The 55768-nt window shown below is 67.9% G+C and carries 55 protein-coding genes and 2 tRNA genes (2 of these 57 only partly in view); 27 read left to right on the top strand and 30 right to left on the bottom strand.

Annotation, left to right across the window (positions count from 1 at the left end; all coding sequences use genetic code 11):
* The 3 genes from GRI40_RS12425 to GRI40_RS12435 all read left to right on the top strand — a co-directional run.
* Window positions 1-1752, top strand: the 3' portion of a protein-coding gene (locus tag GRI40_RS12425) for a TonB-dependent receptor plug domain-containing protein (RefSeq protein ID WP_160611862.1). It extends 1197 nt beyond the left edge of the window; 1752 of the gene's 2949 nt are visible here — the last part of the coding sequence; the start codon falls outside the window, past its left edge; the stop codon is at window positions 1750-1752.
* A gap of 76 nt (window positions 1753-1828) precedes the next feature.
* Entirely contained in the window at window positions 1829-3391 is a 1563-nt protein-coding gene (locus GRI40_RS12430) for an MFS transporter (RefSeq protein ID WP_160611863.1), read from the top strand.
* 29 nt (window positions 3392-3420) lie between these two features.
* Entirely contained in the window at window positions 3421-4404 is a 984-nt protein-coding gene (locus GRI40_RS12435; protein ID WP_160612086.1) for a serine hydrolase domain-containing protein, read from the top strand.
* On the opposite strand, the gene dacB is transcribed toward GRI40_RS12435, so the two are convergent.
* On the bottom strand, window positions 4397-5917 hold the full coding sequence (gene dacB, locus GRI40_RS12440; RefSeq protein ID WP_237489170.1) for a D-alanyl-D-alanine carboxypeptidase/D-alanyl-D-alanine endopeptidase: 1521 nt from the start codon (window positions 5915-5917) through the stop codon (window positions 4397-4399). The two genes, GRI40_RS12435 and dacB, sit on opposite strands and share 8 nt — an antisense overlap.
* Window positions 5918-5970: 53 nt before the next feature.
* On the opposite strand from dacB, the gene GRI40_RS12445 reads away from it, so the two are divergent.
* The gene (locus tag GRI40_RS12445; protein WP_160611864.1) at window positions 5971-8013 is read left to right on the top strand and encodes a S9 family peptidase; all 2043 of its coding nucleotides are present in this window, start codon (window positions 5971-5973) and stop codon (window positions 8011-8013) included.
* Window positions 8010-9830, top strand: a complete 1821-nt coding sequence (locus GRI40_RS12450; RefSeq protein ID WP_160611865.1) for an amidohydrolase family protein — start codon at window positions 8010-8012, stop codon at window positions 9828-9830. Before GRI40_RS12445 ends, GRI40_RS12450 begins: the two co-directional genes overlap by 4 nt.
* Here GRI40_RS12450 and GRI40_RS12455 read toward each other — a convergent pair.
* The 6 genes from GRI40_RS12455 to GRI40_RS12480 form a co-directional block, all read right to left on the bottom strand.
* On the bottom strand, window positions 9818-11401 hold the full coding sequence (locus GRI40_RS12455) for an N-acyl-D-amino-acid deacylase family protein (protein ID WP_160611866.1): 1584 nt from the start codon (window positions 11399-11401) through the stop codon (window positions 9818-9820). The genes GRI40_RS12450 and GRI40_RS12455 overlap by 13 nt on opposite strands.
* Complete coding sequence (dgcA, locus tag GRI40_RS12460; protein WP_160611867.1) at window positions 11398-12381, bottom strand: N-acetyl-D-Glu racemase DgcA; 984 nt, start codon at window positions 12379-12381, stop codon at window positions 11398-11400. Before dgcA ends, GRI40_RS12455 begins: the two co-directional genes overlap by 4 nt.
* Complete coding sequence (gene dgcN / locus GRI40_RS12465) at window positions 12339-13376, bottom strand: N-acetyltransferase DgcN (RefSeq protein ID WP_160611868.1); 1038 nt, start codon at window positions 13374-13376, stop codon at window positions 12339-12341. The genes dgcA and dgcN overlap by 43 nt, the downstream gene beginning before the upstream one ends.
* A gap of 68 nt (window positions 13377-13444) precedes the next feature.
* Window positions 13445-14341 (bottom strand): LysR family transcriptional regulator, encoded by an 897-nt coding sequence (locus GRI40_RS12470; RefSeq protein WP_160611869.1) that lies wholly within the window; start codon window positions 14339-14341, stop codon window positions 13445-13447.
* Window positions 14338-15549 carry a CaiB/BaiF CoA transferase family protein gene (locus GRI40_RS12475; protein WP_160611870.1) on the bottom strand — a complete coding sequence of 404 codons (1212 nt, stop codon included), beginning with the start codon at window positions 15547-15549 and terminating at the stop codon, window positions 14338-14340. The genes GRI40_RS12470 and GRI40_RS12475 overlap by 4 nt, the downstream gene beginning before the upstream one ends.
* Entirely contained in the window at window positions 15546-16346 is an 801-nt protein-coding gene (locus GRI40_RS12480; RefSeq protein ID WP_160611871.1) for a crotonase/enoyl-CoA hydratase family protein, read from the bottom strand. The genes GRI40_RS12475 and GRI40_RS12480 overlap by 4 nt, the downstream gene beginning before the upstream one ends.
* 174 nt (window positions 16347-16520) lie before the next feature.
* On the opposite strand from GRI40_RS12480, the gene GRI40_RS12485 reads away from it, so the two are divergent.
* Window positions 16521-17324, top strand: coding sequence for a crotonase/enoyl-CoA hydratase family protein (locus tag GRI40_RS12485; RefSeq protein WP_160611872.1), 804 nt, complete (start codon window positions 16521-16523; stop codon window positions 17322-17324).
* Window positions 17325-17328: 4 nt separating this feature from the next.
* On the opposite strand, the gene GRI40_RS12490 is transcribed toward GRI40_RS12485, so the two are convergent.
* Window positions 17329-18105 (bottom strand): acyl-CoA thioesterase, encoded by a 777-nt coding sequence (locus GRI40_RS12490; protein ID WP_160611873.1) that lies wholly within the window; start codon window positions 18103-18105, stop codon window positions 17329-17331.
* 156 nt (window positions 18106-18261) lie between these two features.
* On the opposite strand from GRI40_RS12490, the gene GRI40_RS12495 reads away from it, so the two are divergent.
* Both GRI40_RS12495 and GRI40_RS12500 read left to right on the top strand, forming a co-directional pair.
* A tRNA-Cys gene (locus tag GRI40_RS12495) sits at window positions 18262-18335 on the top strand.
* A 57-nt stretch (window positions 18336-18392) separates the two neighbouring features.
* Window positions 18393-18468, top strand: a tRNA-Thr gene (locus tag GRI40_RS12500).
* A 71-nt stretch (window positions 18469-18539) separates the two neighbouring features.
* On the opposite strand, the gene GRI40_RS14175 is transcribed toward GRI40_RS12500, so the two are convergent.
* Window positions 18540-18740, bottom strand: coding sequence for a DUF6961 family protein (locus tag GRI40_RS14175; RefSeq protein WP_420006879.1), 201 nt, complete (start codon window positions 18738-18740; stop codon window positions 18540-18542).
* A 603-nt stretch (window positions 18741-19343) separates the two neighbouring features.
* Here GRI40_RS14175 and GRI40_RS14110 point away from each other — a divergent pair.
* Window positions 19344-19658: a thermonuclease family protein gene (locus tag GRI40_RS14110; protein ID WP_337190583.1), complete on the top strand. Its 315-nt coding sequence runs from the start codon at window positions 19344-19346 to the stop codon at window positions 19656-19658.
* A 248-nt stretch (window positions 19659-19906) separates the two neighbouring features.
* Window positions 19907-20035 (top strand): hypothetical protein, encoded by a 129-nt coding sequence (locus GRI40_RS14060; protein ID WP_272916574.1) that lies wholly within the window; start codon window positions 19907-19909, stop codon window positions 20033-20035.
* 645 nt (window positions 20036-20680) lie between these two features.
* Here GRI40_RS14060 and GRI40_RS12510 read toward each other — a convergent pair.
* The 8 genes from GRI40_RS12510 to GRI40_RS12545 all read right to left on the bottom strand — a co-directional run bounded on the left by GRI40_RS12510 (window position 20681) and on the right by GRI40_RS12545 (window position 25828).
* Complete coding sequence (locus GRI40_RS12510; protein ID WP_160611874.1) at window positions 20681-20968, bottom strand: hypothetical protein; 288 nt, start codon at window positions 20966-20968, stop codon at window positions 20681-20683.
* A gap of 148 nt (window positions 20969-21116) precedes the next feature.
* Window positions 21117-21665 carry a hypothetical protein gene (locus GRI40_RS12515; RefSeq protein WP_160611875.1) on the bottom strand — a complete coding sequence of 183 codons (549 nt, stop codon included), beginning with the start codon at window positions 21663-21665 and terminating at the stop codon, window positions 21117-21119.
* A gap of 179 nt (window positions 21666-21844) precedes the next feature.
* A complete protein-coding gene (locus GRI40_RS12520) occupies window positions 21845-22519 on the bottom strand; it encodes a dihydrofolate reductase family protein (protein ID WP_337190569.1) in 675 nt (224 codons plus the stop codon).
* A gap of 4 nt (window positions 22520-22523) precedes the next feature.
* The gene (locus GRI40_RS12525) at window positions 22524-23000 is read right to left on the bottom strand and encodes a VOC family protein (RefSeq protein WP_160611876.1); all 477 of its coding nucleotides are present in this window, start codon (window positions 22998-23000) and stop codon (window positions 22524-22526) included.
* A gap of 5 nt (window positions 23001-23005) precedes the next feature.
* On the bottom strand, window positions 23006-23821 hold the full coding sequence (locus GRI40_RS12530) for a VOC family protein (protein ID WP_337190570.1): 816 nt from the start codon (window positions 23819-23821) through the stop codon (window positions 23006-23008).
* Window positions 23822-23824: 3 nt separating this feature from the next.
* Window positions 23825-24193, bottom strand: a complete 369-nt coding sequence (locus GRI40_RS12535; protein ID WP_337190571.1) for a DUF1428 domain-containing protein — start codon at window positions 24191-24193, stop codon at window positions 23825-23827.
* 96 nt (window positions 24194-24289) lie between these two features.
* A complete protein-coding gene (locus GRI40_RS12540) occupies window positions 24290-24925 on the bottom strand; it encodes a TetR family transcriptional regulator (protein WP_202390343.1) in 636 nt (211 codons plus the stop codon).
* Window positions 24926-24985: 60 nt separating this feature from the next.
* Window positions 24986-25828, bottom strand: a complete 843-nt coding sequence (locus GRI40_RS12545) for an oxygenase MpaB family protein (RefSeq protein WP_202390344.1) — start codon at window positions 25826-25828, stop codon at window positions 24986-24988.
* Between the two features lie 96 nt (window positions 25829-25924).
* Between GRI40_RS12545 and cobS the strand changes: the two genes are divergently transcribed.
* The gene (gene cobS / locus GRI40_RS12550; RefSeq protein WP_202390345.1) at window positions 25925-26926 is read left to right on the top strand and encodes a cobaltochelatase subunit CobS; all 1002 of its coding nucleotides are present in this window, start codon (window positions 25925-25927) and stop codon (window positions 26924-26926) included.
* Between the two features lie 108 nt (window positions 26927-27034).
* Window positions 27035-29194: a transglycosylase domain-containing protein gene (locus GRI40_RS12555; RefSeq protein ID WP_237489171.1), complete on the top strand. Its 2160-nt coding sequence runs from the start codon at window positions 27035-27037 to the stop codon at window positions 29192-29194.
* Window positions 29195-29207: 13 nt separating this feature from the next.
* Here the strand turns inward: GRI40_RS12555 and GRI40_RS12560 are convergent, their stop codons facing one another.
* From GRI40_RS12560 to GRI40_RS12575, 4 genes are all read right to left on the bottom strand, one after another.
* The gene (locus GRI40_RS12560) at window positions 29208-29606 is read right to left on the bottom strand and encodes a PaaI family thioesterase (protein WP_160611879.1); all 399 of its coding nucleotides are present in this window, start codon (window positions 29604-29606) and stop codon (window positions 29208-29210) included.
* A complete protein-coding gene (locus GRI40_RS12565; RefSeq protein ID WP_420006880.1) occupies window positions 29603-30115 on the bottom strand; it encodes a PaaI family thioesterase in 513 nt (170 codons plus the stop codon). The genes GRI40_RS12560 and GRI40_RS12565 overlap by 4 nt, the downstream gene beginning before the upstream one ends.
* Before the next feature lie 107 nt (window positions 30116-30222).
* Entirely contained in the window at window positions 30223-30435 is a 213-nt protein-coding gene (locus GRI40_RS12570) for a hypothetical protein (protein ID WP_160611880.1), read from the bottom strand.
* Window positions 30436-30714: 279 nt separating this feature from the next.
* On the bottom strand, window positions 30715-32415 hold the full coding sequence (locus GRI40_RS12575; RefSeq protein WP_160611881.1) for an amidohydrolase: 1701 nt from the start codon (window positions 32413-32415) through the stop codon (window positions 30715-30717).
* An 89-nt stretch (window positions 32416-32504) separates the two neighbouring features.
* Here GRI40_RS12575 and GRI40_RS12580 point away from each other — a divergent pair, with 89 nt between their 5' ends.
* The 4 genes from GRI40_RS12580 to GRI40_RS12595 all read left to right on the top strand — a co-directional run bounded on the left by GRI40_RS12580 (window position 32505) and on the right by GRI40_RS12595 (window position 41135).
* Window positions 32505-33782, top strand: coding sequence for a threonine ammonia-lyase (locus tag GRI40_RS12580; protein ID WP_160611882.1), 1278 nt, complete (start codon window positions 32505-32507; stop codon window positions 33780-33782).
* Window positions 33783-33956: 174 nt separating this feature from the next.
* Complete coding sequence (locus tag GRI40_RS12585) at window positions 33957-34799, top strand: arginyltransferase (protein WP_160611883.1); 843 nt, start codon at window positions 33957-33959, stop codon at window positions 34797-34799.
* Window positions 34800-34815: 16 nt separating this feature from the next.
* Window positions 34816-36939, top strand: a complete 2124-nt coding sequence (locus GRI40_RS12590; RefSeq protein WP_337190572.1) for an autotransporter assembly complex protein TamA — start codon at window positions 34816-34818, stop codon at window positions 36937-36939.
* Window positions 36939-41135 (top strand): translocation/assembly module TamB domain-containing protein, encoded by a 4197-nt coding sequence (locus tag GRI40_RS12595; RefSeq protein WP_160611885.1) that lies wholly within the window; start codon window positions 36939-36941, stop codon window positions 41133-41135. The genes GRI40_RS12590 and GRI40_RS12595 overlap by 1 nt, the downstream gene beginning before the upstream one ends.
* A 66-nt stretch (window positions 41136-41201) precedes the next feature.
* Here the strand turns inward: GRI40_RS12595 and GRI40_RS12600 are convergent, their stop codons facing one another.
* The 3 genes from GRI40_RS12600 to GRI40_RS12610 form a co-directional block, all read right to left on the bottom strand.
* Window positions 41202-41777, bottom strand: coding sequence for a fasciclin domain-containing protein (locus GRI40_RS12600; RefSeq protein ID WP_160611886.1), 576 nt, complete (start codon window positions 41775-41777; stop codon window positions 41202-41204).
* A 10-nt stretch (window positions 41778-41787) separates the two neighbouring features.
* Window positions 41788-42900 carry a hypothetical protein gene (locus GRI40_RS12605; protein WP_160611887.1) on the bottom strand — a complete coding sequence of 371 codons (1113 nt, stop codon included), beginning with the start codon at window positions 42898-42900 and terminating at the stop codon, window positions 41788-41790.
* Window positions 42901-42983: 83 nt separating this feature from the next.
* Window positions 42984-43574, bottom strand: coding sequence for a lysozyme (locus tag GRI40_RS12610; protein WP_160611888.1), 591 nt, complete (start codon window positions 43572-43574; stop codon window positions 42984-42986).
* Window positions 43575-43719: 145 nt separating this feature from the next.
* On the opposite strand from GRI40_RS12610, the gene GRI40_RS12615 reads away from it, so the two are divergent.
* The gene (locus GRI40_RS12615; protein WP_160611889.1) at window positions 43720-43896 is read left to right on the top strand and encodes an SOS response-associated peptidase family protein; all 177 of its coding nucleotides are present in this window, start codon (window positions 43720-43722) and stop codon (window positions 43894-43896) included.
* Window positions 43897-43968: 72 nt separating this feature from the next.
* A complete protein-coding gene (locus GRI40_RS14180; RefSeq protein ID WP_202390346.1) occupies window positions 43969-44154 on the top strand; it encodes a helix-turn-helix domain-containing protein in 186 nt (61 codons plus the stop codon).
* Window positions 44155-44287: 133 nt separating this feature from the next.
* Here the strand turns inward: GRI40_RS14180 and GRI40_RS12625 are convergent, their stop codons facing one another.
* Window positions 44288-44773, bottom strand: coding sequence for a DUF892 family protein (locus GRI40_RS12625; protein ID WP_160611890.1), 486 nt, complete (start codon window positions 44771-44773; stop codon window positions 44288-44290).
* Window positions 44774-44977: 204 nt separating this feature from the next.
* On the opposite strand from GRI40_RS12625, the gene GRI40_RS12630 reads away from it, so the two are divergent.
* The 5 genes from GRI40_RS12630 (at window position 44978) to GRI40_RS12650 (ending at window position 48061) form a co-directional block, all read left to right on the top strand.
* Window positions 44978-45385 carry a CBS domain-containing protein gene (locus GRI40_RS12630; protein WP_160611891.1) on the top strand — a complete coding sequence of 136 codons (408 nt, stop codon included), beginning with the start codon at window positions 44978-44980 and terminating at the stop codon, window positions 45383-45385.
* 138 nt (window positions 45386-45523) lie between these two features.
* Window positions 45524-46420 (top strand): hypothetical protein, encoded by an 897-nt coding sequence (locus GRI40_RS12635; RefSeq protein ID WP_160611892.1) that lies wholly within the window; start codon window positions 45524-45526, stop codon window positions 46418-46420.
* A 98-nt stretch (window positions 46421-46518) separates the two neighbouring features.
* Entirely contained in the window at window positions 46519-47082 is a 564-nt protein-coding gene (locus GRI40_RS12640) for a YbhB/YbcL family Raf kinase inhibitor-like protein (protein WP_160611893.1), read from the top strand.
* Complete coding sequence (locus GRI40_RS12645) at window positions 47066-47692, top strand: hypothetical protein (protein ID WP_160611894.1); 627 nt, start codon at window positions 47066-47068, stop codon at window positions 47690-47692. The genes GRI40_RS12640 and GRI40_RS12645 overlap by 17 nt, the downstream gene beginning before the upstream one ends.
* Before the next feature lie 69 nt (window positions 47693-47761).
* Window positions 47762-48061, top strand: a complete 300-nt coding sequence (locus GRI40_RS12650; RefSeq protein ID WP_160611895.1) for a hypothetical protein — start codon at window positions 47762-47764, stop codon at window positions 48059-48061.
* A gap of 21 nt (window positions 48062-48082) precedes the next feature.
* Here the strand turns inward: GRI40_RS12650 and GRI40_RS12655 are convergent, their stop codons facing one another.
* Window positions 48083-48547 carry a hypothetical protein gene (locus tag GRI40_RS12655; protein ID WP_160611896.1) on the bottom strand — a complete coding sequence of 155 codons (465 nt, stop codon included), beginning with the start codon at window positions 48545-48547 and terminating at the stop codon, window positions 48083-48085.
* Window positions 48548-48661: 114 nt separating this feature from the next.
* Here GRI40_RS12655 and GRI40_RS12660 point away from each other — a divergent pair, with 114 nt between their 5' ends.
* The gene (locus GRI40_RS12660) at window positions 48662-49114 is read left to right on the top strand and encodes a COG3650 family protein (RefSeq protein WP_160611897.1); all 453 of its coding nucleotides are present in this window, start codon (window positions 48662-48664) and stop codon (window positions 49112-49114) included.
* Between the two features lie 37 nt (window positions 49115-49151).
* On the opposite strand, the gene ygfZ is transcribed toward GRI40_RS12660, so the two are convergent.
* Entirely contained in the window at window positions 49152-49877 is a 726-nt protein-coding gene (gene ygfZ / locus GRI40_RS12665; protein WP_160611898.1) for a CAF17-like 4Fe-4S cluster assembly/insertion protein YgfZ, read from the bottom strand.
* A gap of 39 nt (window positions 49878-49916) precedes the next feature.
* Here ygfZ and pyrC point away from each other — a divergent pair, with 39 nt between their 5' ends.
* On the top strand, window positions 49917-50957 hold the full coding sequence (gene pyrC / locus GRI40_RS12670) for a dihydroorotase (protein WP_160611899.1): 1041 nt from the start codon (window positions 49917-49919) through the stop codon (window positions 50955-50957).
* Here pyrC and rarD read toward each other — a convergent pair.
* On the bottom strand, window positions 50932-51828 hold the full coding sequence (rarD, locus tag GRI40_RS12675) for an EamA family transporter RarD (RefSeq protein WP_160611900.1): 897 nt from the start codon (window positions 51826-51828) through the stop codon (window positions 50932-50934). The two genes, pyrC and rarD, sit on opposite strands and share 26 nt — an antisense overlap.
* Before the next feature lie 206 nt (window positions 51829-52034).
* On the opposite strand from rarD, the gene GRI40_RS12680 reads away from it, so the two are divergent.
* Entirely contained in the window at window positions 52035-52478 is a 444-nt protein-coding gene (locus GRI40_RS12680) for a glycine zipper 2TM domain-containing protein (protein WP_160611901.1), read from the top strand.
* A 115-nt stretch (window positions 52479-52593) separates the two neighbouring features.
* Here GRI40_RS12680 and astD read toward each other — a convergent pair whose 3' ends face one another.
* The gene (gene astD, locus GRI40_RS12685) at window positions 52594-54033 is read right to left on the bottom strand and encodes a succinylglutamate-semialdehyde dehydrogenase (RefSeq protein WP_202390347.1); all 1440 of its coding nucleotides are present in this window, start codon (window positions 54031-54033) and stop codon (window positions 52594-52596) included.
* 87 nt (window positions 54034-54120) lie between these two features.
* Window positions 54121-55557: a protein adenylyltransferase SelO family protein gene (locus GRI40_RS12690; protein WP_160611902.1), complete on the bottom strand. Its 1437-nt coding sequence runs from the start codon at window positions 55555-55557 to the stop codon at window positions 54121-54123.
* 72 nt (window positions 55558-55629) lie between these two features.
* Between GRI40_RS12690 and GRI40_RS12695 the strand changes: the two genes are divergently transcribed.
* Window positions 55630-55768 carry the 5' end (the start) of an alpha/beta fold hydrolase gene (locus GRI40_RS12695; RefSeq protein WP_160611903.1) on the top strand. 794 nt of this gene lie beyond the right edge of the window, so the window shows 139 of its 933 coding nt (coding positions 1-139); the start codon lies at window positions 55630-55632; its stop codon lies beyond the right edge, outside the window.

Raw genomic sequence — 55768 nt, forward strand, 5'->3', positions numbered from 1 at the left:
AATGCCGGTCGTTCGCTCGCCGGGATCACCAGCGTCACGCTCGCCACCACGGCGGCCGACCTGCCGTTCCGCGCGGTGAACAACCGCCGCCGCGTGCAGCGCTATACCATCGGGGCGGAAGGCGACTTCGACATGTTCGGCAACGCCGCCGTGTGGGACGTTTACGCCCAGTACGGCCGCGCCAAGATGCGCGAACAGCTGCGCAACATCATGAACACGCAGCGGATGCTGAACGCCACCGACGCGGTGTTCTCGGTGGCCGGAAACACGTCGAGCCCGATCGTCTGCCGCATCAATGTGGATACCGATCCGAACAACAACGACCCGGCGTGCGTGCCGCTCAACCGCATGGGCCTCGGCGTCGCCGATCCGGCGGCCATCGCCTATGTCCTGGGCGATCCGTACCGCGACCAGACGATCACGCAGAAAGTGGCCGGCGCGAACCTCAGCCTGACGCCTTTCGCCACCTGGGCGGGCGACGTCAGCGTGGCGGTGGGCGCCGAATACCGCGAGGAATCGATCAAGGGTTCGGTGCCGGAGGAATTCCGTCCGATAGTGACCCAGAACGGCACCTCCAACCGCTGGTCGGTGGGCAACTACCTGCCGTCCGTGGGCAGCTACGACGTGAAGGAAGCCTATCTCGAAACCGTGGTTCCGCTCGGCTTCGGGCTGGAATTCAACGGGGCGGTGCGGGCGACCGACTATTCGACATCGGGCTATGTCACCACCTGGAAGGCCGGCGCCACCTGGCAGCCGATCGAGGACATCCGCCTGCGGGTCACCCGCTCGCGCGATATCCGCGCGCCCAACCTTGCCGAACTGTACCAGGCGGGCACGGCGAACAGCGATTCGGTTCGCAACCCGTTCTTCCCCGGCAGCGGGCCGCTCGGCAACACGTACCCGGCATCGATCAGCTATTCGGGCCTCGTCACCGGCAACCCTAACCTGAAGCCGGAAAAGGCCGATTCCTGGAACATCGGGGGCGTGATCTCGCCGCGCTTCATCCCCGGCCTCAGTGTGTCGGCGGATTACTTCCGGATCGACCTCGACGATGCGATCGACACGATCAGCGCGCAGGAAATCGTCAACCGCTGCTTCGACGGGCGCACGGAGTACTGCGACGCCATTACGGCCGATCCCACGAACAGCACCCGCGTGCTGATCCGCAGCCAGCCGTTCAACTTCGCCAACCGCCTGGTGCGGGGCATCGATTTCGACGCCTCCTACCGCCGTCCGCTCGGCACCCTGTTCGGTGCGGAAGGGGCGACGCTGGCCCTGCGCGGGATCGCCACCCGCTACATCGAAAACCGGGTGGACACGGGCATTCCCGGCACCGTGGCGATCAACACGGTGGGATCGAACGGCGGGCAGTACAGCACGCCCAAGTGGATCTACCGCTTCAGCGCCGGCATCGACACCGACAGCTTCTCCATCACCGGGGTCGGGCGCGGGGTCAGCAAGGGCCGGTATGCCGCCAGCGGGATCGAATGCCAGACGAACTGCCCGGTTTCGACCACGCAGTTCCCCACCTATGACAACAACCGGGTTTCCGGCACGTTCTACGTGGACCTCAACACGACCTTCAAGTTCGATGGATTCGAAGAAGACGGCGGCGAATTCTTCGTCAACGTGACAAACCTGTTCGATGCCGATCCGATCATCCTGCCGGAAACCGGGCTCGCCGCGAACAGCACCTACAGCGACCTGCTTGGCCGGACGTTCCGCGTGGGCGTGCGCCTGAAGCTCCGCTGAGCAGCGGCCCCGCGATGACCAGCACCGGCGGCGCGCGACCCTGCGTGCCGCCGGTTGCCGTTTGCAGGGGCAGGGCATGAGCGCGGTCTCCGCCGCTGATGCCGGCCCGACCGCGCCTGGCGTAGCGCCGGCGCGCGCGCTGCAGGCTCTCTATGTCCTGCTGGGATTTTCGGCTGGCCTGCCGTTCTATATGTTCTCCACGGTCCTGGCGGTGCGCTTGACGGAACACGGCGTGGCGCTGGCGGTGATCGGCTTCTTCGCCTGGGTGCAACTGCTGCCGACGTTCAAGTTCCTCTGGGCGCCGCTGCTCGACCGCTACGCCGTGCCGGGGTTCACCCGTTTCTGGGGCCGGCGGCGCGGCTGGATCATGCTGTCGCAACTGGGCATCGTCAGCGCGCTCGTCGTGATGGCATTCACCGCATCGGACGAAAATCTCGCGGTGACAGCGCTGTTCGCGGTGCTGCTCGCCTTCTGGACCACGACGCTGGAGGTCGCGGCGGACGCCTGGCGTATCGAACTTGCGCCGACGCCGGAAACGCAGGGCCCGCTCGCGGCGGCGAACCTGTGGGGCTATCGCACGGCGATGGTCGCGGCGGGCAGCGGCGCGCTGCTGTTCGCCGACGCGCAAGGGGGCCTTGCGCCGGCACTTTCCGCCATCGGGATCGCGCCGGGCTGGACGGCGGCCTATCTCCTGATCGCCGCCGCCGCATTCGTGCCCCTGCCGGTCCTTGCCGCGCTGCCTGCCGAGCGGCCGAGCGAAGCCAGCCGCGTCGCCGCGCTGGTGAGCGGGGTGGGGGCAAGCGCCCTTGTCATCGCGGGCCTGGGCGCGCTGGTGGCCCTGGTCGGCTGGGTGCTGCTGGAGACTGCGGGCGGGCTTGGCATCAGCGCGCAATCAAACGTGACGCCGTGGGTGCTCGGCGCGGCGATGCTCCCGTTCCTGGCGATGGCGGCGGCATTGCCGCGCATCCGCGCCGCGCCGCCGACGTCCAGGCTGCGGACCTCGGTCGCGATCGGGCCATACGTCGATTTCTTCTGGCGGTATGGCGTCATGGCGATCGCGTTGATGGCGTTCGTTTCGATCTACCGCATGGGCGACGTGCTGGCGCTCAACCTGTCGAAGCCGATGATCCTGGGGCTGGGCTACACGAAAAGCCAGATCGGCTGGGCCGACGGGGCGGTGGCCCTTGCCGCCAGCATCGTGGGCGTGGGGATCGGCGGCTGGATATCCACGCGCTGGCGCTTCGCCACGACGTTGACCGTCGGCGCGCTGTTCGCCGCGCTGGGCAATTTTGCCTTCGTCTGGCTGGCGCACCAGCCGGTGGACCAGACGCTGCTCTACGTCGCGACGGCGGCCGACCAGTTCGGCAACGGCATGGCGGGCGCGATCTTCGTGGTCTATCTCTCGATGCTGGTGAACTCGCGCTATCCGGGCGCGCAGTACGCGTTCCTTTCGGGCTTCGCGTTCCTGCTTCCCCGCCTGCTGTCGGGCGCGGGCGGCACTGTGGTGGAGCGGCTGGACGCGGCGGGTTACGCGGGGTTCGACCTGTTCTTCATCGCGTCGGGCGTCATCAGCCTTGCCGCCATCCTGTTCCTGCCGATCGTCACCCGCGCCCGGCCGCGTCCGGACGACCTGCCGTGATCGACGCCGCCTTCGCCCCGGCTGCCGCGATGGTGGAGGCCGGCCACATCCCCGGCGCCGCGCTTGGCGTGGTGACGGCGGACGGGCGCACGTGGGTCGCCCACGCGGGACATGCCGCCACCGAGCCGGAGCGCGAGGCATTGACGCGGCAGCACTGGTTCGACCTTGCCTCCCTCACCAAGGTCGCGGCGACCACGCCGATGATCCTGGCGCTGGCGGACGCCGGGCGGATCGATCTCGACCAGCCGCTCACCACCGCGATCCCGGACCTCCGGCAATACGACGTCGCGGGCGCGGCGGAGCGGCGGGTGACATTCCGCGATTGCCTGGCCCATCGCACCCACCTGCCCGCGGTGGAGCCGATCTACACCTATGGCGACGACCCCGCCCGCCTGCGCGCGTTCGTGCTGCAGCGCGAATGGCGCGAAGGGCCGCCGGTCTATTCCGACATCAACTTCATCCTGCTGGGCATCGCGATCGAGCGGCTGACGGGCGCGTCGCTCGCCGACTGGCCGCTTGGCGAAGGCCTGTCGTTCGGCCCGCCGCCCGGCCCGGCGGCCGCGACGGAGCGCTGCACGTGGCGCGGCCGGGTGCTGAAGGGCGAGGTGCATGACGAGAACGCCGCGGCGCTGGACGGGGCGGCGGGCCATGCCGGCCTGTTCGGCACGGTGGACGGCGTGCTCCAGTTCGCGCGCGGTCTGCTGGACGGCAGCGGCGCGTCCCCCGCGGCGATACGTGCCATGCGCGAACGCGTCCACGGGAACCGGACCTGCGGCTGGGAGCGCCGCTTTGCCGGCTGGCAGGGCGGGGACGCCTGTTCCGATGCCACGATCGGCCACACCGGCTTCACCGGCACCGGGCTATGGATCGACTTCGACCGCGGCATCGCCTGGACGCTGCTCACCAACCGCGTGCATCCGACGCGCCACGGGGCGGACGCGATCTTCGACCTGCGGATCGCGACCGGCAACGCCGTGGCTGCGGCGTTCGGGGCGTTCGGGGCGATCAGTTAGCGGCGGCGATCGACAGCAGCGCCCGGTCCATGAAGGCCGTGGCGCCGACATCGGCCGGCACATCGTTGGCATAGATCGCGAATGTCAGTTCCCGCCCGCTCGCGGCCGTCATGTATCCGGCAAGGGCGTTGGTGGCGTTGATCGTGCCCGTCTTGGCGAAAATGCGCCCGTCGAGCGCGGTGCCCGCGAACCGCCGGGCCAGGGTGCCGTCCTTGCCGCCGACGGGCAACGTCGCGCGCCAGGCAGCGCCCCAGGGCTGCGAGGCGATCCACCGCACCAGCGTGGCGGTGCCGCGCGGGGTGACCCGGTTGTAGGTCGACATGCCCGACCCGTCCGACAACGCCACCGCGCCCGCCGGGACGCCCGCGTCGGCCAGCATGTCCGCGATCACCACCTGCCCGTCCGCGATCGATCCCGTGCCGTTCGCCAGCGCCAGGCGGCGCAGGAGCAGCTCGGTATAGAGGTTCTGGCTGACCTTGTTCACCGTGTGCAGGGTCTCGCCCAGCGGCGGGGGCGTGAGCTCCGCCAGCGCGGCCTGCGCCGGAACCCGCACGGGCGGCGTGCCGCCGCGCACCCCGGGATCGTCGGCTGGCATCAGCGGCCGGTGGCGCGCCATTGCCTGCCCGCTGACCTGAACGCCGCGGGCCCGCAGCATCTGGGCAAGGCGCCAGGCGGCAAAGTCCGCCGGATCGTCGATGCCCATGCGCAGCGTTGCGGGCGCCGCGCCTGCGCCGATCGTGCCGGTCAGCACCACAATGCGGCCGTTGGGCGCCCGGTCGACCGCCAGCGTGTTCGCAGAGCCGGGGATGGTGCGGGCATGGTTCTGGACGCTGTAATACGCCGGCAGCGCGACCGATGGCGCAGCGCCGGCCGCGCCCGGCGTGACGACCACCGCGATCTCGTTATCGTCGATCGTCAGCGCGGAAATGCCGGTGCCATAGCGCGAGGGGATGTTGTTCCAGCTCATCCCCGGGCTCCACCGTTCGTCCGGGAACAGCGTGTCGTCGCCCACCACGTCGCGCACCCGGCGGGTCTGCGCCGCGACCGCATCCGCCAGCGTGGCCAGGCAATCGCGGGTGCAATCGGCAGCGGAGGAGAGGTGCGGATCGCCGCGCCCTTCCAGCACGACATCGAGTGCATCGCCCGCCCGCACAAGCCGCACGCGGGCGCCGGCGGCGGGCAGGCCTTCGCTCGCCATCGCCCGCATCGCCGCCGCGCTGGTGTAGATCTTGGTGTTGGAGGCGGGGATGAAACGCTTGTCGGAATCGATGGCCGCCACCTCCCGCCCATCGGCATCCAGCACCAACAGGCCCCAGCGGGTGCCGCTTCCGGCTTCGGACAGGATCGCATGGACCTGCGAATCCAGCGGTTCGCGGGCTGGTGCCGGGGCGGCGAGGAGGGCGAGCGGGGCGAGAGCCAGCAGGAAGCGCATCGCGGGCAGGATTACCGGCACGCCCGGCCTTGGCAAGGCCGCCGCATGCCAACCCTTGCCCCGTCCATAACGCCTGCGCATTTCATGAAATCCGGGGGTTGCTGCCCATGGCGCGCCCGGCCACAGTCATCGGGATGAGCCGGATTCTGCGCCGCCTCGCCGGGCTGGTCCTGGCGTTTCTTGCCCTGTTCGGCGGACCGGCCCTGGCCACCCCGGCGGGCGATCTTCCCGCCCTGCTGGCCATGCCGCGTTCGGGCGACCTGACGGGCGCCCGCGATGCCGAGCGTTTTGCCTGGGTCACGACCGAGGCCGGGGTCCGCGCGATCTGGATCGGCGGCCCGGGCGATCCGGCACGCAAGGTGTGGAGCGCCCCGGCTGACGACGGGGTCACGGTCTCCGCCCTTGCCCTCGATCATGGTGGCAGGCGCCTCGCCTTCGTGCGCGGGGGAGACCCGGAATGGGCCGACATGCCGGCGCCGAACGCCGGTGCGGCAGCATCGCCCCCGCCGCAGCAGGTGATCCTGCTCGATCTTGCCGGCAGCGGCCGCCCGGTTGTGCTGGGGGAAGGCCATTCGCCGGTCTTCGCCCGCGACGGCGCCGTGGCCTTTACCATCCGCGGGCGGATCATGCTGGCCGGCACGGACTTGCGCGCGCAGACCGTCGCGCAGGTGCCCGGCACGGTCACGAACCTCCAGTTCTCACCCGACGGCACGCGCCTGCTATTCGTGGAGCAGCGCGGGGACCATGCCTTCGCCGCGCTCGTCACCCGCGATGGGCAGCGCGTGCGTTACCTGTCGCCGGGGTTCTCGGTCGCGGCGGACCCGGTGTTCTCACCCGATGGCAGCAAGGTCGCCTTCATTCGCTATCGCGATCCGCCGCCGCGCGGGGACAACGGCAACGCCTCCTACTGGTCGATCGCGGTCGCCGACGTGGCTGGCGAGGGCGAGCGGCCGGGCCGCACGGTCTGGCAGGCACCCGGCGGGCGCGGCGGACGCTATGCCGGCACGCGCCAGCAGAACCTCTACTGGACGGCCGACGACCGCCTGGTCTTCCCGTGGGAGCGGGATGGCTGGCTGCATGTTTACGCGATGCCGGCGGGCGGCGGCAATCCGGTGGCCCTCACCGCCGGCGCGTTCGAGGTCGAGACGTTCGTGCTCGATGGCGATTCCCGCAGCGTGCTGTTCGTCGCCAACGCCGGGGATAGCGAGCGGCACGCGCTGTGGCGCGCCCCCCCGGGCCAGCCTGCGCGGCGCGTGACCCGGTCGAATGCGATCGAAAGCTATCCGGCACTGGCTGGCAAGGCGTTCGCCTTCATCCAGACCGACGAACGCCGCCCTGCCCATGTCGCGCTTGCCGATGGCAAGGCGCTGGGGCCGGTGGCGGCGGTGCGCGGCGGGGTAACGCCGCGCGCGGTCAGCTTCACGGCGGCCGATGGGATGCAGGTGCGCGGCCAGCTGTTCGAAGGCGCCGGTGCTGGCCCGCGCCCGGCGGTCGTGTTCCTGCATGGCGGGCCGCGCCGCCAGATGCTCACCGGTTTCCACCCGGCGGCGTACTATTCGAACACCTATGCCTTCCACCAGTATCTCGCCGCGCGCGGGGTCACGATCCTGTCTGTCAATTACCGCAGCGGCACCGGCTACGGCCTGGCGTTCCGCGATGCGCCGGACACGGGGCGGGAAGGGGCCGCGGAATACCGGGACGTGCTGGCGGCCGGCCGCTGGCTCGCCGCGCGGGACGATGTCGACAGCGCGCGGATTGGCGTCTGGGGCGGAAGCTGGGGCGGCTATCTCGCGGCGCTTGCGCTGGCGCGGGACAGCGATCTCTTCCGCGCCGGCGTGGATTTTCACGGCGTGCATTCGATGCTTCGCGCCGTGCCCGACAGCCTCTCGCCGGCAGAGCAGGAACAGGCGCGGCGGCTCCAGTGGGAAAGCTCGCCGCTCGCCGCGATCGAGACCTGGCGATCGCCGGTCCTGCTGGTCCACGGCGACGATGATCGCAACGTGGCCTTCCGCCAGTCGATGATGCTGGCGCGCGAGCTCGCCGCGCGCGGCATTCCGTTCGAGGAACTGGTGTTTCCGGGCGAACGCCACAGCTTCCTCCGCCACGAAAGCTGGGTGCACGCCATGGATGCGGCGGCCGAATTTCTCGAACGCAATCTGAAGGGGCCGCGCCCATGAAACTATGGTTCGCCGCCGCGTTTGCGCTCGCCGCCGCGCCGCTCGCCGCGCAGGACCGTGTCGTCATCCAGGGCGCCCGCGTGTTCGACGGGACCGGCGCGCGTGCAAAGGTCGCGGACGTGCTGGTGGAGGACGGGCGGATCGCGGCGGTGGGCCCGTCGCTCGCGGTTCCGGCGGGCGCCACGCGCGTCGACGGGCGGGGCAGGACGCTGATCCCCGGCTTGCACGATCTTCATACCCACACCCGCGCCACCGCCTACGGCGGGTCGGACGATCTGCCCAAGGCGTGGGCCGCATATCTGTTGGCGGGCGTCACCTCGATTAACGATTTCTCCGTCTCGGGCGAAATGATCGCGCCGATCCGCGCCCTGGCGGCCCCCGGCGGAGGCTTCTGGGCGCCGAACCTGGCGCAGGCGGTCCGCTTCGGCGTGCCGGGCGGGCACGGGACGGAATACGGCTGGGGCCACTTCTTTACGATGCAGGCCGCCACGCCGCGGGCCGCCCACGCGCTGACCCCGCTCGCGCTGTCATACGATCCCGACGTGCTGAAGGTCTTCGCCGACGGCTGGCGCTATGGCCGCGACGGCGATCTCATGTCGATGAACCGGCCCACGCTCGCCGCGATCGTCGCCGATGCGCACAAGGCCGGCAAGCCGGTGGTCACCCACACCGTGACGCTGGAAGGGGCAAAGGTCGCCGCCGCCGCCGGCGTCGATGCCCTGGGCCACGGAATCGGCGATGCCCTGGTCGATGACGAACTCATCGACCTGATGCGCCGCAACGGCACCGCTTACGTCCCCACGCTGGTGGTTTACGAACCGCAGGAGACCCGCAGCTTCGCTGCCGTGGAAGCGCAGGATCTCAACGCGGGCGAGCGGGCGCGGGAGGCGCGGGCGCAGGGGGGCGTGGTCGAAGCCTACGATGCGAAACGCTGGGCGATCATGCGCGAGAATATCCGCCGTTTGCGCAAAAAGAGAATTCTCATCGGCATCGGCACCGACGCGGGAATCGGCGGGGTCTACCACGGCCAGAGCGCCGTTCGGGAGACGATCTGGCTGACCCGCCTTGGCTTCACCCCCGCCGAAGCCCTCGTCGCCGCCACCAGCACCAGCGCCGCGATCATGCACGGGGAGGGGGGGCACGGCACGATCGCGCCCGGCAAACGCGCCGATCTGGTCCTCGTGAACGGCGCGCCCGACAAGCGTATCGACGACCTGTGGAACGTCGAGCGCGTCTGGGTCGCCGGGCGCGAGGCGCCGCTCGCCGAACTGCGCGCCCTGCGCGACCGGGCCGGCAGCACGCTCCTGACTGCCGTCGTGATGACCGGCCCGATCCTCACCCAGCTGCGCCCCGACGGGCGGAGCGATCTCGATACCCTGCCGGTGGCAACGACCGATTCCGGGATCGATCATTCACATCTTCACGTCATTCCCGTGGAGGGGCACGGGCGCACGTTCCTTGCCGCCCAGATGGGCGCCGCCCCGCGCCCCTTCGTGCAATGGGTCCTGCCGCTCACCCGCGGCGCCGTGACGCTGGCCGATGCGCGCGCCTTCGACGGGGTGGAGATGACTGTTCGGGGAACCGGTGATTATCGTTTGATTCTGGAAAGTTACGGGCTCGATGGCGGCGACTGGTTCGCTGCGCCCTTCTCTGCCACATCGGGAACGGTGCGCCTGCCCTTCAAGACCTTCGCCAGCCGGAACGCCGACGCGGCGCTCGACCTTGCCCGCCTGCGCGCGCTGCGCGTCGAGCTGACCGGCGAGACCGGCGGCACCGCGTCGCTGGAAGTGGGCCCGGTGCGGTTCTACCGCGACTGATCGGGGCACCTGCCGGGCGGCGGACGATGACGCAGCGCGCGTCCGGCCGCCGTGCCCGTCAACGCTCCGCCCTCCAACGCAACCCGTCCGTTGACGATCACCACGCGCATGCCGACAGCGGTGCGTTCGGGTTCCTCATACGTCGCCCGCGCCGCGAATGTCGCGGGGTCGAACACCGCGACGTCGGCGAAATGCCCGACCTTGAGCCGCCCGCGATCCGCGATGCCGAGTATGTCGGCCGTCACAGCAGTGCTGCGGTCGATGAAATCGCGGAGGGAGAGGACTTGCCGCTCCCTGACGTAAACGGCGTATTTCCTTGCGAAGCTGCCGAACACCCGCGGGTGCCCGCCCGATGCGTCCGAGCCCGTGACGACCCAGGGTTGGCGCATGAACGCGGCAATGTCCGCTTCTGCCATGTTGAAACTCACCACCCCGACGTCACCCGTGCGGATGACGGCGATGGCGGCGCTGATCGGGTCGGTGTGCATGGCAGCAGCGACGTGGGACAGGCGGCTGCCCTTCCACCGCCCTTCGGCGATCAGCAGCGTGCCCGCGCCCCCGCGCCGGCCGAGGTTTTCCGCCATGCCGACCCGCACGCGTTCCTGCTGCGCCGGGTCCTCGAGGCGCGCGAGCATTGCCTGGCGCCCGCCGTCGAGCGCCCATAGCGGGACGAGCGAGGCGACCATGCTGGTGCCGCTTGCCTCCCACGGATACTGGCTCGCGGTGACTGCAAGGCCCGCCGCGCGCGCCGCCTCCACCTTGTCGATGATGGCCGGCGCCATCCCGTGCACGTTCACGCCCAGCGCCTTGATATGCGAGATATGGACCGGAATGCCGGCTTCCCGCGCGATGGCGATCGTTTCGTCCACCGCCACGCCGAGGCCCACGGTATAATCCGATTCGTCGCGCAGATGCGTGTCGTAGATACCGCCCATCTCGCCTGCGGTCCTGGCGAGCGCGACGACCTCCGGCTTTTCCGAGAAGCTCTGCGGAGCGTAGAACAACCCGGTCGAGATACCCAACGCGCCTTCGCACATCGCGCGGCGCACGACCGCGGTCTCGCGTGACAGTTCGTCGGCCGTGGGCGCGCGGCGCGCGTCGCCGATCACGGCCGCCCGGATCGTGCCGAAGCCGGTAAAGGCGGCGAAGTTGATCCCGACCGGTCGCTCGCCAGCGCCGTCCAGCAGGGCGGCAATTTCGACCGGGCCGCCGCCGTCATTGCCGACAACCGCCGTGGTAACGCCCTGCGCGAGGAACGGCTCGACCAGCCGGCGCTTCGGGTCGGGGTCGGTCAGCCAGCCGGTCATGTGGGTATGCGGATCGATGAAGCCTGGCGAGACGATCATCCCCCGCGCATCGATGGTGCGCGCCGCGCTCCCCGCGACCCCGGGGCCGATGGCGACGATCCGGTCGCCTCTGATCGCGATATCTCCGCGGAAGGGCGCCGCGCCACCCGGATAGACCGTCCCCCCGCGGATGAGCAAGTCGAACGGAGCGTCCGCCGCGCCGTGGGGCGGGGTGGTGCACGAGGCGAGCAGGGCCACCGCCAATGCCGGCGCCAAACGCCTCATCCCCAGAACCCTTCGGCAGGCGGGTGCATGATCCCGCCCCGTTCGCTGACGCCGCCAGGCCGGTCTTCCGCCAGCCATAGCGGTCCGTCGAGGTCGGCCCAATCCGATAGCCGCGCGACATGGAGCGCCGGCGCGATGCCGAGCGAGGAACAGACCATGCAACCGCTCATCAATCCCATACCCCTGGCCCGTGCGGCGGCTGCCAGTTCGAGGGCGGCGGTCAGCCCGCCGGTCTTGTCCAGCTTGATGTTGATCGCCTGGTACCGGCGCGCGACAATTTCCAGATCGGCAAGCGTATGGACGGATTCGTCGGCGCAGATCGGCACCGGCCCGCTGTATCCTTCCATCCAGGCATCGCCGTCGGTCGGGCACGGCTGCTCCAGCACCGCGACGCCCAGGGTGGCGAGCGCGGGCATGGCGGCGCGGACCAAGGCCTCATCCCAGCTTTCGTTCGGATCGACGATCAGGGCCGCGTTGGGCGCGGCGCCGCGCACGGCGCGGATGGCGGCCAGCGGGTTATCGGCGTTGACCTTCACCTTGATCAGCGGCGCATCGGCAACGCGTGACGCTTCCGCCGCCATGACAGCGGGCGTGCCGATGACGATCGTCAGCGCAGTCGGCAGCGGGGCGAGCGGCGGCGCGCCGAGCAGCTCGGCCACGCTCTGCCCGCTGCGCCTGGCTTCGAGATCCCACAGTGCGCAATCGAGCGCGTTTCGGGCGGCGCCCGCTTTCATGAACCGGGCAAGCTCTTCGCGCGAGGCGCCGCGCTCCACCGCGTCGCGGACGTCGGCGATTTCCGCGAGGGCGCGGCCCGGGCTTTCGCCATAGCGGGGATAGGGGACCCCTTCGCCCCGGCCGACGAATCCGTCCTCGTGCAGCTCCACCGTAATGACCTCGGCAGCGGTCTTCACCCCGCGCGAGATGTGGAACGGGCGGTTCAGTTCAAAGCGGTCGGTGCGGGCGTGGAGGATTCGGGACACAGCAGTTCATCTACGATGGCATCGACGCCGAAGCGATGGGGATCAGTGCAAGGCAGGCCCAGGCGATCCGCGGTTTCGGCGCACAGGTCGCGGGCCACATCTTCGCCGAAGGCGGAGGTGTTGAGGCACAGGCCCGCCCCCCGCACATCCGGGCGGGTGAGGCGCGCGACCTGGATGTTGAAGGCAAGGCATTCGGCGAGGTCGGGAAGCGGCCGTTCGGGCAGGCCGCGAATTCCCGTTCGCGCGGGATCGTGGCACAGCACCAGTGCATGGGGCTGGGCACCGTGAAGCAGGCCGGTCGAAACCCCTGCGAATGACGGGTGGTAGAGCGATCCTTGCCCTTCGATCACATCCCACCCGCCATCGGTGCGCGCCGGGACAAGCTGCTCGATCGCGCCGGAGATGAAGTCGGCCACCACGGCATCGAGCGGCACACCGCCCCCGGCGATCAGGATGCCGGTCTGTCCGGTCGCGCGAAAATCTGCCGTCGCGCCGCGTGCGCGCAGGCCATTCACGAGGGCGAGCGAGGCATACATCTTGCCCACAGAGCAATCCGTGCCCACGGTCAGGACACGGCGGCCGGCGCGCGGGGAGCCCGTGCCGACCGGAATGGCGGCAGGGGGGTCGCGCACGTCGAACAGCGAAAGCCCGCGCGTCTCTGCCAGTTCCGCCAGTTCCGGCACATCGCGCAGGCGCTGGTGCAGGCCCGATGCGACGTTGAGCCCAGCATCCAGCGCGGCGCGCGCGTCTGCCACCAGCTGCGGGTCCATCGTCCCCCCGGCGTTGGCAATGCCCAGCACCAGCGTCCGCGCCCCGGCCGCCACGCCTTGCGCGATCGTCATGCGCGGCAGGCCGAGGGTGAGGGGGCAATCGTCGTGCCGGAATTCGCCGACACAATCCTCGCGCCTGAAGGTCGCCAGCCCGCGCGAGGTCTTGATCGCCACCGGATCGGTCGTGCTGCCGAGATAGAGCAGGAAAGGCGCGGGGATGGTCACGCACGGGTGCTAGCGCCGCGGCGCCCGCGCGCGAAGGCGCGGTCGCGGCACAGCGGCATAACGGCGGGTTATGCCGGGCGAGACAGCGCGTCGATCGTCCGCGCCAGGTTCTTGAGGAACGCTGTCGCCAGTGCCGATGGTGGGCGTTCGAGCAGGTACATCGCGTGGATGTCGAAGGTGAGGCGCGACTTCAGCGGCCGCATCGCCAGGCCCGGCACCAGCGATGCCCGGGCGGTGAGGTTGTCCACCACGGTCATGCCCACGCCCAGCCGCACCAGGGCGGTCGCAATGTGGAAGGTTCGCGCGGAGACCACCTCGTCGAGCTCGATCCCCAGGCGCTGGACCTCAGCAGAAAACAGCGCGCCGATCGGGCCGCTGGCGGCAAGGCTTACGAGCGGGCGGCCGGCGAGCTCCTCGAGCCCGATACGCGCCGGGGCGCCCGGCATGTCCGCTTCCCGGTAGAGCACGACCAGTTCGCTCGCCCCCAACCAGTGCCGTCCGAGCGGCGCGCCGGGCGGGACCTCGTATGCGACGGCCACGTCCGTCTCGCGTTCGTAGAGCTTGCGAAGCAGATCGGCGTGGTGGACCGTTTGCAGGTCGAACCGGGTGCCCGAATGCTTGCGCATGAACTGCGCCACCGTGAGCGGCAGGGCATCGAGCGCGATCGAGGGAAGGGCCGATACGCGCAGCAGCGACCCAGCGCCCCGCTTCAGGTTTCGGCTCGCTTCACGGAGGGCATAGACCCGGTCCTGGATCTCCGCGACTTCGGAAAACAGCGTATGGGCGTCCTCGGTCGGGACGAGCCGTCCGCCCGTGCGATCGAACAGCGGGAAGCCGAGCAGCGATTCCGCGTGCCGAAGGACCTTCGACACCGAAGGCTGCGAGACGTTGAGCATCCGCGCCGCCGCGCTGACCGATCCGTTGACATAGACCGCGTGGAAAACCTCGATATGGCGCAGGTTCATGCGGCGCCTTTCGCCACCACGCCATCGTCAATCAAGCGATCGACCGCCGCGTCGTCCAGGCCGAGCGTGTCGCGCAGGACTGCACGTGTATCCTGCCCCGCGCGGGGAGGGGCCGTGCGGTACGTCGCCGGGCTGGCGGAAAGCTGGGGCGGGAACGCAAGGAAGCGCACAGGGCTGCCATCGGCGCGATCGATCGTGCGGACCATCTCGCGCGCCTCCACCTGCGGGTCGGCGAGGGCCTGGGGCACGGTGTTCGCACGCCCGCTCGGCACGCCGACGGCATTGAGCGCAGCGACAAGGTCCGCCGCCTGCCAGCTCGCGATGGCCGGGCCAAGCAAGGCAAGGAGCGCGTCCTTGTTGGCGCTGCGCGCGTGCATGGCATGGAACCGCGGGTCGTCCGCCAGTTCGCACAGACCGAGCACGCGGACGAGCTTTCCGAACTGGCGGTCATTGGCGGTCGCGATCAGCATGTCTCCATCCGCGCACGCGAACGTCTGGTACGGCACGATGTTGGGATGCTGGTTGCCCATCCGCCCTGGCTCCCGCCCGCCGTTGAGGTAATTGGCAGCCTGGTTGCTCATGAGCGCAAGCTGCGCGTCGAGCAGGGAGAGGTCGATCCGCTGCCCTTCCCCGGTGCGGTCGCGGTGCCGAAGGGCGGCGAGAATCGAGACGGCGGCGTACAGGCCGGTGGTGAGATCGCTGATCGGTACACCGACTTTCGTCGGCGGACCGTCGGCCGCGCCGGTCACGCTCATCAAGCCGCTCATGCCCTGGATCAGGAAATCGTATCCGCCGCGGTCCCTGTCGGGGCCGGTCTGGCCGAAACCGGTGATCGAGCACCACACGAGGTCGGGCTTCTGCGCGCTGAGTGTCTCGTAATCGAGGCCGTACTTCGCGAGTCCGCCGACACGGAAATTCTCGACCACCACGTCTGCCTCGGCGACGAGACGGCGGATGATATCCGCCCCTCCGGCCGTGGCAATGTCGACGGCGATCGAACGCTTGTTGCGATTGGCGCACGAAAAGTAGGCCGAATCGCGCGAACCCGGCAGGAACGGCGGACCCCAGGCCCGGGTGTCGTCGCCCGCGCCGGGCTGCTCGACCTTGATCACGTCCGCGCCGAGATCGCCCAGCATCTGCGTGCACCACGGCCCCGCCAGCACGCGCGAGAGGTCGAGGACACGGATGCCCTGTAGAGCGCCGTTCATCGGTCGCGAAACGCCGGCGCGCGCTTGTCGAGGAACGCGTCGATCGCCTCGGCATGGTCGGCCGTGTGATGCGACAGGGCCTGGTACGCCGCGGCGACTTCCAGGTGCGTGGGCAGTTTCTGGTCCATCCCTTCGCGCATCAGGCGCTTAGCCATGCGGGTCGCGTGCCCGGGATTGGCGGCAATCGCGGCGGCGATGCCCTGCGCGCGCGGAAGCAGGTTCTCGGCGGCGAGGACTTCGCTCACGATGCCGTATTCCAGGGCCGTGGCGGCATCGACCGCATCGCCCGTCAATGTCATCTGGCTTGCGCGTGCCGTACCGACGACGCGCGGCAGGAGCCAGGCGCCGCCGCCGCCCGGAATGATCCCCAGCTTCACATAGCTTTCCGCCACCACGGCGCCTTCCGCCATGATGCGGATGTCGCACATCAGGCTGATGTCGAAGCCTAGGCCGATGGCATGGCCGTTGATCGCCGCGATGACCGGGACCTCGAGCTCCCACATCGCGCGGCCGATCGTCTGCACGGTGGTGCGATAATGATTGCGCTGGTCGAACGGACTGCCGGCGAACAGGCCGGTCTTCTCGCGCATCGATTTCACGTTGCCCCCGGCGCAGAAAGACTTGCCGGCGCCGGTCAGCACCACCGCGCGCACGGTTCGATCCCGGGCGAGCATGTCTGCCAGGGCGACGAACTCGGCGCTCTGTTCGGGTTCGGTGATGGCGTTGCGATCCTGCGGCCGGTCCATCGTCACCGTCATCACGGCACCTTCCCGCGCGATGTTGAGGAACGGGGTCATCGCATTTGCCTTCCTTTGCGCCAGCCGGGCCATCGTTACGGCTCTAGGGGGCAGGGCGGTTCCTGGCCAAGCCTAAAAGTCCCGCGCTTTTTGCGATCCGGCGCGAAGACCCGGGCTGGACAGGCCGCAACCCTTGCGCGACGTAGGTGATCAGCGAGATCAGGGAGCGCGAAGATGGAATTCCGGGCAAACGAACGGGTGTCGATCGATCTCGACGGGGATGGTGTAGCGCATGTCCGCCTGACCCGCGGCGACAAGATGAACGCGCTCGATACCGAAATGTTCGATCGCCTGATCGATGCCGGCCAGGCGCTGCAGACGATGAAGGGTCTGCGCGCGGTGGTGCTGGCAGGCGAAGGGCGCGCATTCTGCGCCGGTCTCGACCTGGCGAGCTTCGGCCGCCACCGGGCAGACGAACCGCCTCTGACCGAACGGACCTATGGCAATGCCAACCGGGCGCAGCAGGTGGCGATGCAGTGGCGCAAGCTGCCCGTTCCGGTGATTGCGGCCGTGCACGGGGTCTGCTTCGGCGGAGGCCTCCAGATCGCAAGCGGCGCCGATATTCGCGTGGTCGCGCCCGACACCCGTATGGCCGTCATGGAAATGCGCTGGGGCCTCGTGCCCGACATGGGCGGGATCGCGCTGTGGCGCGGCCTCGTCCGCGACGACGTGCTGCGCGAACTGACGTATACCAACCGCGAGTTTACCGGGGCGGAGGCGCGGGCGATCGGCCTTGCGACCTGCGTGTCCGAAGACCCGCTGGCGCAGGCGACAGCCATCGCGCAGACCATCGCCGACCGCAACCCCCACGCGATGCGCGGGGCGAAGCGCCTGATCAACGCCATGGCGGACAAGTCGACCGACGACCTGCTGATGGAAGAAAGCCGCGAACAGCACGCGCTGCTGGGTTCGAAGAACCAGATGGAAGCGGTGATGTCCGGGATGGAAAAGCGGAAGGCGCGTTACGACGACGCGTGACCGGTCAGCCGAAGATCGCGGCCGCCTGCATTCCTGCCAGCACCTGTTGACCATCGGCGTTCCACAGGCGGAGCCGCTCGCTGGAATAGCCGTGATCGGCATGATCGCCTGCCGTTTCGGCCAGGAACCAGCCGTCGCGCGTGCGGGCTTCGGGATCGAGCAGGTTGAAGCTCCAGTTGATCGAGGAGAGCGGCCCCTGCCGCTGCATCGCCCGCATCGAACCCGGCGGCAGCGCATCGCCCAGCACGATCGCCTGGATTATCGGATCGAGCCCGTCGCGTTCCCTCAACCGCACCCAGCGCCGCATGATGGGGACGCCCCGGCCCCGTTCGTCCTGGGCACGGCGGATTTCCATGTTCTGGGTGAAGAAGTTGGCCGGCCCGCTTCCCAGGGCCTCGCAGTCTTCCGGCGGCCCGGGCCAGGGGTCTGCCCGGGCCGCCGGATGGACCGCATTCGGCTCCCGGCTGTCGCCAAACAGCATGAGCGCGGTGAGCGCCAGCTTGCCGTCGCTGGCGATGTCGCTGCGCACCTGGGTGACGTTGCGGCCCTGCCGCACGATCTCCACCGTGAATGCCAGGTTCGCGCCCACCGGCGCCACGAAACCGACCTGCGCCGCGCGAAACGGGGGCAAGCCGGGCAGCGCCCGCCGCGCCGCTTCCAGCGCCAGGGCCGCCGAAGCGCCGCCGAACAGGGTTCGCCCTTGCATCCAGTTTTCCGCCCCGGGCAGGGTGACAGGGCGGGAGTCGGCGGGGATGGCATCGATCAGGGAGGCAAAGCGCATAGGCCCCGATGCATAGCGATTCGCAACGCGCCTGCCAGCCCCCATGCAATCCCGTGCGCAGCGCAGCGCAGCGCGGTGCCCTTCGTGATTGCAAGCCGCCGGACAAGGCGCTAGGGGGCCGCTTCCCTCGCGAAAGCACGCTGGAACGGGGGACGAGGCCCGATGGCGGAGTGGTTACGTAGAGGACTGCAAATCCTCGCACGCCGGTTCGATTCCGGCTCGGGCCTCCATCTTGCGCTCCATTCGCATTGCAGCCGCGCTGCACTGCCGATATGGGCCCGCAGGCTGCCGCTTTAGCTCAGTTGGTAGAGCACATCATTCGTAATGATGGGGTCACAGGTTCGAGTCCTGTAAGCGGCACCAGTTTGTTTTCAGACAGTTAGTGGCGGATGAAGACCTGCCGAACCGTATGCGAATGCCGCTCTAGAAATCACCTAGCTAGCACGACCGGGATTTTCAGACCGGCTCAGTTGATCGAATCGCGCCGCCACATTTCGCCACATCGCAACACCGCCCTCGTCCCCTTCAAGAGCAAGCCGTCCGACCTGTTCGGCTATGTACCGGGGGCCATCCGTGCCGTGCGTTTTCTCGACCCACACGGCTACGGCCCAAAGCTCTTTGTCGCGGCTCTTCATGCTCAGTCTGCTAGGCCGATCGCGCCCTCAGGGTAGAACGGCGGGTTCAGCCGTCCTAATCTCGACTACCCGAAATTGCCGAAACGGATCCGGGTTAAAAAATGCCGTGAAACCCTTAGAAAACCGCCGTTTTTGAGGGTCAGCCCTGAAAACTCATGTGCCAATTACTTTCGGGTAGTTTCCGGTAAACCGGCCCGCGACCGCGCCTCAGGGTGGGAGCGGCTCGCCATTCCGCCGAGCATCGGCCCCTTGTGGCCATTCCCCGCGCGGGTGCCCCATCGTTGACAACCGGCCGTGCCTGCGGGTCGTAGCGGGGCAACCTGTCGCTAGAGCGGCCCGGCTATTGGATGCTTCGCCTAATGGTGGCATCTTGGGATCATGAGGGGCCCAGGCAGGCATATAAAGCGGCGACCGGTCGAGCTTTTCGACTTTCGAAAGGAGGTTCGCCGTTCGAAGCGTACGCGTCGCATGGCGTCGCTGAAGCTGATCGCAGGTGGCCTGGGAGCCGGTGTGGCGCTTGGGCTGAGCATCATATCATGGCCAGCGATATCCGGCAGCTTGTGGTCTTCGTCCCGATCTCCCGCATTCGCCGTCTGCGGGCTTATGGGCGGAAATTGTGTGATCGACGGGGACACCTTTCATCTCGATGGCGTGAAAATTCGCATCGCTGATATCGATACGCCAGAATTGAAAGGGCGGTGCGATTGGGAAATCCAGAAGGCGCAGGAGGCGCGGGATCGGCTGGCCGTGCTTCTGAGCGAAGGGCCATTCGAGCTTCAACCAATAAGCGACCGAGACGAGGATCAATATGGGCGAAAGTTGCGGGTCGTCACCCGCGACGGACGATCGCTTGGCGATCAACTCGTAAGCGAAAGGCTAGCGAGAACGTGGACTGGGCGCCGGGAACCTTGGTGTTGAGGCCCGGAAGGCACGCCGCAGGTCGTTTTTTGTCTGGGAAGCTACTGCCGAAGTCTCAGATCATTGCGATGCTCATGGTGACGTATGGGTAGCGTGCATGTTCGCTTATGAGCGGCTGACAGGGTGATCACCTTGCGTTCTGTTCCTTCTTCGTTCCAGATAAGGAATGGGACGGCAAGTACTCGATTCGGTCAAAGAGTTTGCCCGGCTGGGCTATCGCGTGCGCTTTACCTGCCAGGCATGACTACGTGATCGACGCGATCGCGGTCGAACTTATGGTGCAGCTACATGGGCGTCGGCAGTCGCTCGCGGTAAATCAGGTCGAACAGCTCGAAGTGCGGGGAGCGTCGGGCGAAGGTGTCCGCAGCGCTGACTAAGTGGCTAAATCGCTAAGCGCTACTCGTCGGCTTCGCGTTTCGGAAACCTCGTCGAACCCATGCCACGGCCATGCCAAGGATATAAAGCACCCCGGCGGGCAGTGCGCCGTAAAAAATTGTCCGCGTCCAAAGATACTCAGTGCGAGTAGGGCACTCGACATACCAACCATGTTGTGCCGACCCGCTTGGTTTCCACGATCCTGACCGATCGCAAGGTTGGGCCTTGGGCAAGCTGCTAGCTCGCTCCCAGAAAAGACGGCCCCGTTCGGGTTGCGTGAGATCCATTTCCTCGGACGTGAACGGCACTCGGAATGACGTGGTGTCGTGGATATCGTAAGCGAGAACTGCTGGTAAAATCCCCAACGCGATCGAGACTACAAGCCACAGGCGCTGCCAGCCATTCATTGTCACTCCCCTCCCGACGAGGTTTGCATGGCAATCGGCAGACGCGCAATCCTGCGCTGGTTGGAAGAATGCTGAGCCTATCTTCGCTTGCGGTCAGTGCGGGGGCCGAAATCCACAACCTCCCCCTCTTGTTGATGTTAGTGCTCACGGCGCGCAGATGCGATTTCATGTCTGCTTAGCGGCGCTTGCTGCCGTTCGGCTGGTGTCCGGAATTGGGTGGGTAGCTGCCGTTTAGGAGCTTCACTCCTTTGGCTTGCACGAATAGACTTCGCTTAAGCTAAGAGCCTCTTTCCCGGGCCGGATCGGCTCTGCCTTGTTCAGTTCCAGTGGGCCGTCGGACACTGCTTTACCCCTGCCCTTGCACTGCTTAGCCGCCATTTTCATGAGCGAAACCTGAGCGTTGGCATGACCTCTTGGGCTTTTATCATCATAGACGATGCTCACCCGAAACCGAGCCTCGTCGATTTGGGACAAGGTTGGCCCAGACGAGGCAAGGATGAAGATCGCCGCTGCCGAGAAGTATATCATAGGCACATCCTAGCCAGATGACTCTTGTCCGCAATGGGGTCGTTTGCTGACCGGCAGGTTTTTGGCAGCGTGCGTGCGTAGCAGACAGGCTGCTTAAAGGGGCAGCGGTGCCGAGCCGCTACGTCTGATGCTGGGTGGGAAGCTGCCGTCAGAGTTCAACCGATCCAGCTAACACCTTTGTGCGATCCACTTGTGGGAATACCGCCATCGCCTCAGAAATTATTCGACGGCCTTCGACGGTCTCGGGCGTCTCGCATTGGGGTTCGAGCACGGTCAAAGCGGGTTTTTCGTCAATTTCAAATCCCACGTAGTATTCGATAGTAGGATGAGATCGTTCGGGGCATCCGGGCATGGAAGTGAAGAGGTCTTGTGCGTTGTCCGAACGAAGACGCGCTAAACTTCGACGTAATCGATTGGCGGTAACGGGGGAAAGCTTGCCGTCAGCGCGACTGAGAGTTTCTGGTGGGGCTTCGTTCCGGTATTCGATGATCTCAATCTGATAGGAGTTGTCGGGGTGAATTAAGACATCGAGGTTCCTTGAGGGAGACTCCTCGCTTTCCACCTCGAAGTTCCAACCGAAGCCTACATCGGCCTGAGCGAGACGCTCATCGGTCCAGACTTCCTCGCCCAGTAAGTTCTGGTCAGAACATCCGGCCGCGCCAAGAGCGAGACTTGCAAGAAAAAAAGCGGGTCGCATCGGTCTCAGGATAGTAAAATCATGAATGTCCGCAATGGGGTCGTTTGCTGACAGGAAGCTTTTGGTGCGAAAATCCCAATAGCGGCCGATTCATCTACGGACACCGTTTAGCACCCTCCACGTTTGCAAAACGAAGAAACCAGTCCTGCTGGAGAACAGGTGTCCGTAGAGTGAGATCGTCACCACGTGCCCTCCTTCATGCGGCGCTGGCGGTCCTGCTCGCGCGCACTGGTGCTGGGGATGGGCCCTTCGGCCGGGTAATGCGGAAGCGCGCCGCCGGGGCGATAGGTCGCGATCACCGTCCCTTTCGCGGTGACGGTGTGCCCCGTCATCGTCAGCCGATCGACGGGCGTGCCCGCGCCGAACAGGCGTTTCCCGCTACCCAGAATGACCGGATATATCATCAGGATAAGCTCATCGATCAGGCCTGCTTCGATCAGGCCAGGGTAGATCGTGCTCGACCCCTGGACGATCAGCCGTGGTCCGTCGCTTTTCTTGAGCGCCGCGATATCCGCGATCGATCCCAGCCTGTGGCTGCTCTGCCATTCCAGGGGCTGGCGACCCCGCGTGACCACGTATTTCGCCGCCTTGTCGAACGCTTCGCTCATCGGCTTCTCGTCGCCTTCGGCATAGGGCCAGTGCGCGGCGAAGATGTCGTAGGTGCGCCGGCCGAGCAGCAGGTCGTATTCGCCGGAGAAAAGGGCGCCGAGGGTGTCCTCCACCCCTTCGTCCCACAGCTTGAAGACCCAGCCGCCCTGGTCGAACCCGCCGGTCGTATCCTCGGTTGGTCCGCCGGGCGCCTGCATCACGCCGTCGAGCGAGACGAACGCGGCGGCGGTTATCGTGCGGGCCACGCGCCTATGCGCCCCGGCGGGCGGCGTCGATCGCGGCTACGTCGATCTTGTGCATCGTCATCATCGCCTCGAAGGCGCGCCGGGCTTCATCGCCGCCTGCGGCCATCGCTTCGGTCAGCGTGCGGGGGGTGATCTGCCAGTTGAGGCCCCACTTGTCCTTGCACCAGCCGCAGGCGCTTTCAGCGCCGCCGTTGCCGACGATCGCGTCCCAGTACCGGTCGGTTTCGGCCTGGTCCTCGGTCATGATCTGGAAGCTGAAGGCCTCCGTCTGGGGGAACTGCGGTCCGCCGTTGAGGCCGATGCACGGTATGCCGCAGACCGTGAATTCGACAGTCAATTCATCGCCTTGCTGGCCGTCGGGATAGTCGCCCGGGGCCGTGCGGACTGCGGTGACACGGCTGTCGGGAAAGACGGAGGCGTAGAATTCGGCCGCTTCGCGCGCGGTGCCGTCGTACCACAGGCATATCGTGTTCTTGTGCATTGCCTTCACTCCTTGCGCGGACCGACGAGCCCGAAGGGCGCGCCCTGGGGATCGGCGCATGTCAAAGAGAATTCTCCTCCGGGGATTTGAACGATCTCACCGTGTTTCATTCCGCCCCTTTCGGTAACTGCGGCGGCTGCGCGGTCGATATCGTCAACGCCGAAGTAATAGAGCCAGGACGCGCCCGCCGATTCCGCCGGTGCCGGTGTCGGCATGATCGCGCCGATCATCCCGTCGCCGCGATGAAGGAACAGGTAATCGCCCGCATCGCCCATCGGCATGGAGCCTTCCTGGCGCCAACCGAAGAGGTCGGCGTAGAACGCCGCGGCGCCGGCGGGGTCGGGGGTCATCAGTTCGTTCCAGCGGACGTGCTGCGGCCGGTCGGGCGAGAACACGTCGATTCGCGCATCTGGCATGTCCGGGGGCGGCGTGGGCTGCATCACGTAGAATACCGCGCCCCACGGGTCGGCCACCATCGCCATTGTCCCGACGCCGGGCATGTCCTGCGCGTCCATGTGGACGGTCCCGCCCGCATCGACGATGGACGCCGCCGCTTCATCGACATCGGGCACATGGACGTAGCCGGTCCATGCCGGCCCTGCGCCGCCGGCGACCATCTCTGGACTGAGCACGAGCAGCCCGCCGGCATGGCCGCCGTCGGCGCGCCGGATCATGCGATAGTCGACCGCGCCACCCGGCATCGCGCTGGCGGTTTCGATCTCCCACCCGACGACCGCATCGTAGAACGATTTGGCGGCGGCGGGGTCGGGCGTCATCAGTTCGTACCAGATGAACGCCCCGCGATCCTGGCCGTCGGCCACCGCTCAGGCTTCCTTCCACACGATCGGTTCGAACCCGCCGAAAACCATGCGCTTGCCGTCGAAAGGCATCGCCGCCCCGTCACCCCACTGCTTCATGCGCTCGTCCGCCATCATGCGGGCTTCGCTCGCGTCGGCGGTTTCCTTGTCGGGCCAGGTCATCCACGAGAAGACGACCTTTTCGCCATCCTTGAGGTCGACCGCTTTGCGAAAATCGGTCCACTGCCCGTCTTTCACGTCGATCTCCCAGGCCTCGACGTGGCTCAGCGCGCCATAGTCCCTGGCGATGTCCCAGAACTTTTCCGCGACATCCCGGTATTCGTCCTTCTTGTCGGCCGGAACGGGGACAAGGAATCCATTGACGTAAGGCATCATCTCTCTCCTCTTTTTCACGTGCCGGTTCTCGTTATCGTTTTCGCCTTCCGGGTTACGGCTCGTCGGCGACAGGCAGATGGACGAACAGGAACCGGTTCATTGAACGGTCCCCTTTTCGAACAACAAGGTCAGGTAGCGCTTGAAGTGTTGCAGGCTCTCGCGGGCGACTTCGCCTGCGGTCGCCTCGTCATCCTGGATCTTGGCGAGGACGAATGCCCCCTGGATCACCGCCTGCATGTGCCGCGCCAGGCTTTCCGCGTCGGCATCCACGCCCCGCGCGGCGATGGCGGCGCGAAGATCGTCGACCATCAGGTCAGCATTGCCCATGATGCTGTCCCGGCAGGCGGAACGGATCGCGCCGCTGGTAAGGAAGGCTTCCTGCACCATGGTGCCCGCGACGCAGGAGAACCCTTCGGCCGGGCCGCCGATGAGCGCGATCCTGAGATCGAGATAGGCGAGCACGCGGTCCAGCGGGTCGCCGTGCTGGCGGAATGGCGCCTCCGAGAAGAAGCCCGATGTGCTCGCGCCCCAGTAGTCCGCCAGGCGGGCCCCGAGATCTTCCTTCGACGCGAAGTGATGGAAGAACGCGCCCTTGGTGACGCCTGCTTCCCGGCAAAGTTCATCGACGGAGGTGGCGGCGAAACCCTGGCGGCGGATCAGCTTCACCCCCGCTTCCAGCAGCCGGTCGCGCGCGGTGACGGGGGCAGGGCGGAAGGATCGATTCGGTATCACGACTGCGGCGATACCGACCGGTTGGTATGCTGCAAGCCGTTTGCGGCGACCAGTTGCGTGCTACTGGCGAAATGCCCAGCGCAATCCTTCAGCCATCATGCGGGTGGCGGCGCGTGCCGGGATCACCCGCGCACGCGGCCGGGACAGCCCCAGCATGGCGCGGGCAAATGGAGGCAGGAGGTCGATCGCCGCCGTGCCGATGGCGCGCTGAACGGAGGCCGGCGCGCCTTCGGGCCGCTGGCTGAGGACGAGGGCGCAAACCTCGCGCGCCGCATCGCTGGCGCGCAGGTCGCCGCGCAGTTCGGCAAAGAGGTGTTCCGCTTCGGCGCGGCTCTCCGGCACGGGGTCCGCACCCAGCGCCCGCGCGATCACCGCGAACTGGCGGAAATAGGTATCCTGATCGCGCAGCGGCATGTCCGGGCGGGTGTAGGTGCGGTAGGCTTCCAGGAAGCTCGTCGCCTCCGCCACGTGGACCCAGGCGAGGGTGCGCGGGTCGGTTGCGGCGTACGGCGTTCCGTCAGGCAGGGTCCCGGTCACTTTCGCGTGGATCCGGTTCACCCGCTCTATCGCCGCCATCGCCGCATCGCGCTGCGCAAAAGTGGTCACGGCGATGAACCGGGCGGTCCGCCGCAGCCGGCCGTGCATGTCGGCGCGGAAATCCGAATGGTCGAGCACGCCCTGCAAGGCATGGGGATGCAGCATCTGGAGCATGAGGCTGCGAATCCCGCCGACCATCATCGGCACCACGCCTGCGTGAACCATGCGAATCGGCGAATCGCGTTCGAACAAGGCATCGTCGCTGATCGGCACCGGGGCCTGGCCGGCGGCGACGTCGTTGAAGACGGCGCGCACTTTGCCGACCAGTCGGCGGCGGAGCAGATCCGAAGGGCGCGGCAATGCCATCGCGTCCGACAATGGTGACGGGGGAGCGGCGGCACAATAGCCCGGTTCGCAAGCATGCTTGCGAGTGCTGCGGCCCGCGTATAGGCACCGCCCGCGATGAATGACATGACCGACAACGCGAGAGATCTGGGCGACACGGCGCAGCGCACCGTGCTTGCCGCCCCCGACACGACCGTCGATGCGCGCGCGGTGTTCGGCGTCGATGTCGATTGGCAGGTGCCGGCCTTCAGCGAGGCGGATCCGCGCGTGCCGGACCTTGACGAAGGGTATGTCTTCGATCCCGATACCACGCTGGCGATCCTGGCGGGCTTCGCGTTCGACCGGCGGGTGATGGTCCAGGGCTACCACGGGACGGGCAAGTCGACGCATATCGAACAGGTTGCCGCGCGGCTCAACTGGCCCTGCATCCGCATCAACCTCGACGCCCATATCAGCCGCATCGACCTCGTCGGGCGCGATGCGATCGTGCTGCGTGACGGGTTGCAGGTGACCGAATTTCGCGAAGGCCTGCTGCCCTGGGCGCTCCAGCACCCGGTGGCGCTGGTATTCGACGAATATGATGCCGGGCGCCCGGACGTGATGTTCGTGATCCAGCGTGTGCTGGAACAGCAGGGCAAGCTGACGCTGCTGGACCAGAACCGCGTCATCCGGCCCGATCCGCATTTCCGCCTGTTCGCCACCGCCAACACGGTCGGGCTGGGCGATACCAGCGGGCTCTATCACGGCACGCAGGCGATCAACCAGGGCCAGATGGATCGCTGGAACATCGTCGTGGCGCTCAATTACCTGCCGGCGGCCACGGAACAGGAAATCGTTGCCGCCAAGAGCCCCGGGACCGACGCTAAGACGATCGCCGACATGGTCAGGGTCGCAGGCATGACCCGGCAGGGCTTCATCGGCGGTGACATTTCCACCGTCATGAGCCCGCGCACCGTCATCACCTGGGCGCAGAACGCCGCGATCCTGGGCGATGTCGGCTTCGCGTTCCGCGTCACGTTCCTCAACAAGTGCGACGAGGCGGAGCGGGTGCTGGTGGCGGAATACTATCAGCGGGTGTTCGGCGTCGATCTGCCGGAAAGCGTCGTCGGCAAGAACTGAACCGCCGTTGCGCAAGGTTCAACCATCAGCCTCTACACATGGCTGTGTTGACCTGATAACACACTAGGCAAGATGTCGCTGCGTAGTCCCTGGTTCCGCCGGAAACCGATGACCGAACCTGCGCCCCACGCAGGTTATTTCGCGCTGCACGACCGCTTCGACGACGATTACGGCGAAGACGAACGCGATGATTCCGTCCTGCGGCCGCGCCACCGGGCGGGCGGGGCGACCGGCGACCGGTTCGATGACTGGGATCGCCGGCTCGACTCCCTGGACGCGCCTTCGGGAAAGGGCTGGCTGGGCCGCCCGCGGCGCTGGTGGATCGTGCGCGGCATTGCGGCGATGCTGGCGCTGTTCATGCTTATCACGGCGTGGCTCGCCGTCACCGCGCCCCTGTCGAAATCCCTGCAACCGATCGCCGCGCCGCAGCTGACCCTGCTGGCAAGCGATGGCACGCCCATCGCGCGCAACGGCGCGGTGATCGACAAGCCGGTGGAGGTCGCCAAGCTGCCGCCCCACGTGGTCGAGGCGTTCCTGGCGATCGAGGACCGGCGGTTCTACAGTCACTGGGGCGTGGACCCGCGCGGCCTGGCCCGCGCGGCGTGGACGGGATACGGCGGGGGCAGCACGATCACCCAGCAGCTCGCCAAGTTCACCTTCCTGACACCCGAGCAGACCCTGACGCGAAAAGCGCGTGAGATGCTCATCGCCTTCTGGCTGGAGGCCTGGCTGACGAAGGATGAAATCCTCGAACGCTACCTGTCGAACACTTATTTCGGCGACAATATCTACGGGCTGCGCGCCGCCAGCCTGCATTACTTCTATCGCCAGCCGGAGCGGCTGCGCCCGGAACAGGCGGCGATGCTGGCGGGGCTGGTGCAGGCGCCTTCGCGCTATGCGCCCACCAGGCATTACGATCGCGCGGCAAAGCGCATGGGCCTGGTCGTGGCGTCGATGGTCGATGCCGGCTATATCACCCCGGCCGAAGCGCAGGCGATGCGGCCGCCCCGGCTCGATGTCCGTCCCGCCAAGAGCCTTCCCACCGGCACCTATTTCGCCGACTGGGCACTGCCGCAGGGACGCCGGCTGGCCGAAGCGGGATACGGCGGGCAGACGCTGACGACGACGCTCGATTCGCGCCTGCAGGCGATCGCCCGCCGGGTAACGGCGCGCGTGCCCGGGAATGCCCAGCTGGCGCTGGTGGCCATGCGCCCCAACGGCGAAGTCGTGGCCATGATCGGGGGCAAGGACTACGCTCGCTCGCCGTTCAACCGCGCCACCCAGGCACGCCGCCAGCCCGGCTCCACCTTCAAGCTGTTCGTGTGGCTCGCCGCATTGCGCGAAGGGATGACCCCGGGCGACCGGATCGACAACAGCGCCATCACCACCGGCGGCTACCAGCCCAAGAACGCGGGCGGCAATTATTCGGACAGCATCACGCTCGAAGACGCGTTCGCCCGCTCCAGCAACGTGGCGGCGGTGCGCCTGCTGAAGACGGTGGGCAGCGAAAAGGTGATCGCGACGGCGCGGGACCTTGGCGTGCGCAGTCCCCTGGCCGAGGGCGATCCCAGCCTGGCGCTGGGCACATCGACGATGACCCTGCTGGAGCTGACATCGGCCTACGCGGGCGTGGCCGGCAACAGCTTCCCGGTGGTTCCCCGCGCGTTCGCGACCCCGGAGAAGGGGTGGCTCGCCCGGGCGTGGGACTGGACCAACCAGGAAAGCCTCTCGCGGCGCACGCACGGCGACATGGAGCGCATGATGCGCGCCGCCATCAACCGCGGGACAGGCCGCGCCGCGTCGCTTTCCGTCGCCAACTTCGGCAAGACCGGCACCACGCAGGACAACCGCGACGCGCTGTTCGTCGGCTACGCGGGCGACCTGGTGGTCGGCGTGTGGGTCGGCAACGACGACAACACCCCGCTGGCCGGCGTGTCGGGCGGAACGGTCCCCGCGCGGATCTGGCGCGACTTCATGGTGCAGGCGCTTGGGCGCGGGGCGGCGCGGCCGGCGCCGGTGCCCGACCAGCGCGACGATCCGGGCACCCCGGTGGAGCCGATGGACGTGCCCGGCCCGGCCGACATTCCCAGCGCCGAATTCCCCATCGACGGCCAGGGTTCGCGCGTGCGGATCGGGGGCGAGGGCGTCACCGTGTCGACCGACGTAGAGGGCGTGCCGCTCGACCTGCGAATCGACCGCGACGGCCTTCGCGTCACGCCGGGCCCATCGCCGACCGGGCAGCCGCCGCCCGCCGTGCCGCCGCAGTAGGCGTTGCCGCGGGCTAGCCGTCCGCCACCAACATGATGTTCATCACCGCGGTAGCGATGGGTCTTGCCGGATCGTCCTGCCAGGCTTCCGCCGTGACGTTGGCGCTACGGCGGCCGAGGCGAACGACGCGGCCCAGTGCGAAGCTCGCCTGGGTGCGGCCGGCGGAGAGATACTGCACGGTGACGTTGATCGGTTTCATGCGGGCCCCGCGACCCTCGGCCGCCAGCCTGTCGCGCAGGGCGGCAAAGCAGGCGGTTTCCAGCAATCCCGCTATCGCGCCGCCGTGCCACGCGGTGGGTCGCCCCTCCAGCTCGTGACGGAACGCCAGCGACAGGACCGGCGCGCAGCCGTCCGCGGCCTCCTCGATCTCGATGCCCATGGCCCGGGCATAGGGCGAAAGCGTGCCGTTCATGCCGCGCGTGCCGGGTCGATCGTCATGAACACGCCGGACATCTCGGCGACGGGATCGTCGCGGTTGCCATCGTGCGCGCGGCCGCGGACGAATGCGGCGGAGCGGGTGCGGCGGTAGCAGGTCACGCGCGCGATGACGGAGGCGTTTTCGTGCGAGGGGCGAATATAGTCCGTGCGCAGATCGAGCGTGGCGACGGGGCGGAATTCGCCGTTTGCGATCCAGATCGCCATTCCGGCCGCCATGTCGAGCAAGCTGACGATCGGCCCCGATGCCAGAACGGGACTGCCTTCGTCGCTCACCAGGTCTGCCCGCCACGGCAGCTCAAGCTCGCACCAGTCGTCGCCATGGTCGCGGTAGCGCAGGCCGAGCCAGCCCGGATGGGCGCGCGTGAGGAGCAACCGCGACATCACGGCGGGATCGAAGGGACCGGAAAACATGTTCACCGGCGCGCCGTGCGCCAGCCGCTGCGATTTGGCAACCGCCGGCGAGGGGCCGCAGAAGGCGGGCATGCCGCGCTATCGCGATCGCCTACCAGCCGTTGTGATCGCCCAACGCGAAGGACCAAAAAAAACGGGGCCCGAAGGCCCCGTTTCGAATTGCTGTAGTCAGCCGAGAATTACGGGCTGACCGGATCGTTGTCGTCGCCGACGGCGATCACGATGGCAGCAACGACGGCTGCGAGCGCGAGGATCGCGATGACCCACGAACCGCCCATTTCGCTGCCTTGTTCGACCGGAGCGGCGGCGCGCTGGGGAGCGGCCTGCGCAACGGCCGGGACGGCCATCAGAGTAGTCGCTGCGGCGGCAGCGGCCAGATTGCGAAACTTCATACGAATTCTCCTCGAAGCGCTATTATCAAATCTCGAGATCGCCCTAAGCCAAGCGGGCTTTTCAGGCAACCCCGTTTCACCGTGAAAAAACCGACCGGGTGGCGAACGGCGTTTTCTGCAAGTCACTGCTGCAATTAGGCAACTATCGGCATTTCCCCCCGGCGACCTGTCATCGAACCGCGAACCATGCGACCCGTTCCCGCCCCGCAGACGATTTTACGGCGTCATCTGCACGACAGGCAGCCGGTGATGCCTTCGCGCAACACCGTTGATATCGGGTTAACGCGATGGCGCGGCGGGTGGCGAATCGGCCGGCGCCCCGGCGTTGAAGACGCGCTCCCCCCCCACCCATGTCTGCAGCACGCGGGTCTGGCGCAGATCGGCCGGGGTCGCGAGCATCGGATCGCGGTCCACCATGACGAAGTCCGCGCGCAGCCCCGGCTTGAGCTGGCCGAAGCGGGTTTCGCCGAAGGACGCGTAGGCACCGCCCGCGGTGTAGGCCGCAAGCGCGGTTTCGCGCGGGACGATCTCGCCCGGCATCCAGCCACCGAAGGGCTGGCCGTCGGGACCTGTGCGGCTGATCGCGGCGGCAAGCCCCGCGAACGGGTCCGGCGCTTCCACCGGCGCGTCCGATCCGAACGCCAGCGGGGCCCCCGCTGCAGACAGGCTGCGCCAGGCATAGGCCCCGGTGAGCCGGCCGGGCCCAAGCCGCGCTTCCGCCATGACCCGGTCGGAAATCTGGTGGACCGGCTGCATCGACGCGATGACGCCGTTGGCCCCGAAGCGCGGTATGTCGCCCGGTGCAACGATCTGGGCATGTTCGATCCGCCAGCGCCGATCACCCTTGTAGGTCGCCGCCAGTTCCTCGATCGCGAACAGCGCGTCGGCGTTCGCGGCATCGCCGATCGCGTGGATGGCGACCTGGAATTTGTCGAGCGCGGCGCGGCTCATGAGATTGCGCAGCTGCGTGGTGGTGGTCAGCGGCAGGCCGGTGTTGCGCGGATCGTCGGCGTAAGGCGCCTTGAGCCATGCCCCGCGCGAACCGAGCGCGCCGTCGAGGAAGAGCTTGACCCCGACCATCGCCAGCTTGTCGTCGTAGAGCCAGGGCGTCGGCCCGGGCCCCGCGATCAGCTCCATCGCCTCCACCCCGCCGGCGTATGACATGATGCGCATCCGCAGCCACTTGCCGTCGCCCGCGCGGCGGAAGCTCTGCCAGTCCTGGATGGACGTGCCCATGTCGGCCGCCGCGGTAATGCCGCGCGCCAGGAGCATTTCCTGCGCCTTGGCGAGTGCGAGATCGTAATCGTCGGGGCGCGGCGCGGGAACGGCGCGCTGAACCAGCTCCGCGGCATTGTCCACCAGGACGCCCGCGGGCGCCCGCGACCCTGCGAGGCGCTCGATCCGGCCGCCTGCGGGATCGGCCGTCTGCGCCGTCACGCCGGCGGCGCGAAGCGCGGCGCCGTTGGCCCACACCGCGTGACCATCCACCCGGGTGAGCAGCACCGGCCGGCCGCTTTCGGCCGCATCGAGCTCGGCCGCGGTGGGGAACCGGCCCAGGTTCCACGTTTCCTGGTTCCAGCCGCGTCCGACGATCCATTTGCGATCGGGATACTGCGCCGCATAGGCGCGGATCTTCGCCTGCGCTTCGGCCAGCGAAGTCGTGTCGCTGAGATCGAGCGTGAGGGCGGCGAACCCGATACCCATGACGTGAAGATGCGAATCGATCAGGCCCGGGATCACCACGGCGCCCTTGCCGTCCACGCCGAAATCGGTGCGCGGCTTCTTGTCCTTGCGCTGGAGCAGCTGCTTCACGCGCCCGTCATCGTCGATCCAGATGCCGGTGAAGCGCGTGATCCGGCCATCCCGATCGATCGACATGCCCTGGACGTTGTCGACCAGCGTGTCGGCGGCGGCGGGTGCGGCCACCAGCGATGCGGCAAGCAGCGGGGCGAGGGCGAGGGTGCGCAGGGAAATGCTCATCGCACTATCGACTAGGCAACTTTTGCTGCGAAGCAAATGAACAAGCGCCGTGTTTCCCCGCCCGGTCAATTGCCGTAGGGGCCAGCGCGATGAATCACACCGCCAGCTCGCCAGCCGCCGCCTTCGCACCGTCCACCGCGGCACTGTCGCTGTCAGTCGAGGATGTGCGCGACGCGGCGCGGCGGATCGAAGGCGCGGTGGTGCGCACGCCGACGATGCTTTCGCGGACGCTGTCGAACATCGTCGGGACCGACGTCTGGCTCAAATTCGAAAACCTGCAATTCACCGCCGCATATAAAGAGCGCGGCGCCCTCAACGCTCTCCTGCTGCTGACGCAGGAACAGCGCGATCGCGGCGTGATCGCCGCGTCGGCGGGCAATCACTCGCAAGGGCTGAGCTATCACGGCCGGCGGCTCGGCGTGCCCGTCACCATCGTGATGCCGCGCACGACGCCCAGCATCAAGGTCATGCAGACCGAAAGCGTGGGCGGCAACGTGGTGCTGGAAGGCGAAACGTTCGACGATGCCTATGCTCACGCCCGCAAGCTGGAAGCCGAGCTTGGCCTCACCTTCGTGCATCCGTTCGACGACCCGCACGTGGCGGCGGGAGCCGGCACCGTCGCGCTGGAAATGCTGGCGGACGCGCCATCGATCGATACGCTGATCGTTCCCATCGGCGGGGGCGGCCTCATCAGCGGCATGGCCACAGTGGCAAAGGCGCGGGAACATGCGGGCGGCGGCGCGATCGAGGTGATCGGGGTGGAAGCGGCGCTCTACCCGTCGATGTATGCGCGGATCAACGGCGTCCCCCTCCCGTGCGGCGGCGACACGCTGGCCGAAGGGATCGCGGTCAAGGAGCCGGGCACCTTCACCGCGCGCGTGATCGCGGACAAGGTCGACGAGATCGTGCTGGTGGACGAAGCCGCGCTGGAGCGGGCGGTGAGCCTGCTCTTGCAGATCGAGAAAACCGTGGTGGAAGGTGCCGGCGCGGCGGGCCTGGCGGCGGTGCTCGCCCACCCGGAGCGGTTCGCGGGCAAGACGCTGGGTCTCGTCCTGTGCGGCGGCAACATCGACACGCGGCTGCTCGCCAATGTGCTGCTGCGTGATCTTGCCCGGTCGGGCCGCCTCGCGCGCCTGCGCATCACGCTGCAGGATCGGCCGGGTGCGCTTTACAAGGTCATGCGCGAATTCGACGACAAGGGCGTCAACATCATCGAGATCTATCACCAGCGGATCTTCACCTCCCTCCCGGCGAAGGGCCTGATCACCGACATCGAGTGCGAAGCGCGCGACAAGGACCAGATCGACAAGCTCGTCGCGGCGCTGCGGGACAAGGGCTACACGGTGAGCCCCGTGGAACTGAACTGAGCGGCGGTCATTCCATCTGCACCTTGCAGGGAAACTTTTCCGCAACTGTGCAAACTAAGTTTCCGTTAACCGAGATACATGGTTAAAGGTGTTTTACCGGCGGCCGCGCCGATGCATAAGCACGACCGTCGCCAGGAAGTTTCCACTCCCGCCAGAGGAGCATAAGTCAGCGCCGTGACGGCCCCGGTCCGCTTTCCCCGCTTCTTCGTGACGAGCGCTGCGCCATGCCCCTATCTGCCGGGGCGGAGCGAGCGCAAGGTCTTCACCGAGCTGAAAGGGCCGCATGCCGACCAGTTGAGCGAGGCGCTGGGCCGCATCGGGTTCCGCCGCAGCCAGACAGTGGCCTATCGGCCGAGCTGCCTCGATTGCCAGGCCTGCGTTTCGGTGCGGATCCCGGCGGCCGAATTCGCGCCGTCGGCCACGCAGAAGCGCAACCTGCGCCGCAATTCCGATCTGGTGAGCACCGAATGCCGCCCGTGGGCGACCGGCGAACAGTTCGAACTGCTGCGCAAGTACCTCGGCGCACGGCATCCCGGCGGCGGCATGGCCGCCATGGATGAAATTGATTACGCCGACATGGTGGAACACACGCCGGTTACAAGCTATGTCGTTGAATACAGGGAGCCCTCGGACGGTTTGACACCAGGACGCCTCGTCGGCGCCTGCCTTACCGACCGCCAGGGCGACGGGTTGTCGATGATCTATTCGTTCTATGACCCGGAACATGAGGCACGGTCCGGGCTTGGGAACTATATCATCCTCGATCACATCCGGCGGGCTGCCGACGATGGACTGGGGTACATCTACCTCGGGTACTGGGTCGAAGGGTCCGACCGGATGCAGTACAAGATCCGGTACCGCCCGATCGAACTGCTCGGCCGCGACGGCTGGCGCCGGGTATCGCGCGAACGGCACGATGCCCTCATCGCCGCTGCCGCCCGCGGTCCGCGGCACGCGCGCGACACCGCCAGCCCCGCCAAGGACGCGTCGCTCCCTCAGTACGATTTTCCCGAGTAGGCTCGCCGTCGCCGCGGTGGCTTGCGCGGCGCTCCACGCGCTGCCGCTCGCCGCGCAGGACCGTTCGACCTCGCGCGAGCTGGAAGACCTCATTCCCGACTCGGCGCTCGACAATCCTGAAAGCTGGGCGAACCAGGGTCTGCCGCCGGAAGACGCGGCGGACCCTGCCGCGCCCGACGCGCCGCTGGTCCCGGTCGATCCCGATTCGCCGCTGGCGGAAGTGCCGGCGATCGACGTCCCCTGGCCCGACAATATCGAGCTGCCCCAGCTCGCCCCGCTGGAGCCTGACGACAGCGTCCAGTTCGCCGACGCCGACGAAGCGGACGGGGCCGCGCCGGTTCTCGCCGAGGCTGAAATCATCCGCATCTCGGACGAGCTGGTGCTGGCGTTCCCGCCCGATCCGGCCGCGTTCCCCGAACGGGAGGCATTCGCCGAACGGTTCGACATGCTGTCGACCATCAGCGAGCTCGACACCGATTCGGACAGCGTCGCGGTGATCGCCGCCCGCGCGCGGGCCGACCAGGAACTGCTGGAATCGATGCTGCGGGTTTACGGCTACTACGATGGCCAGGTGATCCGCACGGTCGGCGGCGTCCAGCCGGGCGAGCCCGTCGCGAGCACCAACCCCGAAGTGCGGTTCAACATCATCCCGGGCGCTCGGTATCGCTTCGGCGCGATCGACCTGGGCGATCTTGCCGCCGCGCGCGATGCCGAGGCGCTGCGGCGCGCGTTCGAGATCCGGCCGGGCGACCCGATGTCGAGCGACACGATCGTCGCCGAACAGTTCGACCTCGACGAGGCGCTGGGCGAGTTCGGCTACCCCTTCGCCCAGATCGACGAGCCGGAGCTGCTGGTGGATCACGCCCGCGTGGAAGGCGACCTGACGATGCCGGTCCGCCCGGGCGGCAAGTACGTCTTCGGCGAAGTCGTCTCCAACATGCCGGACTTCCTGTCCGGCCGCCACCTCGCCACCATCGCCCGGTTCGATCCGGGCGACACCTACCAGCGCAGCCTGGAATTCGACCTGCGCCGTGCCATCGTGGCGACGGGATTGGTATCCTCCGTGGTCATCTCCCCGCGGGAAGTCGCGCCGCCGGCGGGTGACCAACCCGGCACCGTTGCGCTCGACGTCGCCATCACGCGCGCCCGCCTGCGCACGATCGCGGGCTCCATCGGTTACGGCACGGGGGAAGGTTTCCGGGCCGAAGCGAGCTGGGAGCATCGCAACCTTTTCCCGCCCGAAGGCATGCTTCGCGTGCGCGGGATCGCCGGCACGCAGGAACAGCTGCTGGGCGTGACGTTCCGCAAGAACAACCTGGGCGGGCGCGACAAGGTGCTGACTGTCGACGCGTTCGCCTCGACGATCGACAGCGCCGCCTACGATGCCAACACGCTGTCGCTGATCGGCACCTACGAACGGCTGTCGACGCTGCTGTTCCAGAAGCCGCTGAGCTGGAGCGTGGGGCTGGAGGCCGTGGCCACGCAGGAACGCCCGGCCGCGCTGCGCGGCGCCGCAGAGCCGCGGCTGACCTACTTCGTCGGCGCGATCCCGCTCTACGCGCAGATCGATACGTCTGACAGTCTGCTCGATCCCACCAGGGGTTTCCGGATCGGCGCCCGTCTTTCGCCCGAAGTATCGCGCAGCAACCGGACGCAGAGCTTCTACCTGCGGGGCCAGGTCGATGGATCGCTGTACAAGCAGGTCAGCGAGACCATGGTGGTCGCCGGACGGGTGCGCTTCGGCGCGATCCCGGGCACCGCGCTCGAGAACATCGCACCGTCGCGCCGGCTCTATTCGGGCGGCGGCGGATCGGTCCGCGGCTATGGCTACCAGGCGATCGGCCCGCGCGATGCCGCCGGCAACCCGATCGGCGGGCGCAGCCTGCTGGAAGGCGCGATCGAGGCCCGCATCGGCACGAAATTCTTCGACGGCGCGCTGTCGGTCGTCCCCTTTGTCGATGCCGGTACGGTGAGCACGGACGTGTTCCCCGATTTCGACACGGTGCGCATCGGCGCGGGCGTCGGCGTGCGCTACAACACCGGCTTCGGGCCGCTGCGGCTCGACGTGGCGACGCCGATCAATCCCGGGCCCGACGATAGCCGCATCGCCGTTTACGTCTCGCTGGGCCAGGCTTTCTGATGAGCGAGAGAGAGAGCGACATCGCCGCCCCGGTGCCCGAAGCGCCGCCGGCCCGGCGCTTCGCCCGCAGCCGGCGGGTTGCCGCCTGGATGGTCGGGATCCTCGCGGCGCTGCTGCTGCTGATCGTTGCCGCGCTGGCAGTGCTGAACAGCCCCATCGGGCAGCGCTGGGTGGTCGACCAGATCGCCAAGGTCGCGCCCGCGTCGGGCCTGAAGATCAGCATCGGCCGGATAGATGGCGACCTTTACGGCAAGGCGCGGCTGCACGATGTCACGCTGTCCGATCCCAAGGGCGCGTTCCTCACGGTTCCGCTGGTGGACCTCGACTGGCGTCCGATGAGCTGGTTCACGCGCGGGCTCGACGTGCGGGAACTCGTCACCCATCGCGGCACCCTGTACCGCCTGCCGGAACTCAATCCCGGCGATCCCGACGCCCCGATCCTGCCCAACTTCGACATTCGGGTCGATCGTCTCGCCATTCGCAATCTCACCCTGGCCAAGGGCCTCGCCGGTCCCGATGCCGAGATCGTCAACCTGGCAGCCCGCGCCGACATCCGCGATGGCCGGGTGATGGTGAATGCCGATGGAAGACTCGGCCGGTTGGACCAGGTGCACGTGCTGCTCGACGCCATGCCGGACGACGACCGGTTCGACCTCGATCTCGATTACGTCGCCCCGCGCGGCGGCGTGCTGGCCGGCATCATCGGCACCGACGCCGGATACCGGGCGCAGATCGACGGGAACGGCAGCTGGAGCCGGTGGAACGGCATGGGCTACGTCACCCGGAACGGCGAGAATTTCGCCGCGTTCCGCATGACCAATGCCGCGGGCGACTATACCATCGTCGGCCAGGCGCGGCCGGAAGCCGCGATCGCCCCGGGCCTGCTGCGAGACGCGGTGGGCTCGCTGGTTTCCTACAAGGCGACCGGCACCCTCAAGGACAGCGTCCTCGACGGGACGATCCGTCTCGTCACGCGCGGCGTGGCGGGAACGGCCACCGGCGCGCTGAATCTCGCCGACAAGGTCGCCGACAACCTCGTCGTCAACGCGCGCCTGCGCAATCCGGACCTGTTCGGCCCCGGCACGCGCATCGAAGGGGCGCGGATTGCCGCCACCGCGAATGGATCGTTCCGCGATCTCAGCTTGCGCCACGCGCTGACCGTGGACCAGGTGGTCAGCGGCACGACGCGGATCGCCGGTCTCTCGCAGGAAGGGACGGCGACATACAACGGATCGCGCTGGACCCTGCCGCTTTCGGCGCGGGTCGCGCGGATCACCACCGGCTCGGCGCAAGTCGATCCGCGCCTCGTCAACGGCACGATTTCGGGAACGGTCACGTACGAAGGCACGCGCATTGCGTCCGACCGGCTGGCCATCGCGTTCCCCGGGGCGAATGCGCAGCTGACGCTGGCCGGCGATACCGGGACAGGCAACTACCGCATCGCCGGCCCGGTCGCCGCGAACGGCCTTGCGCTCGACAACATCGGCAGGGTCAACGGCGCCGGCAATATCGTCGCGACTTTCGGCAGCGCGCCGTGGACCCTGCGCGCCGACGTGCGCGGCCGCATCCCGCGCGTGACCAACGCCACGCTGGCGAACCTGGCCGGGCCCGCTATCAGCTTCAGCGGCGGAATCACGACAGGCGGTGCCCGTCCGCTGGATTTCCGCGGCGTGCGGATCGACTCGGCGAAACTGGACCTGACGCTCGACGGCATGATCCGGCCGGGCCGCACCAGCGTGGCCGGGCGCGGGCGGCATGTCGATTACGGCCCGTTCACGGTCGAAGGCGCATACACCGCGCGCGGGCCGGAAGCCGTGCTGGTATTTGCCGATCCCTTGCCCTCGGCCGGCCTGCGCAATGTCCGCGTTGCGATCGCGCCGATCAAGGACGGTTTCGGCATCGAAACGCGCGGGCAGTCCCTGCTCGGCCCATTCGACGGGACCATCGACCTGTTCGCGCCCGCCAATGGCCCGACGCGCATCGTCATTCGCAAGCTCGACGTCTGGCGGACATCCGTCTCCGGAAATCTCACGCTCGGCAACGGGGCGGCCATCGGCACGCTGGCGCTGGCCGGCGGCGGGCTGGACGGGACGATCGGGCTGTCTTCTCGTGGCGGTGGACAAGGTTTCGATGTCGACGTGACGGCGAACGAGGCGCGCTTCGGCGGGGCGACACCGCTGTCGATAGGCCAGGCGCGCATCGAGGTGAGCGGTCTCATCGCGCGGGGCCGCACGACGATCGGCGGCAACGTGTTCGCGCAAGGCATCAATTACGGCACTCTGTTCATAGGCCGGCTGGCGGCGCGCGCCGATCTCGATAACGGGCGGGGCACGGTGACGGCGTCGCTCGCGGGGCGGCGCGGCAGCCGGTTTGCATTGCAGATCAATGCCAACGTCGCGCCGGACCGGGTTGCCGTGGCTGCGCGCGGAGAATTTGCCGGACGCCCGATCACAATGCCACGCCGCGCGGTTCTGGTGCGCCAGCGCGACGGTGGCTGGCTGCTGGAACCGACCCAGGTGAACTTCGCCGGCGGCTCGATCCTGGCGTCGGGCGAAATGGGCGGGGGGCGGACCGAGGCGCGCTTGCAACTCGCCGACATGCCGCTGTCTGTCGCGGACATCTATGCCGACCTGGGGCTGGGCGGCAAGATTTCGGGCGTCGTGGATATCGCCACCACGCGCGGCGGGCTTCCCACGGGCGAAGCGCGGGTGAAGATCGCCGGGCTCACGCGGTCCGGCCTCGTGCTGACGTCGCGCCCGATCGACCTTGCACTGGTTGCGCGGCTGTCGCCCACGCGGCTCGAGACGCGGGCGGTGGTTGACGAGGGCGGCCAGCGCCGCGGGCGGCTCCAGGGGCTGATTTCGAACCTGCCAGCGTCCGGCGCCTTGTTCGAACGTCTGCGCGCGGGATCGCTGTTCGCGCAGCTGCGCTACAACGGGCCCGCGGACGCGCTGTGGCGTCTTGCCGCGATCGACGCGTTCGACCTGACCGGGCCGATCTCGATCGCCGCGGACGTGACCGGCACGCTTGCGACACCGCGCGTGAACGGCTCGCTCGCCAGCAACAACTTGCGCTTGCAATCCAGCCTTTCGGGCACGGACCTCAGGAATGTGAGCGCGCGGGGCACCTTCCGGGGATCGCGCCTCAACATCACGAGCTTCCGCGGCACCACGGGCGAAAGCGGCACCGTATCGGGCAGCGGGACAGTGGTGCTGGAGGACCTCGGCATCAGGGGTCCGCAGCTCGACATCCGCGCAGCGGCGCGCAACGCGCGGATCCTCAATGCCAATGGCCTGACCGCCACCGTCACCGGCCCGCTCCGCATCGTGAGCGACGGCATCGGCGGCACCATCGCCGGGCGTGTGCTGGTGGACCGCGCAAGCTGGCGGCTGGGCACCGCGGCGGCGGACCAGCGCCTGCCCCAGATCCGCACCCGGGAGATCAACCTCCCATATGACGTTGCGCCGCGCGCGGTCGCCAGCCGGCCGTGGCGTTACCTGATCGATGCCCGCGCACCCAGCCGGATCGATGTCGACGGCATGGGCCTCGACAGCGAGTGGGGCGGCACGATCCGCGTGCGCGGGACGACGGACGATCCGCGCCTTGGCGGGGAGGCGCGTGTGATCCGCGGCGATTACTCCTTCGCCGGGACGCGGTTCGAGCTCACCCGCGGCATCATCCGGTTCGATGAAAGCACGCCGATCGACCCGCGCCTCGATATCCTTGCCGAGACGGAGGAGAACGGGCTGGCGGTGCAGGTCAGCGTCCAGGGGAGCGCGCTGGCGCCGGAAATCGCGTTCTCTTCGACGCCCGCGCTGCCGGAAGAGGAGATTCTCGCCCGGCTGCTGTTCGGGGGCTCCATCACCGAACTGTCCGCCACAGATGTCCTGCAACTCGGCTCCGCGGTCGCTTCCCTGCGCGGCGGCGGCGGGATGGATCCGATCAACCAGCTGCGCACCGCCATTGGGCTCGACCGCCTTCGCATCGTCAGCGCCGACCAGGCGCTGGGCCGCGGCACGGCCATCGCGCTGGGCAAGAACATCGGCCGGCGCTTCTACGTGGAGATCATCACCGACGGGCGCGGTTACAGCGCCACGCAGGGCGAGTTCCGCATCACGTCGTGGCTGTCGATCCTCGCCAGCATCTCAACCATCGGCCGCGAGTCGGTGGAAGTGCGGGCGCGCCGGGATTACTGACTGCAGAATAACTGACCCCCGGCGCGGTTTTCGCCGCGCCGGGGGTCGTGTGATTACGCGAGGCGATCAGGTGCCCGTGACGGGCTCCGCGGATTTCACCAGGCCATCCATGGGGAGCACCACCCCGTTGCTCGCGATAATGCCGGCACCATCGATCGTCGCGCGTTCACCGTTCGCGCCGGCCACGGTAATCGTGTCGCCGGCTTGCGAGAACGTCACCGCGCTATCGGCCAGGGTGCGCATGGTAACGGGCCCCTGCTTCTGCGCGATCGCCTGGGCAATCGCTTCGGTGGTGAGGTGGCCCGGGATCATGTGGCCACGCAGGATGGCTACGAGCTCGGCCCGGTGCGCCGGGTCCGTCAGCGCCTTGCCCGGTTCCCCAAGCGCGGCGAACGCCCGGTCATCCGGCGCCAGAAGGGTGTAGCTGCCGGGCCCGTCGAACACGTCGCCCAGCCCCGATTCCGACAGCGCGCCCGCAACCGTCGTGAGGTTGGGCGCATCGCCGATGGCAGCCGCCAGCGTGCGCTGGGCGGTCTCGGTGGTCTGGGCCGCGGGCGCCGTCTTCGCATCATCGGAACAGGCCGCCAGCGATGCCAGGAGGGCGAGGGCGGTTGCCGCGGTAAAAGGTTTCAAATCACGCATCCGCGCCTCCTCAAGTCAGTAACTGGATCGCGGCCTGGATCAGCTGCGTGGTGGGATCGACCTGGTAAACATACCCGTCGGCATAGCGGTAATACGCGTCCGGTCCGTCAACGTACCGGTCGCGGTAGCTGTAGGGCACGTTATAGACATCGTACCCCAGCGGCATCCGCTGCCCCACCGCGAACTGGTCACCCGTCAGCAAGGCCGCGATCGCGGTGATTGCATCGGTCTGCGGATCGACGCGGTAGAACACGTCATCGGCATAGCGATAGCCGTTCGAGGGGCCGAGATTGTAGTAATCGACGTAGTAGTCCGGCACCGGATAGGGATCGTAGTAATCCGGCCACGGCTGGCCCACCGACAACGCCCCGCCCAGCAGCGGCAGGTATCCCAGCACCGAACCGGTGTTGTTCATCCGATAGAGGTAGCCGTTGTCGTAATAGTACCGGCCATCGCCGATGCCGGAATAACCGAACCACGACGGGCTGTAATAATCGTCGCGCCATTCAGCGTAGCGGTCGCGCGCCAGTCCGGGCGGGGTGCAGCCGTTGTTCTTCTTGGCGAGGCCCGGGGGGCAGCCCTGGATCAGCCCGACGTTCACGTCACGGTCGAGGGCGACGTAGCGCACCCGCTCGCGGTTGCCGTCACGATCGCGGTCGCGATCGATGCGGACGTCCGAACCGCAGTCGGCACGGGCATTCCCCACACCGTTATTGCCCTGATTGCCGTTATTGCCGTTGCCACGGTTCGCGGACGCGTTCTGCCCGCGTTCGGCCTGGCGGACGGCCTTGTCGGCCTTCGCGGGGCGGTCCGCATTGCCGTTCCCGCGTGAAGCCTGCTCGCGCGCGGCAGGCCCGCGCTCAGCCTTGGCATGCCGCTCCGCAGGGCCGCGGTCGGGCGCGTTACCCCGGGCCTTTGCCGGTCCGCCGCGCTCGGCTTTGGCATCGCCGCCGCCGCCCTTGCTGTTGCCGTTACCGTTACCGTTTCCGCCGCCTTGCTGCGGTCCGGCTGCGGCGCCTTTACCGTTGCCGCCGCCATTGCCCCGGCCGTTGTCGGGCTGAGCGAACGCGGTACCGGCGGCGAGCGAGACGATTGCGGCGCCGATCAGAATCTTGCGCATCATTGATCTCCTTTGCGCAGACAAACGGGGCGTTAGGCGAGTCGGTTCCATGAACCCTGCACAACGATTCGCAGGGGGCGCGCGCTTTATTCTCCGCGGTAGAGCGCGGCTTCGGCCGCGCGGCGGCGGGAAAGGCCCCGCATGACGCGTCCCCCGGCGCGGTTCCAGCGCGCGAACTCCGTTGCCGCCCCTGCATGGTCCCCCGCGACATGGCGACGTTTCAGGGTCGCCCTGCCGATCGCGCCGGTGTTGTAGTGAAAGCTGACGAGCGCATCGAACTGCGCCTGCGTGGTGGGTGCGTCGCCGATCGCACGCGAGACGTCGGCGGCATAGCGGGCGAGGTCCGAAGCCAGGCGCGCGTCGCATTGTTCGCGGGTCCAGACGGTTCCCGCCACGATGTCGGGGCCGGTCGCGCCCCAGCCGATCGTCCACGGCGCGTCGCCGGTGCCGGGGTCGGGATACGCCTCGATCATGCCATCAGGCCGGAGCTTGCCCAACCCCTCGAACGCCTGGATCAGCGCGACGCCGCGTTCCGACAACGTGGAGGGGCTGTCGGGGGAAGCTGGTCCGGCGTGCTGCGCCGCATCGATGGCGCGGTCCAGCGCGCGCACTTCCGAAGGCCGGAATCCGCGTCCGAGCATACGGCGAACGGCGTCGAAAATGGACTTGCGGTGCATGGCGGGCCTCTTGTGCAGGAACGGGGGGAGGGGGGCCCGATAGTGCAGCACCCGGGTTGTAGGACAATGGTTTCGCGGTGGCGCGGCATCGTGGCGCTTCAGCCGCAATGCCTAGGATTCCCAAAAAGGCGCATTCCGCATGGTGATGACCGAGGCGTGCATCCACGTCGCCGACGTGCACGACCGCATGCCGGTGATCCTCAAGCGCGGCGACTGGACCGACTGGCTCGACGGCGTCCCCGACGACGCGGGCCTGCTCTGCCGGCCCTATCCAGACATGATCGCAGTGGAGCGAACCGCGCAGCGTTGGAGCGGCGCGTGAGGCGGCGGCGCCAAGACCGCGCTTCTGCTCAATGCGCGGGCCCGGGCCAAAGCTGGTCGCGAGTTATGGTTCGTGCTGGGGACGGGGGCACGCGCCCGCGCCGGGCTCAAGCAGGCCGAACTCGCCGAGCGCATGGGCACCAGCCAGAGCGCCGTAGCGCGACTGGAGAGCGGTAAGGGGCGGCCGTCGGTGGCGACGTTGGAGAAGCTGGCGCAGGCGACGGGCAGCAAGCTGAGGATTGCCCTTGAGGCCGCGTGAAGCGGCAGAAAACCGGCCTAATCCCGCGCAACGGATGGACGCCAGAACAGGTGCGAAACCTCATGGCGAGCGAGCCCCCACCGGGCCGCGGCGCAGGCGGGCGGGCTTGCCGCGTCGGCGATCCGGGGCCGTGCTATAGCCCGGTGCTGAGCAGCGCGAGGGCCTGGGCCAGCGCGGTATCGGTGTCCTCCGCCTCCTGCGCCATGCGCGACAGCGCGGTGTCCGCATCCTTCTTGCCCAGCTTGCGGGCGAGGGCGATGGCCGTTTCGTAGCTCACCCGCTGCGATTGCTTGCCCTTCCGCAGTGCACCGGCGATCGCAATGTCGCGCAAGGGGCCGCGCGCGATGGTCTCGGCATCGTTGTCGGCATCGTCGAGGATCGCGCGTAGCCAGATGTTCTCCGTGTCTCCGGCGTCGGCATCGAGCGTGCCGAGCGCCTGCGTCAGTGCGTCGCGCTGCCGGGCGCTGCGGTCCTCGTCCTCGGCAACGATCGTGCGCAGGGCGTCGTCGGCGAGATTGCCTTGCACCGTACCGAGCCGTTCCACCATCGCCCGTTCGCCGTCGTGCAGGTCCTGCAAGGCCATCACCAGCAGATCGCGTGTTGTTTCGACTTCGGCCATGTTTGTCCTTTCGATGCTCGCCCTCAGATCAACGCCCGGCACCGGGAAATGTCCCGCGACCCGGTCAGGCCGTGATCCTGGACTCCTGAACTCGGAAGAGGGGCGAGACTGACGGTGCGGTGATCGCGCAGTGCAGGAACGCCTGCCCCGGCATGGCCGTTGGCGCAGGGTACCCTCCCGCTCCCACTTGAAAGGATCGCAGCGATGACCGCCATTTCACAGATCATGACCGCCAATCCCCAGGCCGCCCAGGCGGGCGACAGCCTGCGCACGGTGGCCCAGGCCATGCAGCAGGGCGATTTCGGCTCCATGCCGGTGGTCGACGGGGGGCGCCTTGCCGGCGTCGTCACCGATCGCGACATCGCCGTGCGGGGAGTGGCGCAGGGACTTTCCAGCGACGAGCCCGTATCGCGCGTGATGACGGCCGAGCCGGTCTGTGTCGGACCCGACTGCGATCTGCAGGAAGCCGCCCAGTTGATGCAGGAAAAGCAAATCCGCAGGCTCTACGTCACCGAGAACGATTCGCTGGTTGGTGTCGCTGCGCTGGCGGACGTGGTTGCGGCTGCGGGTGATGAGCTTAGCGGCGAAACGATCGAGAAAATCTCCCAATAAGCGGCTGCATGTCTGCCCCGTGCCGCGCGGACATTGACTTCGCGCGGCACGGAGTAGAGGCGGTCGTTCGTCGATTGGCGGGAGCGGTTCGCAGGGCTGGCGGTGCTTGCCGCGCGGCTTGCGCTAAACCACCGTTTCATGAGAAGAATTCGCACCGCGCAGATCGCCGTTCCGATCGCCTTGCTGGCGTCCGCTGCCACGGCGGGCGCAGATGACACGGCATCTGATGACGCCGCTGCCGAAGCCGGCGATCCCATCGTCGTGTCAGGGATCGCCCAGCAGGAAGAACGGCTGGAAGACTTCGCGACCCAGCTTTCCGAAGCCGATCCGACATCGCCCATCGCGCTCTATGAACCGGGGCAATACTGTCCGGGCGTGGTGGGCCTTTCGCCGGTGTGGAACCAGGAGATTGCACGGCGCATGCGCGAGGTCGCCCAGGCGACGGGAATCAAGCCCGCGCAGGGCGCGTGTCGGACCAGCGCCCTGGTCCTGTTCGGCAACAACCGCCGCGAGCTGCTGCGCCAGTTCCAGGCGATGCATCCCGAATACTTCACGGAACTGACGGGCGAACGGATCGATTTCCAGGGCCGCGAGGCGCCGGTGATGGCGTGGAAACTGCTCGCCCGGCTCGACCGCGATGGAAAGCCGATCCAGGTGAATGGCGATGGCATCCAGGTAGTCGAGGTCAACAGCGGCATGTCGCGCACGGCGGCCGCGACGCGCCCGATCATCGCGATGTCGGTGGTGCTGATCGATCGCAGTGCGATCCGGGGGCTGAATACGCGGCAGATCGCCGACTATGCACTGATGCGCAGCGTGACCGATACCGATCCGGCGCGGGTCAAGGCGAGCGTCGCGCCCACGATCCTGAAGGTAGTCGACGCGCCGGAAGGGAGCGAAACGCCGCTATCGCTCACCAGCTGGGACTTCGCTTACGTGAAAAGCCGGTACGCGGTGAACCGATGGAGCCTGGGCCCATCGCAGATGGCCTCGATCCGCGCCGGGATGAAGCATAACCTCCAGGCCGGGGAATAGGGCGGCTCCCCTTCGGCTGGGGATGACTGCGCGCGCGGGCTGGAACCGCCGGCGAAGCTGTGTGCTTAACCAAGGCACACATACCATAGGTTCAATTTATGCTCGAACACGTCCCCGCCTTTCTCGGCCGCCTGCTCAAGAACGTCCGCGCCGGCCATGGCAAGCTCACCGTCGCGAAGATCGGCGGGCCCGATACGATGAATGCGGGCGGCTTCACGCTTACCAGCCCTGCTTTCGAGGATGGGGAGGAACTCGATCCAATGTTCACGGCGGACGAGGAGGATGCCTGCGCCCCTCCGCTCGCGTGGACTGCACCGCCCTCCGGCACGCGCGCGCTGGTGCTGATTGTGGAGGATCCCGACGCCCCGGGGCCGGAACCCCTCGTTCACCTGCTGGGCTGGGGGTTCGACGTCGGGCCCGGCGACCTTTTCGAAGGGGACGACCCGCCGTTCGTCGGCCTCAATTCCCACCAGCAGGCCGGCTGGCTCCCCCCCGACCCGCCGAGCGGTCATGGCAGCCACGATTACGTGTTCCAGATGTTCGCGCTCGATCGGCCGGTCGATCTGCCTCCCGGGAAGGGTCGCGACGCGCTGATCGAGGCGATGCAGGGCCATGTCCTGGCCGCCGCGGTGCTTACCGGCACCTATGCGCGGGAAGGCTAGTTCCGTGCCCCCGCCGATCGTTCCGCTGGCCGGGCTGCTGCTGGCCGCGGCCTGTTCCTCTCCCGAGCCTGCGGCCCAGCCCGACGAAGCGCCCCGGGGTGAGCCGGCGACGGTAACGCCGGCGCCACGCGAACCTGACGCCGCGGCCACTGTCCCGCCGGCCAGCGATGCAGCGGACTCGGCGGCGAACGTGCTAACCCTGGAGGGTCTCGGTGATCTCCTCATCGGGCGCCCGGTCCCTGCCGACAGCAGCTTCGCCAGCCGCGGCGCGCAAGTCCCCGGGACGGATTGCCGGACGATGACGTCCCGCAGCTATCCCGATGTCTATGCGCTGATACAAGACGGGCAGGTACGACGGGTGACTGTTGCCGGTGATTCGCCCGTGACGCTCGCGGGAGGGATCGGAGTTGGCGCGACCGAAGCGGCGGTTGAAGCAGCCTATCCGGGTCTCGTTGAAGACGCGCACGAATATGTCGCGGCGCCGGGCAAATATCTGACGCAGCCGGGCAGCGGCGCGCGCCTCCGTTTCGAAATTGACAGCGACCGCCGCGTCTCCGCAATCCATGCCGGTCTCATGCCGCAGCTTGGCTATGTCGAAGGATGCGCGTGAACCGCCGTCCTGCCATGGCGCGAACGAAAGAGTGTTTGACGGCGGCCTGGGCGCATCGCAGTAAAAGCGATGCCTAAAGCTCCGCCCGAAGTCGTGACCGCCCAGGCCCTGTGGCTCGATAGCTGGCAATTGGGCTGGGACATCGCGGAAGTCGTGTGGCTGCGGTCCTGCCGACTGGTGAGCGGGGGCCCGCAGGCCCGGCGCGAAAGTCACCGCATGGTCACGGAAAAGATCGCCGCTTGCATGATGTTCTGGCCCGCGATGGCGCGCGGCGGGCTTCCCCTGTCACCGGAGGCCTTCGGCGCCCGGGCGCTTGCCCATTACGCGGAGCCCGTGCGGCGCAACCAGCGCCGCCTGCGCGGCACCTGAAACCGCGCGCGTTGCAGGGCCTTAGCGCACGGCCAGCGCAGCCGCGACGTCGATGATCCGCGGACCGGGCTGCGTCTCTGCGACGGGTTGCGCGGCATCCGGCCCCGGCGTTTCGGTTTCCGCCTGGACGGGCAGTACGGCCGGCTCGATCACCGAAAGCGCGGGTTCGGGTTCGATCGGGCCGGGTTCGCCGGGCGGAGGGAATTCTTCACGCCAGCCGAAACGCGCTTGCGCGTAGAGGCCGCGGGTGGACAGCTCGCCCGCCTCGATCCGGCCCTCGGGCGTGGTCATGGCGTAGTGATCGGGCAGGTGCGCCGTCTGCACCGTTCCCGTGAACGGGGCCGGGTGATCCACCGTCTGACTGGCGAGGCCGTGCGTACCGATTCCGCCTTGCTGAATGGGGCGCGTATCGATCGTGGCGCCGCTTACGACCCCCGTGATGGAGGCGAACGCGCACGCGCCCAGAAACAGGGGCGTTACTTTCATCGGACTGGCTCCGGCATGCAATGTCTTTGCCGGAACAATGCTTTGCGCCGCGGTGGCGTTCCCGAAGGCAAATCGCGGATGGCGGCGGCGCGCGCACCGCTTTAGGATAGCGCCATGCGCATCACCGTGTTCCTCCCCATCGCCGCCGCCCTCCTCGCCTCCTGCAATGCGAGCCCGCAGCCGGGCGCCGGCGCGGGGGGTGCCTTACCGGGCAATGCCGACGACAACCGCCCGTTCGACGGGATCACGGCGGAAGAAACCTTTCGCTTCACCGGGACCGAGCCGTTCTGGGGCGGAAGCGTGGCAGGCAAGTCCCTGACGTACTCGACCCCGGAAAATATCGATGGCATCTCGTTCCCGGTGGAACGCTTCGCCGGGAGGGGCGGCGTATCCTGGAGCGGGGTTCTGGAAGGCAAGGCGTTCCGCATGACGGCCACCCCGGGCGATTGCTCCGACGGGATGAGCGACCGGACCTACCCCTTCACGGTCACGCTGATGATCGGGGAAGAACAGCGTCGGGGCTGCGGATGGACGCAGCGACAGCCTTATTCGCCGGACCAGGTCTGACAGCAGCCCTACCGCGCGGGGGCGGCACGCCCAGCGCTCAATCGCCGAGGTCCATCCACGCGGGCACATGGGCGGCGTCCAGGCTTTCGGTCCGCAGGTGATCGACAGCCAGGCCAAGCCCGGGATAGGCGGCCTTGCGCCGCTTCTCATCGGAACGATCGAGCGGGACGACCACCAGCCGGCGATTGACCTTCTGGCGCCAGTTCATGCGGGCCGTGTTCTCCTGCCCGACATAGCATCCCTTGGTGAAGCTGACGCCGTTTAGATCGGCCGCGTTGGTTTCCAGCCACAACACGTCGCCGAGTTCCCGCACGCCTTCCGGCACACCCAGCGCCAGGCGGTGACGGAGCCAGTCTTTGTCTGCCGCTGCATCTTCGGACGAAACCGGGGCCAGCCAGCGGGAGCCGAGCGCGGCGAGGCGCGGATCGCGGGTGCCTCCGCCATCGCCGGGGGACCAGTGTACCGCCGCGTCCGGATCGCGGGTGATCGATAGCTTGCGCCGCAGCCGGTAGAGGGTCAGCCGTTTCACGAGGTCGTCCGCCACCTCCCCCTCGCAATCCAGCAGCAGCTCTCCCGGATCGCCCGGCCACACGATGAGGTCGAACAGCGTCTTGCCCTGGGGCGACAGCAGCCCGGCGTAGACCGGCAGCGGCCCCGTCACGTCGTTGGTCAGCAGTCCCTGGAGGAAAGTCGCCGCGTCCTCATCGTCGCTTTGCGGAGTGACGCGCACTACGGCGCGGTCGAACAGGCGGGTCGCTGGCATGGGTGACAGATAGGCGCGAGGTTGCCTAAGGGAAGCCCGATGGCCGAATCCCTGACAATCCGCCGCCCCGACGATTGGCACGTCCACCTGCGCGATGGCGCGATGCTGGCCGGCGTGGCGCACTACACCGCGCGCCAGTTCGCCCGCGCGATCGTGATGCCCAACCTGTCCCCGCCGGTCACAACGACCGCCTCGGCGCGCGATTACCGGGCGCGGATCGTGGATGCGCTGCCGGCGGGAACGGCGTTCGAGCCGCTGATGACGGCCTATCTCACCGACCATACCGATCCGGCCGACCTTGCGCGGGGCAAGGCGGAAGGGGTGCTGACCGCGGCCAAGCTCTATCCCGCCAATGCCACGACGAATTCGGCCGCCGGGGTCAGCGACATCGCGCGCCTCGACCGGGTGCTCGGCGCGATGGAGGAGGCGGGCCTCGTCCTCTGCGTGCACGGCGAAGTCACCGACGCGGATGTCGACGTGTTCGACCGGGAGGCCGTGTTCATCGAGCGGCACCTGGCCCGGATGGTCGAACGGTTTCCGGGCCTGAAGGTGGTATTCGAACATGTTACCACCGCGGAAGGCGTCGCGTTCGTCGAGGGGGCCGGGGCCAACGTCGCCGGCACCATCACTCCCCAGCATCTCCATCTCAATCGCAACGCCATGCTGGTGGGCGGCATACGGCCGCACGCATACTGCCTGCCCGTGGCCAAACGCGAACGGCACCGCCTGGCGCTGCGCCGCGCGGTGACATCGGGTTCGGGCAAGTTCTTCCTCGGCACCGACAGTGCGCCGCACGCGCGCGCGGACAAGGAATCGGCGTGCGGGTGCGCAGGGATCTTCAACGCGCCGTTCGCGCTCGAAAGCTATGCCGCCGTCTTCGATCAGGAAAATGCGCTCGACCGGTTCGAACAGTTCGCATCGCTGGCCGGGCCGGCCTTTTACGGCCTGCCGGTAAACGAAGGGACGATCACGCTGGAACGGGGCGGACCAGCAGTGCCGGACACGCTTGACGCAGGCGGAACAACGGTTGTCCCGTTCCACGCAGGGGAAACGCTCACCTGGCGGCTGGCGTCCGGCTAGCGCGCAAGTCCCACACGAAAACGGCAATCGCGATCCAGATCGCGACGAAAGCCCAGAGCTGCGCGGGCATCAGCGGGCGGTCGAACACCGTCAGACCCAGCACGAAGACAATCGTCGGCGAAAGGAACTGGATGAACCCCAGCGCCGAATAATCCATCCGCCGTGCCGCCACCGCGAACAGCCATAGCGGGATCGCAGTCAGCGCCCCGCCGAGCACGATCACCAGGCTGAGCCCCCAGTCGTGCCCGAACGACGATCCCGCCGGGCTCGCGGCATACCATCCCGCCAGGCCCAGCGCGGGCAGCAGGAGGATGATCGATTCCACCGTAAGGCCGGGCAGGGCGCCCACCGGCACCTTTTTGCGGATGAGGCCATAGGCGCCGAAGCTCAGCGCCAGGGTGAGGCTGATCCACAATGTCGTCAGGGCGCCGGCAAGGAGGATCGCGATGCCGACCGCGGCGATGCTTACCGCGATCCATTGCCGGCGGTTGAGCCGTTCGCCCAGCAGCATGGTGCCGAGCAGCACGTTGATCAGCGGATTGATGTAATACCCCAGGCTGGCTGCGAAGACCTCGCCCGCCTGGATCGCCCAGATATAGACCAGCCAGTTCAGGCCGATGAGGAACGCGCTGATGGCGAGCACGCCCATCACCCGCGGATTGCGCAGCGCGCCGGCGATCTCGGCAAGCTGACGGCGCAACGATGCGATCAGCAGGCACAGGGGCAGCGTCCAGACGACTCGCCAGGCGACAAACTCGGTCGCGGGGACGGTCTCCACCAGAATCAGGTAGAGCGGGAGAAAGCCCCAGATCACGTAGGCGCCAAGGGCAGCGGCAAGGCCTGAACGGCCGGAAGCGGGGCTTTCGTTCATGTTCGCGCCGCCAGTAGGCCCGCCGCGCCTGGGTCACAAGCAACGCGCGCACGGGGCGCGGAAAGGGAAAATCGGGCCTGCCAGCGAAAAAATGCGTTCCTGAAGACGCGGTTGCGGTTCGTTCAGTTTGCGGGGTCTAAATATGAACATGACAAATGGGCGCTCACTCAAGCCTCTTGGTCGCGAGAGTTCGAAAGGAAGACCCGATGACGCAGTTCAAACTGAAGACCGCCGCGCTGGCCCTCGCCGTTCCCGGCCTGGCCATGGCTGTCCCCGCGGTGCCGGCCGCAGCGGCGCCCGCCGCGCACGCCGCCGCTTACAACACCAGCGCCGTGTGGGGTGACCAGGCCGCGCACCAGTATCGCGACCGCTACCGCAATTACGACCGCCGCGCGTATGGCAGTCGTTATTCCAGCTACGGCGAGCCGGTGTACGACAGCACCCGTGTGTGGCGCGGCGAGGACAACCGCTATTACTGCCGCAAGTCGAACGGCACGACCGGCCTTTTGATCGGCGGTGCGGGCGGGGCCCTGCTGGGCCGCGAGATCGCCGGCCGCGGCGGAGACCGCACGCTCGGCGCGATCCTGGGTGCCGCCGGTGGTGCTCTGCTAGGCCGCGCGATCGACAAGGGCGGCAGCCGCTGCCGCTGATCTGATCGCACAAGCTTCGCGGGCGTGCCCACCCACGTCCGCGAACGCGAACCCCCTGGGGGTCGCGGGAAGGCGTCTCTCGCTTCTGGCGAGGGGCGCCTTTTTCCTTGGCGGTTCAGCCGGTGCGCGATTCCGCGCGGAAGCCCGCGCCAAGGCTCGCGCGTGGCTGGTCCATTTCGGTGCTGGCTACCGGATAGGCGCAGTAATCGGCGGCGTAGAACGCGGCTGGACGGTGGTTCCCCGATAACCCGACACCGCCGAACGGCGCAGAGCTGCTCGCCCCGCTGGTCGGCCGGTTCCAGTTGATGATGCCCGCGCGCACCTGGGCCCAGAACCTGTCGAAATCCTGCGGGCCGCCCCCGACGAGCGAGGCGCTGAGCCCGAAGCGGGTGTTGTTGGCTTCGGCAATGGCCTGGTCGAAATCGTCCACCTTTACCACCTGCAGCAGCGGGCCGAACAGCTCAACGTCGGGCCGGTCGGCCATCGTCGTCACGTCGATCATCGCCGGGCTCAGGAAGGGCAGATCTTCGCTCGGACGCTTCATGTGCTTGATCGCCCGGCCGCCATTCGACATCAGGTAGAGAAAGCTTTCGGATAGTTGGTCGGCCGCCGCGTTGTCGATCACGGGGCCCATAAAGGGCGCCGGATCGGCGAACGGCTGATCGAACACGATCCGGTCGGCCAGTGCCTTCACCTCGCCAACCAGGGCATCGTACATGCTCGCCTTGACGATCAGCCGGCGGGCCGCGGTGCAGCGCTGGCCCGCGGTTGTAAACGCACTCTGGATCACGAGCACGGCGGCATCGGCGACCTTGGGCGTGTCGATGACCACGATCGGGTTGTTGCCGCCCATTTCCAGTGCGACGATCTTGCCGGGATTGCTGGCCACCGCGCGGTTGATGGCGACACCGGCCTGCAAGCTGCCGGTGAACAGCACTCCGTCGACGTCGCGGTGCGCCACCAGCGCCTTGCCTTCCGCCGGCCCGCCTACCAGGAGTTGGACGACCGCGGACGGGATGCCGGCGCGGTGGAAGCAGCGGACCAGAAACTCGCCCACGGCGGGCGTTTTCTCGCTCGGCTTGAAGACCACCACGTTGCCGGCGATCAGCGCGGGCACGATGTGGCCGTTGGGCAGGTGTGCGGGGAAATTGTACGGGCCCAGCACCGCCATCACGCCATGGGGCTTGTGGCGCACCGCCGATGTGCCCTGCAGCGCGCTGTCGTGCTTCTTCTGCCCGGTCCGTTCGGCATAGGCGCTGACCGAAATGTCCACTTTCGCGATGACGGACTGGACCTCGGTGCGCGCTTCCCACAGCGGTTTGCCCGTTTCGCGGGCGATCAATTGGGCGAACGGATCGGCTTGCTTGCGGACTTCGTTGGCGAAGCGCCGGCACAGTTCAATCCGAGTTGCATGCGGCTGCGAGGCCCAGTCGGGCCAGGCGCGGCGGCCACGATCCACCAGCGCGTCCACATCGCCCGCGGCACCGCGCCAGAGCTCGGCACCGGTGGCCGGTTCGTATGAGATGATCTCGCTGGCGGGCTCGCTGGTAGGCAAGGGGCTCTTTTCCGGATTTGTTGCGGGGCGTTCGCGGTTAACGGTGGCGCGCTTCTAGCGCAGGGGGCCGGGGGGTCAAATGGCCGGTCATGGCAAACCGGGTGGCGGCAGGGCGAGATGACCGGCCGGAATCGGTGCCGGCCCGAGCGCCTCGCCCAGGCGGCGGATTTCCGCGATCTGGCGGGCAAGCGGGTCCCAATCGTTGCGATTGGCGATGGCGGTCCAGAGATCCTCTACCCTATCGATCACCAGAGTCGGCGGCGCGGTGTCCTGCCACAATGGATGATCCGGCCCGGCGGGCGCGAACGCTGCGAACAATTCGGCGAGCGGTCCGGTGGCATTCCGGCCGAAACGATGGCGGTGAAAGAATGCATCGGGCGATTCGCCACCGCTCCGCATCGCCGCCTCGCACGCGGCGACGAGAGCGGCGTCAGCCTCGTCCCCCCGTGAGGCCAGGCCCAGGCGCCAGAGCCAGCGGCGGGCGACATTGGCCATGTAGAGCGGGCCGAAGCGTTCCAGCGCGGCCATCAGCGGCGGCGCTTCGGCCAGCGGGCGCATCGCGATCGCGAGCTGGCCGCAGTTCCAGTACAGCGCTTCCGGCTGGCGGCCGAAGGAATAGAGGCCGGCATGGTCGAAATAGGCCGCGGTGAAGGCCGGGTCCCAACGCGGCAGCCAGCGCCACGGGCCGTAATCGAAGCTTTCCCCGGTCACGTTCATGTTGTCGGTGTTGAGGACCCCGTGAACGAAACCCGCCACCATCCAGCTTGCCGCCAGATCGGCCAGCCGCGCCACCACCAGGTGCATCAGCCGTACGGCGGGCACGTCCGCATCGATCGCGTCGGCCGGCGGCGGCGGGCCCGGAAATTCGCGCAGGCAATAGGCGACCAGTTGTTCCAGATGATCGTGTTCGCCCAGCGCGGCAAGGCGCTGGAAGCTGCCGATGCGGATATGCCCGTGCGACAATCGGACCATGACGGCCGATCGCGTGGGCGAAGGCTCGTCGCCGCGGACCAGCTGTTCACCCGTTTCGATCACGGACAGGGTCTTGCTGGTGTTGACGCCCAGCGCCTCCAGCATTTCGGTGGCGAGGATTTCGCGCACGGCGCCCTTCAGCGTCAGCCGCCCGTCGCCCGCGCGGCTCCAAGGGGTCGTCCCGGAACCTTTCGTGCCGAGTTCCAGCAAGCGCCCATCGCCATCCCGCACCTGGGCAAAGGTGAACCCGCGACCGTCGCCAAGGTCCGGGTTGTACACGCGGAACTGGTGCCCGTGGTATCGAAGCGCCAGCGGTTCCGGAAGCGTGTCAGGCAGCGGCGTGAAGCGGGCGAAGTGGCTTATCCATTCCGCGTCCGACAGGCCCGCCAGCCCCACGGCGCCGGCTGCGCGGTCATTCCGCCAGCGCAACGTCGTTTGCGGAAAATCGGCGGGCCGGACCTGATCGCCCAGCCAGCCGGCGATTTCCAGCAGCGCGCTTTCGGGGCGGTACGGCGCATCCACGCGTGCGACAGGTTGCGGATCGGCGCGCATCAGGCGATAGTGGGGTCAAGGGCAGGGCCATGCAAGCTCCCGCCGAGAATCCGGAGATACTGCGGCACGCCGATGGTTACCGATAGCGCTCGCAATCCGGCTGCGGGGGAAACCTCTTCGCGCGCCGCCCCCGATCGGGCCGGGGTCGATCGCCCGTGGGCCGACCGCACCTGGCAATCGGCCGATGGCCTGTCCCTGCATTTCCGCGACT

The sequence above is a fragment of the Tsuneonella aeria genome, assembly GCF_009827495.1.
GTDB classification, from domain to species: domain Bacteria; phylum Pseudomonadota; class Alphaproteobacteria; order Sphingomonadales; family Sphingomonadaceae; genus Tsuneonella; species Tsuneonella aeria.

What these genes read in the sequence shown, in the direction of transcription:
- GRI40_RS12650 (WP_160611895.1), top strand. Translation starts at nt 47,762, where the DNA reads ATGCCTAAAGCTCCGCCCGAAGTCGTGACCGCCCAGGCCCTGTGGCTC.
- GRI40_RS12630 (WP_160611891.1), top strand. Translation starts at nt 44,978, where the DNA reads ATGACCGCCATTTCACAGATCATGACCGCCAATCCCCAGGCCGCCCAG.
- GRI40_RS12640 (WP_160611893.1), top strand. Translation starts at nt 46,519, where the DNA reads ATGCTCGAACACGTCCCCGCCTTTCTCGGCCGCCTGCTCAAGAACGTC.
- GRI40_RS12690 (WP_160611902.1), bottom strand. Translation starts at nt 55,557, where the DNA reads ATGCGCGCCGATCCGCAACCTGTCGCACGCGTGGATGCGCCGTACCGC.
- GRI40_RS12560 (WP_160611879.1), bottom strand. Translation starts at nt 29,606, where the DNA reads ATGAACGGCACGCTTTCGCCCTATGCCCGGGCCATGGGCATCGAGATC.
- pyrC (WP_160611899.1), top strand. Translation starts at nt 49,917, where the DNA reads ATGGCCGAATCCCTGACAATCCGCCGCCCCGACGATTGGCACGTCCAC.
- GRI40_RS12555 (WP_237489171.1), top strand. Translation starts at nt 27,035, where the DNA reads ATGACCGAACCTGCGCCCCACGCAGGTTATTTCGCGCTGCACGACCGC.
- GRI40_RS12480 (WP_160611871.1), bottom strand. Translation starts at nt 16,346, where the DNA reads ATGACCCCGTTCCTCAACATCGCGCGGGAAGGTGCCGTGATGACGGTG.
- cobS (WP_202390345.1), top strand. Translation starts at nt 25,925, where the DNA reads ATGAATGACATGACCGACAACGCGAGAGATCTGGGCGACACGGCGCAG.
- GRI40_RS12615 (WP_160611889.1), top strand. Translation starts at nt 43,720, where the DNA reads ATGACCGAGGCGTGCATCCACGTCGCCGACGTGCACGACCGCATGCCG.
- rarD (WP_160611900.1), bottom strand. Translation starts at nt 51,828, where the DNA reads ATGAACGAAAGCCCCGCTTCCGGCCGTTCAGGCCTTGCCGCTGCCCTT.
- GRI40_RS12470 (WP_160611869.1), bottom strand. Translation starts at nt 14,341, where the DNA reads ATGAACCTGCGCCATATCGAGGTTTTCCACGCGGTCTATGTCAACGGA.
- GRI40_RS12545 (WP_202390344.1), bottom strand. Translation starts at nt 25,828, where the DNA reads ATGGCATTGCCGCGCCCTTCGGATCTGCTCCGCCGCCGACTGGTCGGC.
- GRI40_RS12450 (WP_160611865.1), top strand. Translation starts at nt 8,010, where the DNA reads ATGAAACTATGGTTCGCCGCCGCGTTTGCGCTCGCCGCCGCGCCGCTC.
- GRI40_RS12645 (WP_160611894.1), top strand. Translation starts at nt 47,066, where the DNA reads ATGCGCGGGAAGGCTAGTTCCGTGCCCCCGCCGATCGTTCCGCTGGCC.
- GRI40_RS12600 (WP_160611886.1), bottom strand. Translation starts at nt 41,777, where the DNA reads ATGCGTGATTTGAAACCTTTTACCGCGGCAACCGCCCTCGCCCTCCTG.
- GRI40_RS12535 (WP_337190571.1), bottom strand. Translation starts at nt 24,193, where the DNA reads ATGATGCCTTACGTCAATGGATTCCTTGTCCCCGTTCCGGCCGACAAG.
- GRI40_RS12625 (WP_160611890.1), bottom strand. Translation starts at nt 44,773, where the DNA reads ATGGCCGAAGTCGAAACAACACGCGATCTGCTGGTGATGGCCTTGCAG.
- GRI40_RS12485 (WP_160611872.1), top strand. Translation starts at nt 16,521, where the DNA reads ATGGAATTCCGGGCAAACGAACGGGTGTCGATCGATCTCGACGGGGAT.
- GRI40_RS12475 (WP_160611870.1), bottom strand. Translation starts at nt 15,549, where the DNA reads ATGAACGGCGCTCTACAGGGCATCCGTGTCCTCGACCTCTCGCGCGTG.
- GRI40_RS12445 (WP_160611864.1), top strand. Translation starts at nt 5,971, where the DNA reads ATGAGCCGGATTCTGCGCCGCCTCGCCGGGCTGGTCCTGGCGTTTCTT.
- GRI40_RS12455 (WP_160611866.1), bottom strand. Translation starts at nt 11,401, where the DNA reads ATGAGGCGTTTGGCGCCGGCATTGGCGGTGGCCCTGCTCGCCTCGTGC.
- GRI40_RS12595 (WP_160611885.1), top strand. Translation starts at nt 36,939, where the DNA reads ATGAGCGAGAGAGAGAGCGACATCGCCGCCCCGGTGCCCGAAGCGCCG.
- dacB (WP_237489170.1), bottom strand. Translation starts at nt 5,917, where the DNA reads ATGCGCAGGCGTTATGGACGGGGCAAGGGTTGGCATGCGGCGGCCTTG.
- GRI40_RS12680 (WP_160611901.1), top strand. Translation starts at nt 52,035, where the DNA reads ATGACGCAGTTCAAACTGAAGACCGCCGCGCTGGCCCTCGCCGTTCCC.
- GRI40_RS12430 (WP_160611863.1), top strand. Translation starts at nt 1,829, where the DNA reads ATGAGCGCGGTCTCCGCCGCTGATGCCGGCCCGACCGCGCCTGGCGTA.
- GRI40_RS12435 (WP_160612086.1), top strand. Translation starts at nt 3,421, where the DNA reads ATGGTGGAGGCCGGCCACATCCCCGGCGCCGCGCTTGGCGTGGTGACG.
- GRI40_RS12635 (WP_160611892.1), top strand. Translation starts at nt 45,524, where the DNA reads ATGAGAAGAATTCGCACCGCGCAGATCGCCGTTCCGATCGCCTTGCTG.
- GRI40_RS14110 (WP_337190583.1), top strand. Translation starts at nt 19,344, where the DNA reads ATGGGCGGAAATTGTGTGATCGACGGGGACACCTTTCATCTCGATGGC.
- GRI40_RS12605 (WP_160611887.1), bottom strand. Translation starts at nt 42,900, where the DNA reads ATGATGCGCAAGATTCTGATCGGCGCCGCAATCGTCTCGCTCGCCGCC.
- GRI40_RS12510 (WP_160611874.1), bottom strand. Translation starts at nt 20,968, where the DNA reads ATGATATACTTCTCGGCAGCGGCGATCTTCATCCTTGCCTCGTCTGGG.
- GRI40_RS12490 (WP_160611873.1), bottom strand. Translation starts at nt 18,105, where the DNA reads ATGCGCTTTGCCTCCCTGATCGATGCCATCCCCGCCGACTCCCGCCCT.
- GRI40_RS12575 (WP_160611881.1), bottom strand. Translation starts at nt 32,415, where the DNA reads ATGAGCATTTCCCTGCGCACCCTCGCCCTCGCCCCGCTGCTTGCCGCA.
- GRI40_RS12570 (WP_160611880.1), bottom strand. Translation starts at nt 30,435, where the DNA reads ATGAAGTTTCGCAATCTGGCCGCTGCCGCCGCAGCGACTACTCTGATG.
- GRI40_RS14175 (WP_420006879.1), bottom strand. Translation starts at nt 18,740, where the DNA reads ATGAAGAGCCGCGACAAAGAGCTTTGGGCCGTAGCCGTGTGGGTCGAG.
- GRI40_RS12515 (WP_160611875.1), bottom strand. Translation starts at nt 21,665, where the DNA reads ATGCGACCCGCTTTTTTTCTTGCAAGTCTCGCTCTTGGCGCGGCCGGA.
- GRI40_RS12660 (WP_160611897.1), top strand. Translation starts at nt 48,662, where the DNA reads ATGCGCATCACCGTGTTCCTCCCCATCGCCGCCGCCCTCCTCGCCTCC.
- ygfZ (WP_160611898.1), bottom strand. Translation starts at nt 49,877, where the DNA reads ATGCCAGCGACCCGCCTGTTCGACCGCGCCGTAGTGCGCGTCACTCCG.
- GRI40_RS12565 (WP_420006880.1), bottom strand. Translation starts at nt 30,115, where the DNA reads ATGCCCGCCTTCTGCGGCCCCTCGCCGGCGGTTGCCAAATCGCAGCGG.
- GRI40_RS12655 (WP_160611896.1), bottom strand. Translation starts at nt 48,547, where the DNA reads ATGAAAGTAACGCCCCTGTTTCTGGGCGCGTGCGCGTTCGCCTCCATC.
- GRI40_RS12525 (WP_160611876.1), bottom strand. Translation starts at nt 23,000, where the DNA reads ATGCACAAGAACACGATATGCCTGTGGTACGACGGCACCGCGCGCGAA.
- GRI40_RS12610 (WP_160611888.1), bottom strand. Translation starts at nt 43,574, where the DNA reads ATGCACCGCAAGTCCATTTTCGACGCCGTTCGCCGTATGCTCGGACGC.
- GRI40_RS12580 (WP_160611882.1), top strand. Translation starts at nt 32,505, where the DNA reads ATGAATCACACCGCCAGCTCGCCAGCCGCCGCCTTCGCACCGTCCACC.